This is a genomic window from Chryseobacterium lathyri (assembly GCF_019970085.1).
In the GTDB taxonomy this organism is placed as follows: domain Bacteria; phylum Bacteroidota; class Bacteroidia; order Flavobacteriales; family Weeksellaceae; genus Chryseobacterium; species Chryseobacterium lathyri.
Genome location: NZ_JAHXYG010000003.1, coordinates 460254 through 517924, shown reverse-complemented (window position 1 = coordinate 517924; position 57671 = coordinate 460254). Strand labels below are relative to the sequence as shown.

Annotated in this window: 51 protein-coding genes and 1 tRNA gene (2 of these 52 cut by a window edge); 15 read left to right on the top strand and 37 right to left on the bottom strand. The window is 36.5% G+C overall.

From position 1 onward, the window contains the following. Together LC418_RS11725 and LC418_RS11720 are read right to left on the bottom strand one after the other, a co-directional pair. Nucleotides 1–164 carry the 5' portion of a RidA family protein gene (locus tag LC418_RS11725; protein WP_223559258.1) on the bottom strand. 343 nt of this gene lie to the left of the window's left edge, so 164 of the gene's 507 nt are visible here — the first part of the coding sequence; the start codon lies at nt 162–164; the stop codon falls past the left edge of the window. 215 nt (nt 165–379) lie between these two features. Beyond that, nucleotides 380–1009 (bottom strand): TetR/AcrR family transcriptional regulator, encoded by a 630-nt coding sequence (locus tag LC418_RS11720; protein WP_111958362.1) that lies wholly within the window; start codon nt 1007–1009, stop codon nt 380–382. A 507-nt stretch (nt 1010–1516) separates the two neighbouring features. On the opposite strand from LC418_RS11720, the gene LC418_RS11715 reads away from it, so the two are divergent. Then, nucleotides 1517–1927, top strand: a complete 411-nt coding sequence (locus LC418_RS11715; protein WP_223559257.1) for a VOC family protein — start codon at nt 1517–1519, stop codon at nt 1925–1927. A gap of 141 nt (nt 1928–2068) precedes the next feature. On the opposite strand, the gene LC418_RS11710 is transcribed toward LC418_RS11715, so the two are convergent. The 19 genes from LC418_RS11710 to LC418_RS11620 form a co-directional block, all read right to left on the bottom strand. Further along, nucleotides 2069–3235 carry a DegT/DnrJ/EryC1/StrS family aminotransferase gene (locus tag LC418_RS11710; RefSeq protein ID WP_111958366.1) on the bottom strand — a complete coding sequence of 389 codons (1167 nt, stop codon included), beginning with the start codon at nt 3233–3235 and terminating at the stop codon, nt 2069–2071. Nucleotides 3236–3256: 21 nt separating this feature from the next. After that, nucleotides 3257–3859: an acetyltransferase gene (locus tag LC418_RS11705; RefSeq protein ID WP_223559256.1), complete on the bottom strand. Its 603-nt coding sequence runs from the start codon at nt 3857–3859 to the stop codon at nt 3257–3259. A gap of 23 nt (nt 3860–3882) precedes the next feature. Then, nucleotides 3883–4488 (bottom strand): sugar transferase, encoded by a 606-nt coding sequence (locus LC418_RS11700; protein ID WP_111958370.1) that lies wholly within the window; start codon nt 4486–4488, stop codon nt 3883–3885. After that, nucleotides 4481–5584, bottom strand: coding sequence for a glycosyltransferase family 4 protein (locus tag LC418_RS11695; protein ID WP_223559255.1), 1104 nt, complete (start codon nt 5582–5584; stop codon nt 4481–4483). The genes LC418_RS11700 and LC418_RS11695 overlap by 8 nt, the downstream gene beginning before the upstream one ends. A 439-nt stretch (nt 5585–6023) precedes the next feature. Next, on the bottom strand, nt 6024–7160 hold the full coding sequence (locus LC418_RS11690) for a glycoside hydrolase family protein (protein ID WP_223559254.1): 1137 nt from the start codon (nt 7158–7160) through the stop codon (nt 6024–6026). Beyond that, nucleotides 7157–8536 (bottom strand): phenylacetate--CoA ligase family protein, encoded by a 1380-nt coding sequence (locus tag LC418_RS11685; protein WP_223559253.1) that lies wholly within the window; start codon nt 8534–8536, stop codon nt 7157–7159. The genes LC418_RS11690 and LC418_RS11685 overlap by 4 nt, the downstream gene beginning before the upstream one ends. Continuing rightward, entirely contained in the window at nt 8536–9339 is an 804-nt protein-coding gene (locus LC418_RS11680) for a glycosyltransferase family 2 protein (RefSeq protein ID WP_223559252.1), read from the bottom strand. Before LC418_RS11680 ends, LC418_RS11685 begins: the two co-directional genes overlap by 1 nt. Beyond that, entirely contained in the window at nt 9339–10424 is a 1086-nt protein-coding gene (locus LC418_RS11675) for an EpsG family protein (protein ID WP_223559251.1), read from the bottom strand. Before LC418_RS11675 ends, LC418_RS11680 begins: the two co-directional genes overlap by 1 nt. A gap of 10 nt (nt 10425–10434) precedes the next feature. Beyond that, on the bottom strand, nt 10435–11517 hold the full coding sequence (locus LC418_RS11670; protein ID WP_223559250.1) for a glycosyltransferase family protein: 1083 nt from the start codon (nt 11515–11517) through the stop codon (nt 10435–10437). After that, nucleotides 11507–12586 carry a polysaccharide pyruvyl transferase family protein gene (locus LC418_RS11665; protein ID WP_223559249.1) on the bottom strand — a complete coding sequence of 360 codons (1080 nt, stop codon included), beginning with the start codon at nt 12584–12586 and terminating at the stop codon, nt 11507–11509. The genes LC418_RS11670 and LC418_RS11665 overlap by 11 nt, the downstream gene beginning before the upstream one ends. After that, nucleotides 12586–13137, bottom strand: coding sequence for an acyltransferase (locus tag LC418_RS11660; RefSeq protein ID WP_202089959.1), 552 nt, complete (start codon nt 13135–13137; stop codon nt 12586–12588). The genes LC418_RS11665 and LC418_RS11660 overlap by 1 nt, the downstream gene beginning before the upstream one ends. Further along, nucleotides 13128–14438: a lipopolysaccharide biosynthesis protein gene (locus LC418_RS11655; RefSeq protein ID WP_223559248.1), complete on the bottom strand. Its 1311-nt coding sequence runs from the start codon at nt 14436–14438 to the stop codon at nt 13128–13130. The genes LC418_RS11660 and LC418_RS11655 overlap by 10 nt, the downstream gene beginning before the upstream one ends. Beyond that, complete coding sequence (gene wecB / locus LC418_RS11650; protein ID WP_223559247.1) at nt 14439–15557, bottom strand: non-hydrolyzing UDP-N-acetylglucosamine 2-epimerase; 1119 nt, start codon at nt 15555–15557, stop codon at nt 14439–14441. It abuts the gene before it with no gap. Between the two features lie 20 nt (nt 15558–15577). Continuing rightward, nucleotides 15578–16870 carry a nucleotide sugar dehydrogenase gene (locus LC418_RS11645; RefSeq protein WP_223559246.1) on the bottom strand — a complete coding sequence of 431 codons (1293 nt, stop codon included), beginning with the start codon at nt 16868–16870 and terminating at the stop codon, nt 15578–15580. Between the two features lie 21 nt (nt 16871–16891). Then, entirely contained in the window at nt 16892–17860 is a 969-nt protein-coding gene (locus tag LC418_RS11640) for an SDR family oxidoreductase (RefSeq protein WP_223559245.1), read from the bottom strand. A gap of 2 nt (nt 17861–17862) precedes the next feature. Next, the gene (locus LC418_RS11635) at nt 17863–20199 is read right to left on the bottom strand and encodes a GumC family protein (RefSeq protein WP_223559244.1); all 2337 of its coding nucleotides are present in this window, start codon (nt 20197–20199) and stop codon (nt 17863–17865) included. A 5-nt stretch (nt 20200–20204) separates the two neighbouring features. Continuing rightward, nucleotides 20205–20921, bottom strand: coding sequence for a polysaccharide biosynthesis/export family protein (locus LC418_RS11630; protein WP_223559243.1), 717 nt, complete (start codon nt 20919–20921; stop codon nt 20205–20207). Nucleotides 20922–21231: 310 nt separating this feature from the next. Continuing rightward, on the bottom strand, nt 21232–23151 hold the full coding sequence (locus LC418_RS11625; RefSeq protein WP_420837286.1) for a polysaccharide biosynthesis protein: 1920 nt from the start codon (nt 23149–23151) through the stop codon (nt 21232–21234). Between the two features lie 370 nt (nt 23152–23521). Continuing rightward, nucleotides 23522–24565, bottom strand: a complete 1044-nt coding sequence (locus LC418_RS11620) for an alpha/beta hydrolase (protein WP_223559241.1) — start codon at nt 24563–24565, stop codon at nt 23522–23524. Between the two features lie 137 nt (nt 24566–24702). Here LC418_RS11620 and LC418_RS11615 point away from each other — a divergent pair, with 137 nt between their 5' ends. Further along, on the top strand, nt 24703–25599 hold the full coding sequence (locus LC418_RS11615) for an AraC family transcriptional regulator (protein WP_223559240.1): 897 nt from the start codon (nt 24703–24705) through the stop codon (nt 25597–25599). 207 nt (nt 25600–25806) lie between these two features. On the opposite strand, the gene LC418_RS11610 is transcribed toward LC418_RS11615, so the two are convergent. After that, nucleotides 25807–26256 (bottom strand): Hsp20/alpha crystallin family protein, encoded by a 450-nt coding sequence (locus LC418_RS11610; protein ID WP_111955041.1) that lies wholly within the window; start codon nt 26254–26256, stop codon nt 25807–25809. 769 nt (nt 26257–27025) lie between these two features. Between LC418_RS11610 and LC418_RS11605 the strand changes: the two genes are divergently transcribed. Next, nucleotides 27026–27097, top strand: a tRNA-Arg gene (locus LC418_RS11605). 173 nt (nt 27098–27270) lie between these two features. On the opposite strand, the gene LC418_RS11600 is transcribed toward LC418_RS11605, so the two are convergent. Together LC418_RS11600 and LC418_RS11595 are read right to left on the bottom strand one after the other, a co-directional pair. Next, nucleotides 27271–29040, bottom strand: a complete 1770-nt coding sequence (locus tag LC418_RS11600) for a TonB-dependent receptor (RefSeq protein WP_111955037.1) — start codon at nt 29038–29040, stop codon at nt 27271–27273. Between the two features lie 86 nt (nt 29041–29126). Then, nucleotides 29127–32090, bottom strand: coding sequence for a tetratricopeptide repeat protein (locus tag LC418_RS11595; protein ID WP_223559239.1), 2964 nt, complete (start codon nt 32088–32090; stop codon nt 29127–29129). A 236-nt stretch (nt 32091–32326) separates the two neighbouring features. On the opposite strand from LC418_RS11595, the gene LC418_RS11590 reads away from it, so the two are divergent. From LC418_RS11590 to LC418_RS11580, 3 genes are all read left to right on the top strand, one after another. Beyond that, nucleotides 32327–34567: a CocE/NonD family hydrolase gene (locus LC418_RS11590; protein ID WP_223559238.1), complete on the top strand. Its 2241-nt coding sequence runs from the start codon at nt 32327–32329 to the stop codon at nt 34565–34567. Between the two features lie 112 nt (nt 34568–34679). Next, nucleotides 34680–36356: an APC family permease gene (locus LC418_RS11585; protein ID WP_223559237.1), complete on the top strand. Its 1677-nt coding sequence runs from the start codon at nt 34680–34682 to the stop codon at nt 36354–36356. 125 nt (nt 36357–36481) lie between these two features. Further along, entirely contained in the window at nt 36482–36835 is a 354-nt protein-coding gene (locus tag LC418_RS11580; RefSeq protein ID WP_111955027.1) for an Mpo1-like protein, read from the top strand. A gap of 100 nt (nt 36836–36935) precedes the next feature. On the opposite strand, the gene LC418_RS11575 is transcribed toward LC418_RS11580, so the two are convergent. Further along, nucleotides 36936–37391, bottom strand: a complete 456-nt coding sequence (locus tag LC418_RS11575) for a lipocalin-like domain-containing protein (protein ID WP_223559236.1) — start codon at nt 37389–37391, stop codon at nt 36936–36938. A 143-nt stretch (nt 37392–37534) separates the two neighbouring features. Further along, nucleotides 37535–39556 carry a hypothetical protein gene (locus LC418_RS11570; RefSeq protein WP_223559235.1) on the bottom strand — a complete coding sequence of 674 codons (2022 nt, stop codon included), beginning with the start codon at nt 39554–39556 and terminating at the stop codon, nt 37535–37537. Nucleotides 39557–39692: 136 nt separating this feature from the next. Between LC418_RS11570 and LC418_RS11565 the strand changes: the two genes are divergently transcribed. Then, nucleotides 39693–40040: a DUF4377 domain-containing protein gene (locus LC418_RS11565; protein WP_223559234.1), complete on the top strand. Its 348-nt coding sequence runs from the start codon at nt 39693–39695 to the stop codon at nt 40038–40040. A gap of 60 nt (nt 40041–40100) precedes the next feature. Here the strand turns inward: LC418_RS11565 and LC418_RS11560 are convergent, their stop codons facing one another. Next, nucleotides 40101–41456 (bottom strand): deoxyguanosinetriphosphate triphosphohydrolase, encoded by a 1356-nt coding sequence (locus tag LC418_RS11560; RefSeq protein WP_223559410.1) that lies wholly within the window; start codon nt 41454–41456, stop codon nt 40101–40103. 70 nt (nt 41457–41526) lie between these two features. Here LC418_RS11560 and LC418_RS11555 point away from each other — a divergent pair, with 70 nt between their 5' ends. Together LC418_RS11555 and LC418_RS11550 are read left to right on the top strand one after the other, a co-directional pair. Continuing rightward, nucleotides 41527–42261 carry a DNA-formamidopyrimidine glycosylase family protein gene (locus tag LC418_RS11555; protein WP_223559233.1) on the top strand — a complete coding sequence of 245 codons (735 nt, stop codon included), beginning with the start codon at nt 41527–41529 and terminating at the stop codon, nt 42259–42261. 174 nt (nt 42262–42435) lie between these two features. Next, nucleotides 42436–43062 (top strand): class I SAM-dependent methyltransferase, encoded by a 627-nt coding sequence (locus LC418_RS11550; protein ID WP_223559232.1) that lies wholly within the window; start codon nt 42436–42438, stop codon nt 43060–43062. Between the two features lies 1 nt (nt 43063). Here LC418_RS11550 and LC418_RS11545 read toward each other — a convergent pair whose 3' ends face one another. Next, nucleotides 43064–43789 (bottom strand): LytR/AlgR family response regulator transcription factor, encoded by a 726-nt coding sequence (locus LC418_RS11545; RefSeq protein ID WP_223559231.1) that lies wholly within the window; start codon nt 43787–43789, stop codon nt 43064–43066. Next, nucleotides 43786–44862, bottom strand: coding sequence for a sensor histidine kinase (locus LC418_RS11540; RefSeq protein WP_223559230.1), 1077 nt, complete (start codon nt 44860–44862; stop codon nt 43786–43788). The genes LC418_RS11545 and LC418_RS11540 overlap by 4 nt, the downstream gene beginning before the upstream one ends. 192 nt (nt 44863–45054) lie before the next feature. Between LC418_RS11540 and LC418_RS11535 the strand changes: the two genes are divergently transcribed. Both LC418_RS11535 and LC418_RS11530 read left to right on the top strand, forming a co-directional pair. Continuing rightward, the gene (locus tag LC418_RS11535; RefSeq protein ID WP_223559229.1) at nt 45055–45483 is read left to right on the top strand and encodes a hypothetical protein; all 429 of its coding nucleotides are present in this window, start codon (nt 45055–45057) and stop codon (nt 45481–45483) included. A 3-nt stretch (nt 45484–45486) separates the two neighbouring features. After that, entirely contained in the window at nt 45487–46299 is an 813-nt protein-coding gene (locus LC418_RS11530; protein WP_223559228.1) for a hypothetical protein, read from the top strand. A gap of 337 nt (nt 46300–46636) precedes the next feature. Here LC418_RS11530 and LC418_RS11525 read toward each other — a convergent pair whose 3' ends face one another. Further along, nucleotides 46637–46972 carry a DMT family transporter gene (locus tag LC418_RS11525; RefSeq protein ID WP_223559227.1) on the bottom strand — a complete coding sequence of 112 codons (336 nt, stop codon included), beginning with the start codon at nt 46970–46972 and terminating at the stop codon, nt 46637–46639. Nucleotides 46973–48130: 1158 nt separating this feature from the next. On the opposite strand from LC418_RS11525, the gene LC418_RS11520 reads away from it, so the two are divergent. Beyond that, a complete protein-coding gene (locus tag LC418_RS11520; protein ID WP_111955007.1) occupies nt 48131–48850 on the top strand; it encodes an AAA family ATPase in 720 nt (239 codons plus the stop codon). Nucleotides 48851–48997: 147 nt separating this feature from the next. Here LC418_RS11520 and LC418_RS11515 read toward each other — a convergent pair whose 3' ends face one another. After that, a complete protein-coding gene (locus tag LC418_RS11515; protein ID WP_223559226.1) occupies nt 48998–49348 on the bottom strand; it encodes a winged helix-turn-helix transcriptional regulator in 351 nt (116 codons plus the stop codon). Between the two features lie 84 nt (nt 49349–49432). On the opposite strand from LC418_RS11515, the gene LC418_RS11510 reads away from it, so the two are divergent. The 3 genes from LC418_RS11510 to LC418_RS11505 all read left to right on the top strand — a co-directional run bounded on the left by LC418_RS11510 (nt 49433) and on the right by LC418_RS11505 (nt 50127). Beyond that, nucleotides 49433–49699: an SDR family oxidoreductase gene (locus LC418_RS11510; RefSeq protein ID WP_262901788.1), complete on the top strand. Its 267-nt coding sequence runs from the start codon at nt 49433–49435 to the stop codon at nt 49697–49699. 8 nt (nt 49700–49707) lie between these two features. Next, a complete protein-coding gene (locus tag LC418_RS21135; protein WP_420837287.1) occupies nt 49708–49791 on the top strand; it encodes a hypothetical protein in 84 nt (27 codons plus the stop codon). A 186-nt stretch (nt 49792–49977) separates the two neighbouring features. Further along, nucleotides 49978–50127 carry a hypothetical protein gene (locus LC418_RS11505; RefSeq protein ID WP_223559225.1) on the top strand — a complete coding sequence of 50 codons (150 nt, stop codon included), beginning with the start codon at nt 49978–49980 and terminating at the stop codon, nt 50125–50127. A gap of 70 nt (nt 50128–50197) precedes the next feature. On the opposite strand, the gene gcvP is transcribed toward LC418_RS11505, so the two are convergent. The 6 genes from gcvP to LC418_RS11475 form a co-directional block, all read right to left on the bottom strand. Then, on the bottom strand, nt 50198–53056 hold the full coding sequence (gcvP, locus tag LC418_RS11500) for an aminomethyl-transferring glycine dehydrogenase (protein ID WP_223559224.1): 2859 nt from the start codon (nt 53054–53056) through the stop codon (nt 50198–50200). Between the two features lie 583 nt (nt 53057–53639). Then, nucleotides 53640–54287 carry a J domain-containing protein gene (locus LC418_RS11495; RefSeq protein WP_111954999.1) on the bottom strand — a complete coding sequence of 216 codons (648 nt, stop codon included), beginning with the start codon at nt 54285–54287 and terminating at the stop codon, nt 53640–53642. Nucleotides 54288–54663: 376 nt separating this feature from the next. Further along, a complete protein-coding gene (locus LC418_RS11490; RefSeq protein ID WP_223559223.1) occupies nt 54664–54930 on the bottom strand; it encodes a hypothetical protein in 267 nt (88 codons plus the stop codon). Between the two features lie 88 nt (nt 54931–55018). Then, nucleotides 55019–55351, bottom strand: a complete 333-nt coding sequence (locus tag LC418_RS11485) for a hypothetical protein (RefSeq protein WP_111954995.1) — start codon at nt 55349–55351, stop codon at nt 55019–55021. Nucleotides 55352–55365: 14 nt separating this feature from the next. Next, nucleotides 55366–55944 carry an RNA polymerase sigma factor gene (locus tag LC418_RS11480; protein WP_040994467.1) on the bottom strand — a complete coding sequence of 193 codons (579 nt, stop codon included), beginning with the start codon at nt 55942–55944 and terminating at the stop codon, nt 55366–55368. A gap of 359 nt (nt 55945–56303) precedes the next feature. Then, on the bottom strand, nt 56304–57671 hold the 3' portion of the coding sequence (locus LC418_RS11475) for a S9 family peptidase (protein WP_111954993.1). Its footprint extends 639 nt past the window's final position; the window shows 1368 of its 2007 coding nt (coding positions 640–2007); the start codon falls outside the window, past its right edge; the stop codon is at nt 56304–56306.

Genomic DNA, 57671 nt, shown 5'->3' with positions numbered 1-57671 from the left:
GCATGAGAAAAAGCAAATGGCGCCGGATCAAAAAGACCTTTCGGATTTTTGTGGACGACAGCAGCCAAATTAGTTGTTTTTTTCGGTTTATGGTGATTTGTATTTTGTGAGAAAGCCAAAAATCCTACACAGAGAGTGGATAAATTCAATACTAAACTTTTCATGATATCTATTATTTGTTCTGAAATATTGAAGCAAATATAGATTTCAATATTTTCAGAAAAATAAACATATGTTGACGTTTTTAGCTTTTATAGACGGTATATTTACCAGTTTTTTTGGGGGAATAACGGCAATACATGATATTACTTCATAAATAAGAAGAGTAGTTTAAAGTAAAAAGCACAAATGCAATTGATTTTCTTATCTTAACTAAATATTACAGATTCTCATAAGTCTGATCTATTAAAAAAGATACCGCTTTTTTGATTTTATCACGGCCGTCATCAGTATTAAGATCTATACCGCAAAACACACTGCCATTTACGGATGCATACATGTTCAGGTAATAAAGTCCTGAAACTAAAATGGCCGCTATTGCACGGAAATCCTGCGAACGTTCTCCGAAATGAGGATCGATAACTAACTTAAAAAGAGTTTCCCCGTTTTCTTCCTGCATATTGGTCAGCTTTGTCAGGGATTTCCGGGATTCAGACAAGCGCCACAATAAAAGTTTCTGCAGCTCCTTGTTGCTGCGCACATAATCAAATTGCTGCAGTAACATTGCCTCAGTAAATGCTTTTCCTCCGTCTTTTGGATCGGGCATCATTGTATCGGTGGTTACATTACTCCAATAATCTTGGGACCGGATATATTCATCCATCAAACCATCCATACCGCCAAAATAGGTGTAGATCATTTTTTTATCTACTCCGGCTGTAATTGCGATATCATTTATCTTTAATGCCGCATATCCTTTCGTTTTCAATATCTTTCCAACGGCATCCAAAAATTTCTTTTTACTTCGTTCCTTGTTCCGGACACTGCCTGCTGCTGATTTTCTTTCCATAGCTAAACATTAGATTATACAAGTTTAAGAAAATTTTAATTATTTTAGACACTGAATAGTGTCTTGTTTTGTATATTTGCACAAACTAAACCATTCTATATATATTTAACACAATTTAGGTTGAAACAACTAAAAAAAATTCATAGCGCACCATGGTATATTTTAAGGCAAAACAGCTTTCAGATGATCCTATCGCAAAATGAGTCAGTTTATTTCCTCAGTTTAGGAATGCATCAAAAACAATGAGGGTGAAATGATGAAAACCGTTACTGGGGCATTAAAAATTATGATTTCGAATCTAAACAACTAAGGTAAAAACACTAAATGTGGACAGCATCATTTAACTTCTAATGATGCTGTTTTTGATTTTAAAAAGTAGTCAACATTTAATCTGACAGTTACAATTAAACTGAATAAATTTAAAAATTGTAAACCAACAAAAACCTACTGACACCTACTTGTCACAGCTCCATTCTATTTTTGTAGCCTAATTAAAAATCTTCAACAATGAATTTAGTATCAATACGTATTATCACGGCTAATATTGAAAATTTAGTACCATTTTATGAACAAATAACAGAAATACAGGCCATACAGTATACTCCCGATTTTGCTGAACTGAAAACAGCAACAGCAACCATTGCTATCGGAAGCGTGCGAACACTGCAGTTTTTTGGTGGGGAAGGTTTGATACAAGCTGCTGAAAACCGTTCTGCAATCATAGAATTTTTAGTTGATGATGTAGAGAAAGAATTTGAACGCTTACAAAATTTTCTATCTTCTTCTATTATACAGGAACCAACCACGATGCCGTGGGGGAACAAATCATTATTGTTCAGAGATCCTGATGGCAATCTGGTTAATTTCTTTACCCCTTTAACAAAGGAGTCAATAAAAAAATTTACAGCTAAAGGATAAAAATAAAAAGTGATCATTTAAAAATGATCACTTTTTAATTATACTAGGCCTGCCGGAGGTGCCAACTTAATGGAAAGTATACTTTATATAAATAATTTGGTGTTAATTTTTATCTGTCAGCCTCCAAAACAAAGACCTGGATTACCGCATTACCGAATATTCTTTCTTATTTGAAAGCACATCCAGCATTACTTTTGCAATTCTGGCTCTTTCATCTTCCGAAAGATTAGATCCTGAAGGCAAGCATAAGCTATTTCCGAACAGATTCTCTGCAACTTTTCCTCCGTAATAGGGTGCATCTTTAAATATAGGCTGCAGATGCATCGGTTTCCAGATTGGACGGGACTCGATGTCATCCTTCAGAAATGCCAGTCGTAAATCTTCGTGGTTTTTTGATGTTTTTGTTTTTGCACCCTCAACTGTAATAACGGATAACCAGTGATTGCTGTAAAAATCTGAATCAGGTTCTGAAAATATTTTTACTCCTTCTATATTTTCACAGAGTTCTGAATAAAAGCTATGCATTCTTCTACGGCCTTCTACCCTCTCATCCAGCACTTCCATTTGTCCTCTTCCGATTCCCGCACTGATATTACTCATTCTATAATTATATCCAATTTGAGAATGCTGATAATGTGGGGCATTATCCCTTGCCTGTGTAGAAAGGAATACCGCTTTATCTTTGTCTTCCTGGGAATGGCATACCAATGCGCCTCCTCCGGAAGTCGTAATAATTTTGTTTCCGTTGAATGACAGGATACCGAAACGGCCAAAAGTTCCGCAGGCTTTTCCTTTATATCTGGAGCCTAATGATTCAGCGGCATCTTCAATTAAAGGAATGTCATACTCTGCAGCAATGGATAAAATTTCATCCATTTTTGCCGGCATTCCGTAAAGGTGAACGACAATAATTGCTTTGGGCTTTTTGCCTTTTGAAATTCTGTCTTCTATAGCTTCTTTTAAAGCGACCGGACACATATTCCAGGTATCTTTTTCGGAATCTATGAATACGGGAACAGCTCCCAGATAGACAATAGGATTAGCAGAGGCAGAAAATGTCATAGACTGACAGATAACCTCGTCTCCATGAGTGACATCGCATTCAATTAATGCCAGGTGTAAAGCAGCAGTTCCTGCAGAAAGTGCAGCTACTTTTACATCTTCATTTAAGAATAACTCCAAATCTTGTTCAAAACCATCAACATTCGGCCCTAAGGGTGCTACCCAATTTGCGGCGAATGCTTCTTTAATGTATTTTAATTCGTTTCCACCCAAATGGGGAGAGGACAACCATACTTTTGATTTCATATTTTACTATTCTAAATTTTACTAAATATTTAAACTTCTACTTTTTATTACTTTACCCGGATTGCCTACTACTGTAGCGCCATCCGGTACATCGCTAATAATGACAGCTCCGGCACCAATAGTGCACCATTTGCCAATTTCTATTCCCTGTATCACGCTGGCTCCGATTCCAATATGGGTTCCTTCCCCTACATATACGTTTCCTGCCAGTGCGACATTTGGAGATATATGGACAAAATCTTCGATGACACAATCGTGATCAATAGAAGCATTGGTATTGATAATACAGTGTTTCCCTATCCTTACTGCTGCATTTATAGTCACACCAGGCATAACGATAGTTCCTTCTTCGATTTTTAATCTTTTAGATAGTATTGCTTTGGGATGAAGGAGGGTAACATAATTGAAATGCTCACCCCGATTAACTACTCTTTTCCGTAACCTGTTATTTCCTATAGAAATAAGCACTTCTATATCATAGGGCGGAGCTTCGTGAATAACAGTATAATTCAACACTCTCTCCTTCGACGGATTTTCGTCGATATAGGCTTCAATATTATAACCGCATTCTTCGGCGATTTCGGCCACTACTTTGCCATGACCACTTGCTCCGTATAAATACATATTCTGTCTACATTTAATTTAAATTAATTATTTCCTGTAAAAGCCTCTACCGTGGCCTGATCAGCCTGGTTTATGCCTTCCTTTTTTATTACTTTTTTTAAAGTAAGGAACATCACTTTGCAATCTGTTGCAAATGATACATTCTCTATGTACCAAATATCTAATTCAAATTTCATCGTCCAGGAAATGGCATTTCTCCCATTTACCTGCGCCCAGCCTGTAATGCCAGGGCGTATATTGTGTCTTCGTTTTTGAGATTCATTATATAAAGAAAGGTAATGCGGCAACAGAGGTCTGGGACCTATAATCGCCATGTCTCCTTTCAATACATTAATTAACTGTGGAAGCTCATCCAGGGAAGTCTGACGTATAAAACTTCCAACCCTTGTTAAGCGTTCCGAATCGGGCAGGTAATTACCTTGTCCGTCTTTTTTATCATTCATTGTCTTAAACTTGATGATATTAAATATCTTCTCATTTAACCCAGGCCGTGCCTGCAAAAAGAATGGTTTGCCCTGATTTGCGAAATACAGCAAGACCGTGACAATAATGAAAACAGGTGACAGCAAGATCAGCCCTATTAACGCAATCAGAAAATCTATAACCCGTTTTAAAAAAAACTTATACACGGTAATCTTTTTCTTTAATTAGTTTTTTGTATTCACTCAATAAAGCGTTCCAGATAACAGACTGCTCATAACGAGATTCGATCATCGGCCGGGCATTCATTTTTAATTTCTGATAATAATCTGTGTCCAATTTCATTTTTCTCATTGCTTCACCAAGCTTTTCACTGTTTTTAACCGGAACTATTGCTCCATTTTGGTCTTCTATAATAATTTCGTTGCATCCGTTGATATCAGAGACAATGCTTGGTAATCCCATTGCTCCCGCCTGCATTACTACATTTGGAAACCCTTCCCGGTAGCTTGGAAAGGCCAATGCATCGGAAATAGCAAAATAAGGACGTACATCTTTCTGAAAACCTACCGATATGATATCCGGGTTATTTTCAATTTCTCTTAATGTATCCGGATGCAGAGGATCCAGCTCCTGTTCCAGTGGGCCAACCAGTAATAATTTGGTCTGGCGCTGTGAATTTTCTTTCTTGTTTATGTGAGAAAAGGCTTTGACCAATTCGTTAATTCCTTTATCCCCTACCAAACGTCCTACAAAGACAAACACAAAATGTGCATCTTCTATATTCAATTCTTTTTTTAAAAGATCTTTCTGTGCTTGTGTCACCTGGTCAGTCGAAAAATAAGAAGTATCAATTCCATTGGACGACCCATTTCCAATTACTTTTATTTTGCTTTTATGAGTATAATTATTCTGCAGGATGTATTCATATAGCCCTTTTGAGTTTGGATATACCTTTGTTGCAGATGCATATGTTAATTTCTCTACGAAGTTTAGAATTTCACGTTTCATACCTGTTACTTCCATCAAGGGCAAACCTGCTACGGTATGTAATCGGTGAGGAACTCCAGCCAGCTTTGCTGCCAACATACCTACTATACCGGCTTTAGGTGTGTGCGTGTGTACGATTTGTGGCTTTTCCTTTCTTAAAAGCTTATAAGTACTCCATAAAGATTTAATATCTTTAACTGGAGTAATCTGACGAGACATATCAATAGCAATTACTTCTATTTCCTCATCACTTTTCACCTCATCCAATTCTTTTCCGGGCGAAGAAACTCCTATTACTTCAAAATGTTCTGACATAAATCGATGCTGCCCCTTTAATAATATTTTTAAAGAAAGCGGAATTGTTGTTATGCGAATTAGTTTAGTTTTCAAATCTTTAAATATTTAGTTCTATCATCTTCTACTCCTTCGTAACTAACCCCTTATATTTTAAGGCGTTTTATTACCGAGTTTTTAATGCATATCTATTATGCTTTGAATGAGTTTTAAAATCTAACCTCATTTCACATGAAATTTGGTTCTGAAATCAATACTGCTTTCAAACTAAATAATTTCCGTTCTGTCTTTGTGTATTTTTTATAGAGGCTATTTATGCTATCTAATTGACCTGGAAACAAGTACAATAATCCGTACTTCTATTAAGTCTATATATCATAACGCTCTCCAGATAATCATTTGCAGAAATATCTTAATGATTCTTTAATTCTACTCTGATTTTGTTTTATAGCTGCACCCATTAATATGTGAACTTGCTACTGTCTTTAACATGTTTTAAAAGCGATTCTGTAGAACTATCAATTTTGTTATTGATATTAAATTTATAGTTGTTCATTTGAATCATAGGATATAATCCAAACTGTTCTCTTTTTTCAAAAGGTTTTGCAACATTACGAGTAACAAACTTATCCACTTTAAAATAACCTTTCATCTCTTTAATATCTGGTTTGTTTTTATATCCTGCAATATAAATTCCTGTATTGGAGTTTTCAACGGAAATATTGCTGCAGGAAATTGTAACCGATTTTGACATAGTCCGATTACCATATTGTCCTAAATGCAAATCTATACCTACATTGGCGTTATTTATTTTTACATTATCAATATTGATATTTTCCAAATCATTAGAGCTGTCATCAGGTTCAATATCAATACCAGCCATAGGATTTGTTCCATCAATGTTTGCAATTAACAAATTTTTTATAAATACATCTTTACCTCCAGCAATTGTTATTCCATTTCTTCTAACATTGTTTATAATCCCACCCATAATGTTAATTTTTTCCGTTTCCAATAATTTTTCTTTGGTAATACCTGATCTTATATTCCTCATAGTTTTGACCAATACAATCCCATCACCCCAGCAATCTGATATATTGACATTAAAAATATCAATATTTCTTGAGCCCCTTATATCAATACCGAATCCCCATTCACCTTTAGAATCCAAATGCTTTTCACGATCACCTATTAATGTAGGGTTGTAAATTTTAACATTTTCGATACCATGTAAGCTAATGATCTGGTATCTTACATTGGCTGTTGGTTTTAATATTAAGGAAGAGTTTTTCTGAAAATAGATCTGTGAATTGGATTGTGCAAAAATTCCACTAGTCATTAATGGGAAGTTTGGCATGATGACTTTATTATTGGCATCAATAGCTTTTTGAATATAAGTCGTATAATCAACAGTTCCGTCTTTCACATAACCCTTTGGAAGTACTGTTTCAACTTTGAAAAAATCATCCGTTTGAACAGCAATATTCTGAGTTACTATTAATGATTTATCAATGAATACCTTATCTCTTCGTTGAGAGCAACAAATGATTGAAAAGGTTAACAAACTCAATATTAAAAATGATTTTATAATTTTCATAACAAATCTTTTATATTATTTTTCACAATTCTATATTTACCGCTACCTTCAACAGGAATTTCATTAACATAATGTAAATGTATTTTCATAGCATTCCCCACTCTGTCTTTCCAATTTCCTATAAATACTTTTTCAATTTGTTTTGAATAGATTTCTTTATCAATAACGACATATAAATCCAACTCTTCCAATTTGTTCTGTACAGCTTGAAATCTAATAATTCCCTTTGTATCTTTTAAGGTATTGGAAACATTTCCCAAATTGATTTTTCCGTTTTCAACGGAATAGATAAAGTCATCAATTCTCCCTAAAATTTCTTTTACCAGAGGATTGTTATTTCCACAGCTGCATTTTTTATCCGCATCTTCAAGGGTTATTGAATCCCCGATATCATATCTTACCAATGGAGTAGCAGACGTTGTAAATGAAGTGACCACCAGCCTTCCGGACTGCGCAGGTTGATTATTTTCATCTAAAACTTCAAAAACTCCGGTCTGCAATTCTAAATGAAGATTTCCTTTTTCGCACTCAATGATAAAAGGAGCGCCTTCAGAGGAAGCATATTGATTGTAAAGTTTTGTTTTAAAAAATTTCTCAATATAGTATCTTGTTTCATCGGTAATGGTTTCTGCCGTTGGGAAAACCGCTTTCACGGCATTTTCCGGAAAATCGTATCCGTTAGCTATCCCATATTTGGCAATTTCCAGGATGGTAGAGGGAAATCCCACAAAATATTCCGGTGTGAAACGGATAAGATCTTCCACATAATATTTAAGATAATCATCCTTGATATGGAATGTGGAATAGTAACGGACATGATGTACAAAATCTGTCTTCCAGAATATTTTCTTTTTAACATCGCTATCCGTCAATAAATTTTTACCGGAGAACCAGGCCGTCTTTTTGCCCAGTTCGTATCCGAATCTGGATCTGAAATCATCTAAAAATGCAAATCTCTCCTGACTGTCTCTGAAAAAGAACTTCACTTCCAGGGATTTTCCTGTAGTCCCTCCTGTTTTGGATTTTTCTAATTTTTCTGAAGTTTTTACCGTAATGGCGTCAATATTATTACGGAGCACTTCTTTATTAACGATGGGCAGGCTGGAAATATTTTCTATTAATTCAGCATGTTCGATATTTCCGATCGTTTTTTTATAATAATCCGAGTTTTGGGTTACAAATTCTATGAATTGTGCATACCTGTTTTTCTGATATGCTTTTAATTCTTCTAATGATAAATGGCGGTTTTGTTTCTTCTCTTTCCTGAAATTCTGGTATTCGCCGCCATATCTTCTTTTGTAGGCCTGCCTGTTATAAGCATAGACCAAACAGTTCTGAAGAAAACCGGGTAATATTTTATATACTTTCTCTTTCATTAAAAGCCTTGTTTAATCATTAATTTAGTAAAGTTTCCAAAATCCATATTCTTCAATAATGAAGCATATTTTCTATAGAGTAAATTTTTTAAATATTTTTTCTCGTCTATAGATTTTACTGTAGAAAAGTCCAGATGATAGATGATGGATCTTGTTACATCTGACTTTCCTCCGCTATTGTTTTCTGCCTCCTGCAGGTATAATTCCGTCACTGCAGGGGAATAGGCTATTCCAAATTCTCTGGCCAGTCTCGCCCACAGATCCATATCTTCTCCTCTGGATAAGCGTTCATCGAATAAGTTGGCTTTTAATAAAGCTTTTTTACTCACACAGACGCAGGAGGTATGGATTACGCCTTTTTTAAGAACTATTTTGAAATAGTCTTTGACCAATCCTTCTGTAAGCTCATCCTGTTTTCTATTATCAACAATGTTTCCTGTACCATATTTTCTTGCAAAATTGGTCACAAAAACATCTGCATGGTCCTTATATCTTGTAATAAGCTTACTGATTTCTTCCAAATGATTGGGCAGCCATTCGTCATCAGCATCCAGAAATGCAATGTATTCATACCGGGATTTTTCAATTCCGGCATTGCGGGCTGAAGAAACACCTCCATTTTCTTTATTAAACAGCTTCACTCTTGGATCATCGATTTCACTCACGATGTCCGGACCTTTATCTTTGCTGCCATCATTAACAATAATGATTTCAAAATGCTGATACGTCTGATTCAGCACTTTAAGGATGGTTTCCTTAATATATTTTTCTTTGTTGTACAAAGGGATTACTACTGATATCATTATTTTAAATTAAATATTAAAAACAGGAAGAAACAAATAAAAAATACTCCCAATAAATTGATAAATCCTATTTTTCTGTTGGTCTGCGTGTATGGATACATCAGAAAAGGAATGAAGATCCATGACAGGAAACCAAAACGGTCACTGAACGCTGCGGAGAACATCAGAAAGAAAAAAGCCGATGTAAGCATATACGTTACATAAAACCTTTTATACTTTAACTTCTCCCCTATATTTTCAATATTTTTAAGGGTATAATACCCAATCACCGCAAATATGGTATTGAATACAAAAAAGTTCAGTCTGAACCCTGTTTTGTACACTACTTTAGCCCCTTTTGCATAATACTGATCCAATCTTTCCTCTACCAGAATATTCAGTACCGGGATCTTCCCTAAAAGATCATTAAGATTAAAATTCACCAATGACAGTATGGTAGCCACGATGTAAATGGAAAATATAACCTTGAGGTTATTGATCTTGGTAGACATTAAGAAAACCACAATAGGGATGATAATGGAAGCATGGTTAAAAAATGCAATGATGAAAAACACAATGGCTAACCACTTTTTCTTATCAAAATAGGTTACGGCCAGAAAAAAGAAAGAGAAAGCAATCCCCTGCCTTGTCGTGTTGATCCCCATTGTTTTAAAGAAGAACATACTGACCACAATAAAGAAAATAAGAAATCTGTTTTTCTGGGTCAAATTTCTTATTCCTACAATAATTGGCGTTACGTATAATATGGCATTTAATGTAAAAAATGCTTTATAATTGTCACTCAGCTTACGGGCCAGCATGGAAACAAAGTAAATTCCTATATCCTTGAGTTCACTTAAAGATCTTACCACTTTGGCTCCGGTGAAATAGATCAGTGATCTTTCTGAATCCGAGCCTACTTTCTTGTCCCGGAATCCGATCAGTAATATCATAACCAATGCAAAAAATATTAGTAAAAAATTCTGAATTTCATCAGAGTTTTTTCTTCTGTAGATATACTCATTAATCAAAATGACAGCAAAAAGTGCTACACTTAAATAAACAAGTGTAAATCTTAAATTAAATGCATTTATAATAGCGTCCATTTCTTTTTTTCTACAATTTCTGCATGATACGGTCTAATTCCAGATCATAATTATAACTGTTATAAAATGATTTGGCATTCCTGGAATACTCCGTATAATTTTCCAATATGCTGTGCAGGGTTTTAGCGACCTGATCTTCTTTCTGAAAATCGATGCACTCTCCCATTCTGCCGGCTGCCACCGTATTGATAAGCCCCGGAATATCATTCCCGATCATTGGCATAGAAAAATTAGAAAACTCCCATAATTTGTTCGGTGCACAAAATATATTGTTCAAAGAGGAGTGATCATACGTTAATATACCAATATCCGCATGGCTGGTTACATGCAGATGATAAGGAGGCGCTACAAACGGAATATGGATGATGGAAGGACAGATGGTTTTGAGTTTTTTCAAATAGTCTGTTTCCTTACCCATAATGATCAGTGCAAAATCTTCTGACTGATTGATGTAGCGGCAAATTCCTTCGAGTTCTCTTTCAGGAAAAATAACTCCCTGATAAATAATTTTCTTTTTATCTTTTACAGGTTCCAACAGCTTTGACAGTTCATCCGTCAAAGGAAGATTTCTTTCAGACAACTCTGAATACGGTTTATTCAGAATAACTTCCGGTGTTTTGGCCAGCTTCCACCAAACCCGAAGTATATTCGCTCTGTCCAAATTGGAACAGATGACGAGCTTTGCATTTTTAGCAAATTTTTCAAGGCCTTTGATGTACCTTGGCGCGTAATCAAACAGCTCGTATAGATTAAGCACATAGTTCAGGGACAACAATTTATTCCCCAAAGCCAGGGTGGTATCTGCAGCCGGAATCCAGATCAGTTTATCCTGATACCTATTCTCATTAATAATTTCCCAGAAAGTCTTTCTGATCTTAAACCAGTATAAAAACTTGTTGGATGAAGGTTTTATATCCGTTAAATGAACTTTGTCGCAAAGACTGTTCAGCTCGTCGATCAGGTTTCCTTTTTCAAAGCCTAATACCAGATGAATTTTATAACCGTTTTTATTCAGATACTTTATAAAAGCCAATAAAGGAGGGTAATCTGAAACGCAGGTTTTATGAACTATTACAATTTCTTTATTCTCCATTAAATCTGCTGTTATATTTTTTTACAAATTGGTTCAACATTTCATCTGCTTTTGATCTGAGCTCTGAAATGTATTTCTGATGATCTTTTTCCAGATCTGACTGTACTAAATCATTAAGCTTCGGAATATCAAAATCATTATTCCATAAGGCAAATGACGGAATCTGCTGGGTAAGAATCCTTAATTTAGGCTCTATTTCCACGCAGATCACTTTCTTCCCTAACAAGCCGGCAATGATGGCTCCATGATAACGCGCCGTAATGAATGTGGAAAATGAATTTAAAATTTCTATAAAATCATTGATTTCCATGGTTTCCGGATTCCAGACTATACTTTTGTAATCCTGTATCCTTTTCATCCATTTCGGATCTTTATCTTTTGCAAATACTATAAACGTAACATCAAGTTGCGGATTGGAATTAATAAAACTGATCAGCTGTTCCTGATAATCTGCCGCACTGTTCTTCCACTCCCAGTCTCTCACGATAATTCCTATTTTGTTGGAATCTTCAATCTGTGGGACGTTTTGAATATATTTATTAAAACCGGAGGAAAATACCACATCAGCTCCCAAGAATGATTGGATATTCCAGTCGTTGCAATAATCATAAGAAACCTGATCTCTTACTCCTGTAAAAAGGGAATCTTTCAACTGATTCTTTGCAAATTCTATAGCCTGCGTGTTATTGTTAAACGGCCCCAACCCGAAGCCCAGAAAAGCTTTTTCAAAGCTGGTTACCGTTTCATTTCTCGGTCCAAGCTTCTGCAATACTTTTTTTAGTATTTTAACCGGACTTTTGGATATATTATTCTTTAGTTTGGTTTTAAGTGTAGATTTTTCTATAAAAGAAAAAAACTGCGTTCCTCCACCATAGACCAAAAGATCATCTTTCTGATTATTATTGTATGAAGAATCACATAAAAATTTAGAGACATAGCTATTTTCAGCTCCTATAAAATTCAGGGAACTGTTTTTGATATTGGCTTTGATGAAATCCTCAAACACGATCATCAACAAATCATCGCCAAAATTACTGTCACCATATGCTCCTTTTATTGATATATTCATTATATTTCCGGCTTGATATTTTTTAATAATTTATTTTTCAAATAAATTGCATCTTCAGATTTTAATCTGTAATAATGTTCTGCATCTCTTGATTTAATGACCTGGCAAGGATTTCCCACGACAATGGAAAGCGGCGGTATTTTTCCTGAAACCACACATCCGGCACCTATGATGCATCCTTCTCCAATCTGGCTTCCGGGTGTAATGATTACATTTCCCCCGATCCATACATTTTCGTCAATTTTTACTTTTTTGAATTCAAAAGTTTCATCATAAGGAATAAATTTTGAATCCCTGAACTTATGATTAGCCGAATGAACGGTTAAATTCGGGCCAATGATGACTCCGTTACTGATTTCAACTTCTCCAAGTCCGTTGATATCGGCATTGGGGCCAATATATACGTAGGAACCAATGGAAATCCTGTCAGGATACAGCAGCCTTATATTGGGATTTATATCATTAAGCTCACCAAAATGTTTTAATCTTTTTTTGGTTTTATTAAACTTGATCTGATCGAGAATTCTATTTAATTTTCCAATTAAAAACATGATATCGCTTTTTTGATTAATAAAATACTTAAGTAAGTAACCACCGGTAAAAAGATGATGATAAAAAATTTGATATTAAAAATCTCTTTTTTATATATATCAATATACCGTAACAGTAAAACCACCAGAAATCCTAATAAAAATGAAATTGATATTCCCTTCAGGCCTATATACTGTATCAAAACAATACTTAATGCTATGGATACAACAGCGCCCAGCAAGGTCGTCAATGTGATTTTTAATGTATTCTTTTCTTTCTGATATTTTAATCCCAAAAAACCAGCAATGGCATTAAATCCTACCCCCAGATACAAATAGGGCATATATTCCCAGGTTTCGAAATACTCTTTGGAGACCAGTATTTTGGTCATCAAAGGGGATAAAATACCCAGCGTAAAGGCCAGGGCCAATTCAAACATGATAAACTTTCCCAGTAATCTGTTAAAGGTCAGGTTATCTTCTTCTTTTAAGATCCTATCCTGTAACGGCAGCAGCAAAACAGAATTGATCACCAGAAGCAATGCAGGAAAACGGCTTGCTACCGCATATAATCCATTTCCTTCAGGTCCCATATAATGCAGGATAATAAATTTACTGGCAGATGATATAGCCCACCAGCTCATTAAATTGGGAATCAAAGGCAAAGAATAGGATGCCATAGATTTTATAAGCTCAAGATCCCAATATTTAAATTTAAAATACTGAAGTATTTTCACCTTATACAAAATCAGAATACATGCTACCGTGTATGCTGCAATATTGGCAATAAAGACTCCTTCAACATTTAATTTTAAAACATAAATGAAAACGACATTAAAAATTACAATCAAAAAAGTAGTCAGAATCCCATTGATCGCAAACTGCTTCGTATTTCCCTGTCCTCTTAAAATGCTCTGTAATAAGGGCAGTAAGCAATTCAGGAAAATCAATACGATAAAATATCCCTCATACTGAAAGCTATTAAAAAAGACATAAATGGAAAAACCAATACAAAAAATAAGATACCCTATACATAACGTGATGATAGAATTGGTCATAATTTTTGCCTTCTGGTCTTCACTGATGTATTCTTTATCAATTAACCATCTGTATGTAGCATCAGAAATCTGTAATGAAACCAGTGGCGCAAAAAGACTTATTGTGGTAAGCAGTAAGTCATATTCTCCCAATTCTTTTTTAGTGAGAAAATAGGTGTAAAAAGGGACTAATAAAAATGAAAGAATCTTTGATCCAAAGCTTCCTATGGAATACGTCAAAGTTTCTTTAAACATCTTCTTTTTTAGCAGAGAAGATATATTCATTTATTTACTTTTTATAAAATTTACGATACGTTCACATGCCGTTCCATCGCCATAAGGATTATGCAATTCCCTCATGGATTGGTAACGTACGGTATCATTTAACAAACTCTGCGCTTCTGAAACAATTTTATTTTTATCTGTACCTACCAGAATTACCGTTCCGGCATTCACTGCTTCAGGTCTTTCCGTAGTATCTCTCATTACCAGTACCGGTTTCCCAAGACTTGGAGCTTCCTCCTGTATCCCTCCGGAATCGGTGATGATGATATACGACTGATTCATTAACCATACAAAGGCAGGGTATGCTAAAGGCTCAATCAATACTATATTATTAACCTCAGATAAAATTTCATACACAGGTCCTTTTACATTGGGATTCAGGTGCACAGGGTAAATAACCTGAACATCAGGATTTGTAACGGCAATTTCTTTTAATGCTTCACAAATATTGATAAATCCCTGTCCATGATTTTCCCTTCTGTGTCCTGTAACCAGTACAATTTTTCTGGATACATCTATGATGGACCTCAGTGTTTCTATTTCTTTATTATCTATATGCTCCACTTTCTCTGAGCTGTAGAATAATGCGTCTATCACAGTATTACCTGTGACCAATATATTCTCTTCTTTAGTGTTTTCTGCCAATAAATTAAGCTTCGACTGTTCTGTCGGGGCAAAATGATAATCGGCAATACGTCCCGCTACCTGGCGGTTCATTTCTTCAGGGAATGGAGATCTCTTGTCATGGGTTCTCAATCCTGCTTCTACATGGCATACTTTAGCCCCGGAATAGAAACTGGCTATACTGGTCGCCATGGTTGTGGTTGTATCCCCGTGCACATATACATAATCCGGATTAAAATCTTCTAAAACAGATTTCAGCCCGGTGATAATATCAGCGGTCAGATGATACAAATTCTGGCCAGGCTTCATCAAATTTAAATCGTAGTCCGGCTTGATATCAAAAAAACTTAAAACCTGATCTAACATCTCTCTGTGTTGAGCTGTAACACAAACTTTAGTGTCGAATGATTCTTCTTTTTGGAATTCCTTTACCAATGGAGCCATTTTTATGGCTTCTGGCCTAGTTCCAAAAACAATTAGATGTTTTTTCTTCATAATTTTAAGTAAGCAAATATTTATAATTTAGCATCGCACTCTTTCAGGATTCCTTTTACATCATAAATGATCCCTTCTTCCTTCAGATAGTGATTCAGGTTGATATCCATAAATTCCTTGTGTGCAACAGTAAGAATAATTGCATCAAATTTTTCATCCGGAATCTCATTGATCACATCCAGGTTGTATTCATGTTTTACTTCTTCAGGCTTAGCCCAAGGATCAAAAGTAGTAACGTGTAAAGCATAATCTTCCAGCCCGTGGATCACATCTACCGCTTTGGTATTACGTACATCCGGACAGTTCTCTTTAAAAGTTATTCCTAAGTTTAGAACTCTGGCACCATTAATCGTAATCTTCTTTTTAATCATCGTTTTCACGAGCTGGGAAGCCACATACTGCCCCATAGAATCGTTAAGACGGCGTCCTGCCAGGATAATTTCCGGGTGATAACCGTTCTCCTGAGCCTTCTGAGCAAGATAATAAGGATCTACACCAATACAGTGTCCGCCTACCAATCCCGGTTTGAACGGTAAAAAGTTCCACTTGGTGCCTGCAGCCTCAAGCACTGCATGGGTATCTATTTCTAAAAGGTTGAAAATTTTTGCCAACTCATTGACAAAAGCGATATTGATATCTCTCTGTGAGTTTTCAATTACTTTGGCAGCTTCTGCAATCTTAATAGTCGGAGCTAAATGAGTTCCGGCAATAATCACAGATTTATATAAAGCGTCTACTGTTTTTCCAATTTCCGGTGTAGAACCTGAAGTCACTTTCAGAATCTTCTCCACGGTATGTTCTTTATCTCCAGGATTAATACGCTCCGGAGAATATCCTGCAAAGAAGTCCTGATTAAACTTCAATCTTGAAACTTTTTCCAGAACAGGGATACATTCTTCCTCGGTAGCGCCCGGATATACAGTAGATTCATAAATTACAATATCTCCTTTTGACAATACTTTAGCCACCGTTTCCGATGATTTATATAACGGCGTAAGATCGGGGCGGTTATGCTTATCAACCGGCGTTGGAACCGTAATAATATAGATGTTTGCATCCTGGATATCGTTGATATCAGCAGAGCAGTACAATCCATTTTCATTGGAATGGTGAAAAGGGCTTTCCTGTTTTAATATAGCTTTCAATACTTCGTTTTCCACTTCTAAAGTATTGTCTACACCGGTATTCAATTCCTCAATCCTTTTCTGATTGATATCAAAACCTACAACCGGATACTTGGTTGCAAATAATCGTGCTAAAGGCAGACCTACGTATCCTAATCCGATAACGGCAATTTTATATTGTTTTTCCACAAAGACTCGATTTAAACTTGTTTATTTTAAATTTTCCCAATACCAGCTGATAGCTTCTTTTAATCCTTTTTCTATCGTATGAGTAGGCTGGTATCCTAATAATTTTCCTGCTTTTTCAACAGACGCCAGTGAATGCGGGATATCCCCCACACGGTTCGGACCATAAATGACATTCACATCAGCAATTTGTTCATCGAATTCGCTTAAATATTTTTTAAGGTATCCAATCAGATCATTCAGTGTTGTACGATCTCCGACTGCTGTATTGTAAACTGTATTCACTGCTTCAGGATTCTCGGTAAGCATAGCCAGCTCATTCATCTGAATGACATTATCGATATAAGTAAAATCACGTGAATAATCGCCAGTTCCGTTAATGGTTGGAGATTCGTGATTGATTAACTGCTTTACAAACAAAGGAATCACAGCAGCGTATGCCCCGTTCGGATCCTGCCTGCGTCCAAATACATTGAAATATCTCAAACCGATGCACTGCATTCCGTATGTTTTTCCAAACACGTCTGCATACAGCTCATTGACATATTTGGTAATGGCGTATGGCGATAACGGTTTCCCGATCACATCCTCCACTTTAGGCAATGATGCAGAGTCACCATAGGTAGATGATGAAGCAGCATATACAAAACGTTTTACCTTGGCATCACGGGCAGCAATCAGCATATTTAAAAATCCTGAAACATTCACATCGTTACTTGTAATAGGATCTTTAATTGATCTCGGAACAGAACCTAATGCAGCCTGGTGAAGTATATAATCTACATTTTCTACTGCTTTTTGGCAAACTTTCAAATCACGGATATCCCCTTCAATCAGTTTATAATTTGGGTTGTTAAGGAAAGGCTCGATGTTGTGACGGTGCCCTGTTGCAAAATTATCTAAGCAAACGACATAATAGCCTTTATTTAAAAAATATTCCGTTAAGTTGGAACCTATAAAACCCGCTCCTCCTGTAATTAAAATTTTATGCATTTCTATGATTTAAAAATTTTCTTCCACCAGCTATTTTTATCCTTGGTCTGACTGTAGCCATAGCCATAGCTGTAGTTATATCCATAACCTCCTGCACGTCTGGAAACATCGTTAACGACAAAAGATACATTCGTCAGTTTAGAGTCTCTTACAAGGTCGTTAGCAAAATCTATCAATATATTTTTTGATACTCCGGATCTTACGACATACAATGTTGCATCCGCTGTATCTGCAATACTCAGTGTATCCGAAACCAGCATAAGCGGTGCAGAGTCTATAATAATATAAGCATACTCAGAAGACATCTGCTCAATAAGCTTCTGATATCTTCCATTAGAAAGCAGCTCCTGAGGATTGGGAGGAATTGAACCCGCATAAATAACATCACATGAAGGATTCGTAGTTGATGTGTGGACTAGATCCTCTACATTCACCGAATCATCATATAAAAATTCTGTAAGTCCTTTTCTTTTGGTAGGTTCATTATCATACCGCTGGATCTGAGGATTACGGATATCCGAACCAATCAGAAGAGCTCTTCCGTTTTTATTGGCTATGGTAAGGGCAAGATTAACAGAGACCAGGGTTTTACCCTCACCTTTTACCGAAGAGGTTACCATAATCACTTTGGCAGAATCTTTTGTAGGCAAAACAAATTTAAGATTGGAAACAAGAACCCTGAATGCTTCAGCCAACTCCGAAAAATCGTTTTTTTGCACCAAATGGTTTTCATTATCTTTAAGTGACGGTATATCAACCAGTACCCCTAATGAAGAACGTGCTTTAATATCTTCTCTGCTGTAAATTTTATCATCCAGCATAAATAGCACATAGAAAATGGCAAATGGAATTAATATCCCTAGGAAAAAAGCTCCCAGAAAAATAATATCTTTTTTAGGTGACACCGGAATATCTTCCGTAAAAGCAGGATTCACAATTTTGGCTTTCGGTACATCTACCGACAAATTAATTGCGTTTTCCTCTCTTTTCTGCAAGAGAAACAAAAAGAGCTGCTCTTTAAGATTTTGCTGACGTTCTATGCCTCTGTAAACTTTAGACTGTCCCGGAACCTTTTCTATGACTTTATTACTACTTGTAATTTGGTTTTGAAGTTGAGCAATACCCGTCTGTACTGTTTGTTTCTGTTCATTGATATTATCTCGTATGATGTTCTTCAGAGAAGCAATTTCCCTGTTCATTTCAATAACAGCAGGGTTTTCATTGGTTGCTTGCTTGAGGGTTTTATTTCTGCTGATCAGAAGTAAATTATATTGAGAAATAGATTGTTCCAGAGAAGGATTAAGCCCCAAATTAGAAGGCATGAGCTGACTGTTTCCTTTTTGGGCTTCCGTAGCAAGAGAGTTTAGAAGATCAAGCTGGGCTTGCTGCTGAAGAAGAGCTTTAGTATTTTCACTTGTATTCTGTAGAGCCAATTCTGCCTGCGCCTGCAGATCCACAATACGGTTACGGTTCTGGAAGTCTTCCTTCTGATTTTCTACTCCGGAAAGATCCTTCGTAATCACCTCCAGTCTTTTATCGATAAATTCCTGCGTATTCTGTGCCTGCAGATTCTTATCTCTCTGCCCATCAAGGTTATACTGTTTAGTCACTTCATTAAGAATAGCCTCCGATTTTTCAGGAAGAGATGCTATAAGACTGATTTCCATCAACATCGCTTTTTCATCCGGTAAACTAACCTGTATTGTTTTTTCAAGTTTTTTTACTTTTTCAACGGGATTCCAAAAAATGATTTTATATTCTGATTTAGGCATAAGAGCAGAATTTCTTTGCAATACTACTGTTCCAAAATCAAGCTTTACAGGAATATTAAATTTCCCTGTTGTATTTCCTTTTTGTCCATCCTGAAGGGTAAATTCATCACCCTTTATCTTTGTTATAGTATATTGTGAGGAAACAAATTTCTTTTTATTATAAGCTAATATTTTCGCTGTAATAGGTGCGCCTGCAAACAGTTGCCAATCTTTAAATTCTCCGGCATTAAAATATTCTACATTCAGATTAAGGTTTTTCACTACCTGCATGAGTATAGGCCGAGAATTGACTACGGCCGCTTCACTTTTCAGTTCATCAGCATTACCCAAACCTATACCCAGATTATCCAAATCTGCCAAAGCTGAAGAAAGATCACTTGTTTTTTTATCAAATTTAAGGGTAGTCTTTGATTGATACTGAGGAACACTGTATCTAAGATAAATATAAGCTCCTATTATAAAAACAAACATAGATGCTATAAACCACGGCCATTTATAAAGATATTTAGAAATCGTTTTTCTTAAATCCAACTTCTCTTCTTTTGCCTGAAATTCTGTCTGCTGCATATTTATTATCTTGTTAAAGCAACAATAAGGGTACCTGCCGTTAATAATGCACCAATAATCTGGAATGTAAGAGCTCTATTCGGGTTTGTGTTGGCCATAACCTGCTTATTTTTATCCGGCTGCACATATAATATATCGTTTTGTTTCATATAATAATAAGGTGAACTGACTATATCAGATCTTGTCAAATCAACGTTAACAATTTGGTCTACTCCATCATCTCCTGTACGGATAAGTTTCACATTTGTACGATCGCCATAATCAGTCATATCACCTGCTAGACCCAATGCCTGGAAAATATTTACCTTTTGGGAAACACTTTGTTTTTGACCTGGCTCCTTTACTTCACCCAAAATACTTACATTAAAATTTTTCAGAGTAATGGATACCATAGGATCTGTAAGATACTTCTTCAAACGGGATTCAAGGTCCTGTTTCAGTTGTATCTGGGTCATTCCTTTAGCATATACATTTCCTATTACAGGGAAATAGATAAATCCTTCATCATTTACTAAATACTCGCTTGGCTGTACATACTGACTGTTTCCTGCGCCAGAATCACTTCCTACTTTATTGGCTGTATTAAGATTGAAAGGCTTCACAGCAATTTCGTCCAGTGCAGAAACAAGGATCATGAGAACATCCCCCTCCTGAATATGCAGTCCTTGAAATTTTGCCTTACTAACCTCTTCTTCCATATTCTGTTTTGATATATATACCATGTTTTGCTTGGGCTTACATGAAAGTAAAGTAACCGATAACAGTATTATATATGTAATAATAGTTTTCTTCATATGTTATTTAAGTCTATTCGAATTAATACTTATTTTATTAAAGATACATACAACAAAAGATAGAACTAAGTATATTTTACATTAAATATAAATTCACTTATGTATGAAATGGATTCAAATAAAAATATCTTAATTTTAAAAGTCAATTCATTGTGTAGCAATTTTCATTCCGATTGGAAATAAAACAGTAAAAATATTTGATTATTTTTCACTTATCAACACCATAATTCAAACTATGTTACTGATAGACTTCACGTTCCGGTGTTTTATCTAAAATTTCAAATTCCGAATTATTACTTATAAATTCCGGTACAATTATTTTCAGAATCTGAACGACCTGCAAACTCTCTTTTTTTATGGCCGAACGCATAATCTGCCTGCACAGAAGTTCTATATCTTCAAATTCCATCAGCGGGTCTCTTGAAATCATGATTTTCTCATGATGGGTAGGAATAGTCGTAGAATTATCTGTTAGAAGCTCTTCGTACAGCTTTTCGCCAGGTCTTAACCCTATAAAATCAATTTTAATATCAACATCCGGCGTATATCCGGATAACTTTATCATCCTTTTAGCCAGATCCAGAATTTTAATAGGCTTACCCATATCAAAAACATAAATTTCGCCTCCGTTGCCCATTGTCCCTGCCTGAAGTACCAGTTCGCATGCTTCAGGAATGGTCATAAAATAACGGATAATATCGGGATGGGTAATGGTAACCGGACCTCCTTTTTCAATCTGTTTCCTGAAATGCGGTATTACAGAACCGTTAGATCCCAGCACATTCCCAAAACGGGTTGTAATAAATTTTGTTGTATTATCAGGAGAGTTTTGTAAAGACTGCACAAAAAGTTCGGCAGCTCTTTTAGAGGCTCCCATTACATTGGTTGGGTTCACAGCCTTATCGGTAGATACCATCACAAACCGGCCAACATGATATTGCCTGGATAATAAAGCTAAGTTTCTGGTACCCCCGATATTTACAAAAATAGCTTCATGCGGATTGTCTTCTATTAATGGAACATGCTTGTAGGCTGCTGCATGATATACTATTGAAAAATGGTAATCTTCAAATAATTTTTCAAGCCTGTAATAATTCGAAATATCCGCCAGAACAAATTTGAAATTCTGGTTCGGAAATCTTTCCAGCAACTCAAGCTTCAGTTCATGTAAAGGGGATTCAGCCTGATCTACAACCACAATAAGTGATGAATCCAACTGAGCAACCTGCCTCACAATTTCACTTCCAATAGACCCGGCACCTCCGGTCACTAGGATACTTTTATTAAAATGACGGCTTTTTACTTCTTCACTTTCAATTTTTATCGGGCTGCGGTCCAGTAAATCTTCAATCTGAAGGGGACTGAAACCTCCTACAATACCATCTTCCTTTATTTTGTTGAGACACGGTGCTTTTAACACTTTCAATCCTTTATCCAGTGCAAGTGTCATCCACTCTTCCATTTCTACCTTCTCCATCGTTCCCCGGATTAAAACCGCATCAAATTGGTTAGTCAGACTATGACTTTTAAGAAGTTCTTTTTTATTATAAATCTTATACCCCAGTAACATTGCCTTTTTGGAATCTGATCTGGCGCTAAAAAAGCCTTCCAGCTGATAAGCGTGCCCCGGATTATGAATAATTGCATTGGCTAATGAGACAGATTCACCCCTCACTCCTACAACAGCAACTCTTATTTTGGATGGGATACTCTTATACTTATGATCCATAACCATGCTAAAAAGCTGTTTGGTAAGCATCCTGAAAAAGAACATAAGAAGAGTGGAAATAAAAAAGAATAAAAAAAGTGCCGGATATAAATAAAGCGGCCTTCCCAACACCATATCTGATATAAAATTCAGGCCCAGCAATACTATAAAGGTACTGCCCGAAGACCACAGAATTTTAAAAAAATCAAAAAAAGTAGAATATCTTATTATTCCTGCATATGTTTTGAAGAGGAGCATACATAAAATATTAACCCCAATAACCGTTAAAATTTTTTCATTGAGATATTCAACAAAATAAATTTTTACGTGCAGTTTTTTTAATAACAGATAGATCGTTAAGACAGAAAAGGAAACTATTGAAATATCAATAAAAAAAACTAACCACCTAGGTACGTACCTTAACTCTTTGATTTTAAAAACATTCCCCATACTACAGATAAACCTAAAAATATTTATATTTTTTATTTAATTCAACATTTGGTGGTTTTTAATTTTAAACAAATATAATTAATTATTAATACAGTATTTAGCATCATATGTTAATTTAACATATTATATATTGAAATTATTACCTATTTTAACCATGTAGAACACACAACGCTCATATCTCATTGCAACACAGTATTTTTCAAATTTAAAGCCGATATGTTAAAAAATCATAATGTTAAAAAAATGAAATTTCTTCATGTTTATTTTTAATAATAAATGGCATTATCATTTTTCACCAGGCAATTCTTATAATCTGTGAAATAAAAAAAGCAAAGCTTACGGCTTTGCTTGAAAAAAAATGATTTAAAAATTATTTCAGATACTTTTCAAAAAAACTTTCTAGTTTATCAAATGGAATTATATCAACTTTATCATAAAGATCAACATGAACTGCACCAGAAATTATCATCAGTTCTTTGGGTTCGGAGGCCATTTTGTAAATATCTTCACTGAAATATCTCGAATGTGCTTTCTCACCAACAATTAAAAGCACAGGTCTTGGAGAAATTTCTTTTACATAGGTAAGTATCGGCATATTCATAAACGATAAAGGGTTGGTCAAAAGCCAGGCTCCGTTTGAATTAAGTGAATTGGTGTGAAAACCACGGGAAGTCCTGTAATAATCGAAATAATCTTTTACAAATTGTGGTTCGTCGCCTTTTAGACTTTCGGGAAGGTTTCTTTCGCCTTTGGTTGGGTTTCCATTTTCAGCATCTTTCCAACGCTGTTGACCCAGGTCTTCCAATATTTTTGTGCGCTGTTCCAAACTTATTACATCGTTATATCCTTTTGACATCAATCTGGTCATATCATACAGGCTGGTAGTAGCGACCGCTTTCACTCTTTTATCAACTGCAGTTGCATTCAATGCAAAGCCTCCAAAACCACAAATTCCAATGATGCCTATTCTGTTTCTATTCACATTTTTCTGAAGTCCTAAAAAATCGACAGCAGCGCTGAAATCTTCGGTATTGATTTCCGGTGATGCGAGGTTTCGAGGTTCTCCACCGCTTTCACCGGTATACGAAGGATCAAACGCGATGACAGCAAAACCCCTTTCTGCCATTTGGTTTGCATATAAACCGGATGATTGTTCTTTTACTGCTCCGAATGGTCCGCTAATCGCTAATGCTGCTAATTTCTGACTTTTAACATTTTTCGGAAGATAAAAATCTCCTGATAATGTTATACCGTAACGGTTTTTGAAAGTCACCGCTGTTCTTACTACGTTTTCGCTCAGTTGAAAAGTATAGTGTTCTGCCGTATCCATTTTTGGGGTATTTAAATTTTTGTTTTGGGCAAATATCTGCCCTGTAAAAAAGAGCATCACTGCCAGTGTTATTATTTTTTTCATTACAGTATTTATTTAGTTAATTGATTTTTCCTGAAATAAGCAACTGCAAGAACCACTGACCTTTTGTTCCCGTTCAGGTAAGGAGGACTGTTCATTTCAATCACTTAATTTACAATGCAAAAATAAATCAGATAAATATGCAACTTGTTACAAATAGTACAGTAATAATGTCAAATATTACGTATTTTAGCATTTTATCGACAGAAAGTAATATGGAAACACCGGCTCAACCAAAAGTTTTATTATTGAAAGCCACCGGAGACATCGAATTTCCGGAAGATTTCCAGTTACACTATCATACGCACATCTATTGTCAGCGTGGAAATGCAAGCTTTATTTTTAATGGAAAGCCTGTTCAATGTAAGCAAGGCGAATTTATTTTCTGGCTTGCTGACAGTAAGATTTCAGATTTATCTTTTTCTAAAAACTTTACTGCAACAGTACTGTTTATTGATAATTATTTATTAACAGACAATTTTCCCAGCCTGAACATCAGCATCGACGCCATTGTGCATCATAGAGTTGATCCACTATTACGTCCAGATAAAAAAAACAAAGAAAGAATTCTGAAAAATTTTCAATCATTGTACATTAAGTCGCTTGAAACAGCCAATCGCTTTTATGACGAAATTCTAAAACTTCAAATGCAGCTTTTCCTGCTGGAAATGTGGGATATTTTTATTGACCAGCTTGAAAGGCGAAGCCGCAGTTTGGAAAGCGGAACATTATACGAGCGATTTATTAAACTCGTAGAAGTACACTGTATGAAACACCGCGAAGTGCAATTTTATAGCAGTCTGCTTAATATAACCCCAAAATATCTAAACCAGATTTGCAAAACCAATACCGGCATCACTGCATCGGAGTGGATACAACGTTATACGAAAGACCGACTTATTTTCCTACTGGGTAACAAAACCCTGAATATTTCTGAAATTGCTGACCAAATGGGATTTTCCAGCCATTCATTTTTTACGAGATATGTGAAAAATATGTTGGGAATCAGCCCTAGCGAATTTAGAAACCGGCTATAATATGTATGTTATTTGAGCACTCACCGCAATCTCTTTTCCGTGAAATTAATTTCTAAGATACGAGGAAGACTGGTACTGCTTTTAGAGACATCTACCTATTATCTGCCGGGCAGAAAAAGAATTAGAAGTAACCGGAAAACTGTTAAATAAAAAAAGAAGGCCTGTTTCAGACCTTCTTTCTTAGTTTCATGACAATTGGAATTTATCTTAAGATATTTCAATCAATCGTGGTGGCTTCTGTTTAGCATCTTCTTTCTTCGGAATGGTCAGCAAAAGCAATCCATTTTCATATTTTGCATTGATATTATCCTGATCGACAACATCTTTTGGAAGTTCCAGGCTTCTTTGGAACGATTGATAGCTGAACTCCCTTCGGGTAAAATTGTCCTGCTCCCTTTCGCTGCTATCCTGTTTAGAGGACGAAATAGTCAGAAGGTTTCCATCAAGTTTCACTTCAAAATCTTTCTTGTTCATACCCGGCGCAGCAATCTGCACCTCATAAGCATCTTCATTTTCTCTGATATTAACCGAAGGAACCGTTGTACTGGTCGATGAATAATTGTTGTTTCCCCAGTTAAAAAGTTCACGATTAAAAAAATCATCGAAAAGACCTGGAAAGGCTAAATAGCCATTCGGGTTTCTTTTAATAAGACTCATAATAATCTTTTTAAATTAAGTTAAACAATCATTTTACACACAAATCAGCTGGCCAGCTGTACGTTATGAAAACATCAAAAAAAATACCATGGTGAAAAATGTGTTTTTTTTGCAGAAAAACTGACAAAATTTCACTTTGTACTTCAAAAATTATTTATGCGGGGAACCATAGTAATCCACTCCGAATAATGTATTATGATCTCACTCATAGACGTATTGATGAGTAATATATAATTTTGAATAATTAAAGCATTTAATGATACAGGTGCCTCATCGCCCCGTATCTCCGCAGATAGCACGTCAGGTCGGGACAATATTAATACAAAGACTCATATAGGCGGCAGAAAAACAAGCAATAATAATACAGGCAACGCCACTGGTAATATTAATGCAGCAGTATCAGACAGCGCACGTCCCAGAAGGTAAATTAAACAATTTTTATCGTGTTCCTACTGCCTAATTCCATATAAGATTTACGTATTAGTTTTAGACAAGACCTAATGATTTAATCGAACTATCCCTTGAAGCAAAATATTGCTTCAATAGTTTATTTTATGGTTCTAAATTGAAGATCTTATTTTAAATAACTGAGCTTTAATCACTTGTCTCTACATCAATTGGTACCTGTTGTCAAAAGATAATTTTATCTTACAATGATTTTGGAATTAAACTTTTGCAGGCTTCATAAATTGTAAAAAAATCAGTATTTTCGCAGTCGGAAATCATACGTGATAAGTCTTTTTTGAATTTATTCACTGCTGATGAACACGGCTGCATAGTTTAATGGATAGAACTTCGGATTTCGGCTCCGACAGTGAGGGTTCGAATCCTTCTGCGGTCACTTGATAAAAGAGAATTTGTATATTATTAAAAATTAAATAATTACACATTCTCTTTTTTTTGTTTTGAACTTCCAACGATTACGGACAAAAAAATAAAGCATTACAGCTATAAAAACAAACCCCTTACATTTGGAATGTAAGGGGTTTTATTGTCTTGAAAATTTCTTTAGGCTTAAAAGGTAATCTTCACTCCTCCCAGAATCTGTGCACCTAAGACTTTATAGCCTTTGTAGGTCTGGTAATTGGAGTTTAGAAGATTGTTTCCGATGGCAAAAACACTGAAGTTTTTATGAAATTTGTACTCTGCAGAAAGGTTTAAATCTGCATAGCCTCCTACTTTATCGTTTCTGTTTTCCGTAGACTGATAAACCATATCCGGGTTTGCTACTCCTTCAAGAGCAAAAGAATTGGTTGTTCTGTCGCTGGCAAAAATTCCTTTGAATCCTAACAGTAACTTTTTATCCAACATGGTATATTTTGCTCCGATGCTGGCGTTCACTAAAGGAACGTTGTAAATATCCTCGTAATTCTTCAGATCATATTTGGTAAATCTTACTTCCCCATCTAAAATCAGGTTCTCAAGCGGGAAATACTGTACACTTCCTTTGATATCACTTACATTTCCGTCGTCATAAACTGCAGAGAACGTATTGGCAAAATTATAAGCAGAACGATTCAAAGTATAGACATTGTCGAAAAGGTTGTTTCCCTGGAAAAACATAATATCTTTCATCTTTCCATAACCGGCAGAGAAGTCATATTTGAATGTTTCATCGATGTCTCCTCTCAATCCTACATAAAAATGGTATTTCGTCTCTGTTGGCTTTAAAAACTGATCAGAAACAATAAATGGATTTGCCTGTAAAAGATCTCCAAAAGTATTAAGCTTTAAACCTCCGTCTACCCCGCCATAAAATTTGAATTCTTTAGCGGCAGCAACCTGAAACTCGGCCTGTGGAAACCAGTATGTTTTATTATTTTTGACTTCACCACCAAGCACATCGTTTGAGTTCTTGGCATTTAAGAAAGAAAATGTAGATCCCAGCATTAAATAAGAGTCTCCTTTTCTGAAGGTCACTTTCGGGTCTAGAGTCGTATTAAAGAAATTGGATGAATTTTTGTCTACAATGGCAAATTCTGTTTTCACAGCCTCCAATCCTACGCCTAAGTCCGCATTTAAATTGATTCCTGATTTTCCGATCTCAACAGCATGCTTGGAAAGATTTGCCAAAATGGAAACCTGATTCTCCTGTGCATCAAAATGATCTTTCAGGAAAGATGATTTTACCCTTACATCATTTAGAATTTCGTTGGAATAAAAATCGTAATATCCGTTCACTTTAAACTGGCTTACTCTCTGCTTCAAATCAACATCTGCAGCCGGCTCCAAAGCATAGATCCCGTAATATCTGTTATTATCCAATCCATACTGGGCATTCAGGTTGAATTTTCCTTTTTCGCCATATGAATTCAGGTAAGCTCCGATCGCCGTAGAGCTCTGTTTAGAATCCCAGGCATATTCTTTTTTTAGACCTAAAGTAGAAAGGAAATGGAAATCTGCCCCTACTTCCAGCTTATTATCAAGCGTCTTGGAAATATTGGCATCTGCAAGGATCTTCCCGAAGTTACCCATTCCGAACTGTACATAATTATTCTGAGCTGTTCCTTCGAATTTTGGAGTCACATCCTGTCCCTGAATGGTAGAAGTTTTGAAATCTGAAACCGCAGGCACATCTGTAATGGTATATTTTACAGGGTTCTGAGATTTCTCTTCCGGCGGATAATTCTTGATCGTTTCCACAGAGGTTTTCTTCTTCTCGATCTTCTTCACCTCCGGTTCCCGCTTCTTATTAAGAATCAGTTTCTCCTCCTTGATCTGGGAAAACGCAAACTGCGAAAACCCTAAAAATAATATGGATAATAATTGAATTTTTCTGTTCATTGTTCAATATTTGTATTAATGTATAATGTCGGATGTATAATGTATTTACTGGACTTTGTACATTTTTACATTATACTTTATACACTTTACTTTTTAATCTGCTTTTTAACCTCTTTTGCTTCTGCCACGATCTCCGGGAAATCTTTATAGTTCTCGATGATCTGATCGCATGTATAGCTCGCCTGATAATTATCTTTCAGCCCAACGTAGTTCTTAGCCATCAGTACCAAAGCTTTTGCTCCCCAATAGTCTTCGGATGCATAATTATTGGCCAGCTTAAAGATGGTCTCGTTTGAAGATTTGAATGCTTTTCCTTTATTCTGATAGTACGCTTTTGCATATAATGCTTCAGCCGCCACCGATGTGTTGGATGATTTTTCAAGAGTACTATAAGCTGACTGTGCATCTTTATCTTTTCCTGAATTCATTAAGCTTCTCGCTTTGATCACTTTCGCGGTTTCAATAACTGCAGCAGAGTTTTTCGTATTGGCAATCACTGCATCTGCCAGTTTTTCAGCCTGAGAGAAGTTTTTCTCATCCGCGTACATCTTCATGAGCTCTACATTCGCATAGTTCTTAATGCTGATATCTGAAGAGTTTTTGAGATTCTCAAGGTATTTTTTGGCTTCTGCCGTGTTCCCCTGAGCGATGGAGATCTGTGCCAGACGGGTCTGTGCATCATCCTGGTAATCATTCTGAACCGAGGCCACTTCCTGAAGAACAAGAAGCGCTTTCGTAGCATTATTGGTTTGATAGTAGCTTTCACCCAGCTCATATTTAGCCTGGTAAAGGCCTTCTCCGGTAGGATTCTGCGTTAAATATTTTTCGTAGTAAGAAATAGCGTTTTTGTAATCCTTCTTAGTGAAATACTGTTTTCCGGTAGACAAATTAATTTCATCTATCTCAGAAGCATCTACATTCACGCCGATACTTTTTGCAAAGCTTTCATATCCTGAAACGTCTCCGTTTTTCGTGAAAACAGGTTTTGCTGCCTGAACAATCTTCTCGGCATACGCTGTATTTTTGTACTGCTCTCCTAAAGATTTAAGCTCAGAAAGCGCTTTATCATTTTGGTTCTGGTCAATATAGTTCTGCGCTCTGTAAATAGAGGCGTTTGCAATAAGGTCTTTATCCGAAGATGTTTTGATCACTTTGGCAAAAGCATCATTGGAATTGGCAAAATCATCCTGGGCAGCATAAGCCGTTCCCATTTCATACTGAGCATCATCATAATATTCAGAATCCGGATATTTGGATAAAAGATTCTTTAAATTGGTGATTTTTGCCTGTGTGTCCCCTTTAAATCCTAAAGCCATTGCTTTTTGATATAAAGTATAGTCGGTGGCATCTTCATTCTTATCGTAAATGGCAATTGCCTCGTTCAGATCATTGTTCGCATAATGAATATCTGCCAGGCGGAGTTCCGCATCATTTTTAAATTCAGGTTTCGGATTGCTCAGATACTGCTTGAAATAAGTCTGCGCCTGGTCGAATTTTTTAGCTTTGAAATAGGCATAGCCTAAATCATAAGGCAGCTGCTGTTTTTCAGGGAAGTTTTCGGTCAGGAGTTTCTCATAACGGGTAATAGCGGACGGATAATTCCCTTTCTGGTAATACACCTGTCCTAACCAATATAATGCTCTGTTGTAAAATTCTTTATTGATATTGAACCCTAAGCTCCTCAGGAAATATTTTTCAGCTTCATCATAATTTCCTTTGTTGAATTCTTCCGTCCCCAACAAATAGGAAACCTCCTGATCTACTTTATTAATTTCCGGAGTAGAATCCTGAAGTCTGTCAATTGCATTCAGGGTTTCTTTATAGTTTCCGGAATATAAATAGGATTTCACAAGAAGCGATCTCATTTCAGGAGCATTCGCATCATTCTGATTGTTATTGATATAATTTTGGATTACCGCAGAAGGACTTTCAAACGGGTTCCCGATATCGTAGCTTAGTTTTGCGTACTGTTCGTGAGCTAATTTCTTCACCTTGGCATCGTAATCCATCTGGTAAGAAGAACGGAAGGCCGAAAGGGCTTCCTGCTTTTTATCAACTGCCAGATAAGCATTTCCTAACTGATAGTAAGCATTTTGTGCAAGCGCCGAATTGCTGTTGATAAGCTGGTTGTAATACGAAACCGCTTCATCATATTTTTTAAGCTGAGCGGCTACAAACCCCATTTCGTAAAGGTCATTTTCAGAAGGATTCTGCTGTACGCTCAAATAATCTTTAAGATGTGGATATGCCGAAGTGTAGTCATTTTTCATGAAATAACTTTCCCCGATGATCTTATGAACCTCAGCTTTGTAAGATTCAGAAATGTCCTCGTTCAAAAGGGCGGTTCCTTCGGTAATTGCCTGGTCATAATTCTTGTCATTATAATACATCTGTACATAATAAGGACGCACCAGTTTAGAAAATTTAGGCTGGTCTTTTACAGAATCAAAGTATTGAAACGCTTTATCGCTCTGTCTGTTGGAATAATACAGGTGACCCAGCATATAAGCAATATCTCCTTTTTGGGATTCAACAGCTGTTTTATAGGCTTCCTCCAGAGCATCTGTAGCCCCTTTGGTATCGCCCATCATGAATTTAGCATAGCCCAGCTTCAGAATATACTGTGTATTCTCTTCTTTTGAAAGCTGGTACTGATTTACTTTTTTCAGGGTCTCTAACGCTTTTTCAAAATCTTTTTTAGCAAGATAATAATCGGCCAGCGGTAAATTAGCCTGAGCAAAATAGGCTGAATTAGGATATTCTTTCATGAAGGCCGTTAATCCTTCCTCCGCATGGTTTTTCTGCAGAATCACCCCGATCACGTTATCAAAAAACTGCGCTGCTTCCTTTCTCGATTTGGACAAATTCTGATTATAGAAGTATTGTCTGGCATATTCGAACTGGGAAGCATTGTATATTTTGGTCTGATAAAGATTTTCTGCGAGGTTGAATCTGTAATTGTCTTTCTGTGTAAAGTACTGTGACTGTTGCGCTTCGGAAGTTCCGAAATAAAGCACGGCAGCTGAGAGAAGGATTTTTTTTGAATTCATTCTTTTTCTGAATAAAAAGATTAGTCTATATAAGTTAACGAAAATATTAAAAACTTATTGTTTAAGCAAGTTTTAAAAGGTTTAATAATCCAAAATATCTATTGAATGCATTTCACTATTTGATGATAAAAATGATTACTTTAGTATCATAAAAGTTAAATAAATATCAATATAGAATTATCATAAAATATTTTGATTTAATCCTCATTCTACAGCAGCTAAAAACATACCATATTATGAAAATTAAGATACTTTTAGCATTAATATTTGTCAATCTGATGCATGCCCAGAAGTTTTACTTCCCCAAAACGGCAGTTACAGACTCCGTGGTTCTGGAAAAACAAATGCCTCAGCTAGCATCAAAACTGATCACTCAGGCTCCAATGCTGAAGCTAAAAAAAACCAATAAACTTGCTTATTTGGATAACCTGCTACGCCTGCAGATGGTCGCCAAAGACTATAAAACATCTGTCACAACATTAGCAGATTACCGTAAGGAATTTGCAGATCATAATATGGCAGGAAATAAATTCATTGCCTACGAATTTTACAGCCTGGCAAAACTGATTGAGGAGAAGAAAAAAATAAGTTTTCCTGATGCGCTTCAAAAAGCGTTCAATAAAAAGTATGAAGGCCTTCCTGATCAACTGATCACTAAAGTGGGTATTGCTGTTGATGGAGATGTTCCTGCTTCCAGAAAATTATTAAAAGAAGCGTTGAACAAGCAGAAAGATAAGGATAGCATAGATTATGCCTCGGCTCTGGCGTTATGTAAAAGCTATTTAAACTATAAGACTTTTTCCAGCACCAAGCCTCAGATTGTACAGTTAGTGAAATTAAAAGACCAGGAAAAATTCATTACCGAAACAAAGGATCTGAAAACCAAAAACGGAAATACCCTGACGATCACTATTGTCAGAAAAAAGGAAAACCCGGCTCCACTTCCTGTTATTCTTACCAATAATATCTATGCCGGACCTTTTGATTCATATTTTGGAAAAAGAGCTGCCATTTACAATTATGTAGGAGCTGTTGTAAATACCCGTGGCAAAAGAAACAGCAATGATGAAAACAATCCTTTTGAGCATGAATCACAGGACATTTATGAAGTTATAGATTGGGTAAGCAAACAACCCTGGAGCAATGGTAAAGTCGGAATGATCGGCGGAAGTTACTTAGGTTTCAGCCAGTGGGCAGCGGTGAAGAAATTGCACCCTGCCTTAAAAACAATTGTCCCACAAGTCGCTGTAGGAATTGGAATAGACTACCCTGCTCAAAACAATATATTCATGAGCTATATGCTACAGTGGATTAATTATGTGACCAACAATAAGCTTACTGACGAAGCGGATTTTAATAATTTCACAAAATGGGATTCTATCAATACGGCATGGTACAAAAGCGGAAGATCATTCAGAGCCTTGGATACTACCAGTGGTAAGCCTAACAGGATATTTCAAAGATGGCTGGATCACCCGGGTTACGATCAATATTGGCAGAAAATGGTTCCTTATAAGGAAGATTTTGCGAATATCAATATTCCTATCTTAACGACTACCGGGTATTATGATGATGATCAAATTGGTGCAATGTCCTACTTTAAGGCCCATCATCAATATAATAAGAATGCCAATCATTACCTGGTAATGGGCCCATATGATCATGGCGGTGCACAAAGTTTTGGATTTACTTTCGTTAACGGCAGACCAATAGATCCTGCAGCCAGAATAAGCATTGACGACCTCGCCTTTTCATGGTTTGATTATATTCTGAAAAACGGCAAAAAACCAGCTCTTCTAAAAGACAGAATCAACTTTCAGGTAATGAATACCAATACATGGAAACATGCTCCTACTCTTGAAAAAATGCACACTTCAACACTTAAGTTTTATCTTCAGGACCGTAAAGGCAGTGCATCTGTTTTTAATCCGCCGGCAGAGAAAAGCTTCACTAAACAGACCGTTGATTTTAAAAACCGGGATCAAAAAGATACTTATCATCCAGTAAGCAAAACAGACAGTGTAAAAACCACAAATTCGATGTATTTTGAAAGCGAAGTGTTGGACAAAGATCTTATTATCAGTGGAAACCCGGCCGGATTCTTTAATGTTTCCATTAACAAAAAAGACTTTGATACGGATACATATCTGTACCAGATACAGCCGGATGGCAAAGCTTTCCTGTTATCAACCCATATTGTAAGAGCGAGCTATGCAAAAGACAATGCTTTACGCCAGCTTCTTGAACCCGGTAGAATAGAACAGATCCCTATAAAAAATTCAATATTCATCAGCAAAAAAATAGAAAAAGGAAGCAGACTTGCCCTATTGGTTGGCGTCAATAAAAGCCCAAGCTGGCAGATCAATTATGGAACGGGCAAAGATGTAAGCGATGAAACGATAAAAGATTCCGGTGAGCCGCTGGAAATAAAATGGTACAACGACAGCTATGTGGAAATACCTATTTATCAAGAATAAAGGCCATTAACGCTTATAGTCTCAGTCTTTTTAACGAAATATTATGATTACAGCCAGCACCAAAATAAAAAATCATTACATTTGCTTTTTTTCAAACTCAAATAAATATTGAATGAATCAACTTTTTAGAAGGAAAAACTATTCAGAAACAGATACTTCTACAAGCCTTTTAAGGGTTTTAGGTGTTTGGGATATTGTTTTTTTTGGTATTGCGGCCATTATTGGAGCAGGAAGTTTCAGCAGTTTAGGTGAAGCGGTTTTCAGAGGCGGCCCCGGAGTGATTCTATTGTATTTGATTTGTGGTTTTGCCTGTGGTTTTACGGCATTATGCTACGCTGAATTTGCGAGCAGAATTCCTACGGCTGGTTCTGCCTATACGTATGCTTATGCCAGTTTCGGAGAACTGATCGCATGGGTAATAGGATGGGCCCTGATCATGGAGTATTCTTTTGGTAATATTTATGTGGCTTTTTCATGGTCTGACTATTTCACCAGCTTCCTGGAACGTCTGGGAATGCATATTCCCGATTATCTTACCTGCAGCTATACGGAAGCAAGAAAAGCTTTTCAGAACGGTTCTGAGAATAAAGAGCTTTTAAACGCATGGAAATCTGCCCCATTGATCGGCAGTTTGAAATTCATCGTTGATGTGCCTGCATTAGTGATCAACGGTCTCATTACGTGGCTTTGTTATGTTGGGGTGAAAGAAAGTAAAAACTTCAATAATTCTTTAGTCATTTTAAAACTGGCGGTCATTGTTTTAGTGATCCTGGTAGGCTTTGCTTATATCAATACGGATAACTGGACGCCGGTAAATCCGGAAACACAGGTCGCTTCTTTCATGCCAAATGGTTTTGCGGGAGTAATGAGCGCGGTTTCAGGGGTTTTCTTTGCCTACATCGGTTTTGATGCATTAAGTGTCCTTTCCGAAGAAACTAAAGACCCCCAAAAGACCCTTCCGAAAGGAATGATCGTCTCTCTTGTACTTTGTACGGTAATTTATATTGCTCTAACACTGGTTTTAACAGGAATGGTGGATTACAGGAAATTTGACGGTATTGGAGATCCGCTTTCATTCATATTCGAAAAATCGAACGCCAATGTGGCCTGGATGGAACTTGTGGTTTCCTTCGTAGCTATTGTTGCCATTACCACTGTATTATTGGTGTTCCAGATGGGGCAGCCGAGGATCTGGTATGCGATGAGCCGCGACGGGCTGATGCCTGAAAAATTCAAAACTGTACACCCAAAGTATAAAACACCTTCATTTGCAACTATTGTTACGGGTATTGCAGTAGGCGTTCCTATTCTTTTTACAGATAAAACATTCATCCTCGATTTCACAAGTATCGGAACGATCTTCGCTTTCGTACTGGTATGCGCCGGAGTTTTAATGCTTCCTGCAAAACAGAAGATCAAAGGCAGATTCCACCTTCCTTATATTAACGGTAAATTCATATTCCCGGTTATTTTTATCGGTGGGTTAATAGGTTTCTATTTCTGGCAACCGGAATTCTTTAGCAACCTGATGGACTGGAGCAATCCTAAGGAAGGTGAATTCAAAGCTTCTATCTTTGTTTTCATTCTGATCAACCTGGTGCTGTGTATCTTTACCTTTATCAAGAACTTCTCTTTAATTCCGTTAATCGGTTTAAGCTCCTGTTTATACCTCCTTACCGGAATGAGCCATGAGAACTGGTTTTGGTTTGGACTCTGGTTCGCTTTAGGTCTGGTGATCTATTTCTGCTACGGTTATAAAAACAGTAAGCTCAGAAAAGAAGCAGCGTAAAAAAACAATATAAAAGACATATAATAAAAGGCAAATTCGCAGATCAGCAAATTTGCCTTTTATTTTTTCATCAAATCGGCAGAATTATTGCATAGATTTTATCTGAAACTATAACTAATATTGCCATGTCTGGAAGAATAAAAACTTACGGGGAATTTTATCAGTTCTATCTTACCGAGCACAGTAAAACAGGAACAAGGATCTTTCATTTCATTGGAACACTTCTGGTATTTCTTGTGATCTGGTATGTCATCAGTTCAGGAAAGGAGCGGTTTCTGTGGTACATTCCGATCTTTGGTTATGGCTTTGCCTGGTTCAGCCACGCAGTCATAGAAAAAAATAAACCTGCTACTTTCAAATATCCGCTCTGGTCGTTGATCTCTGATTTCAGGTTATTTTTCGAGCTATTAATAGGTAAACAGAAATTCAGAGGGATAGCTCCGGTGCCAAAGGAAACAGAGGATTCCGGGAATTTGTAGGGTCTTTATTTTTAATAACAAAAGTTACCACCTGAATCTAATACTTAGGGTTAGTTAAATTACCTTTAAGTTTTAAAAATGTCCTGTTTTTAGCGGTGAATTAATATTGTTTTTCCAGAATATCATAATGAACGGTATTCATTATTTTCTCTGCTAAAGCATCTCCATCCACTTTGGTATGTTCCGGTCTGTATGTTGAAAATGTAACCGTTTCGTCTTTATTAAATGTAACAGTTACTTCTTCAAGAATCTCACCTTCAACATAGAATTGAAGCCTGTCATCCACTATCTTCCAGAACGAAAGCCTGGGTTCAGAAGGCATACAGTTTCCTGAGCTTCCTTCTACATAATTATAGATGGCAAAACCGTCTTCTCTTATGGAATAGTTTCTCATCAGGCGGCAATTGTCAAAATCCTTAATTACTTTTTTCTTATTTTCATAAAAGCCGGATTCTTTCAGTTTCCAGAATCCTGTGATATCCTCTTTCTTTAATTGTTGGGCACTGAGAAAGGAACTGACCGTTAAAAACAGTATTCCTATGTATATTCTATTCATTATTAATACAATTGTACTTCTTTTATTTGGGACATTTTGAGAGAGAAAGTTTTTTATATTCGGCGGCCTCCGGCCGCCGAATATAAAAAATCAATCTTAAACATAAACTTTAAGTATAAAAATTTAAAATACTAAATATCAACCTATTTAAACTTTTTCTTAAAGTTAAACTTGATCATATTCATCAGGCCAGGTTCGATAATGTCAATTCCTAATCCAAAATTACTGTCTGCTATTGTATGATGATCTTCACGGAATTTTTCAAACTGATCCTGCGGAATTTCAAGATTCACCAGAGGATTGTATTCTATAAAAACCGTAGCCCCATTTTTAGTAATTTTCTTGCGGCTTTTGTATTCAAAATAAGGATTGCTTATCGTACTTTCCTGGACGGTATATTTTTCCTGGGTATCAATCTTTTGATCTGTATTCAGACTTATCTCATACTTTTCACTATCAAAGTTATGCCAGAAAGGAAGATCTTTATGTATAAAATCCCTTGCGCTTGTTTTAATGACATTACGATCAAAATACATTAAGAACCGGTTTTTCTGGGGATCTGTGTAATATGGATTTTCTACTGTCGCAGTATACTGGATCCTGAATTCATTCAGTTTTTTATCATCGCTCACAATATCAATGGTGGCATCTTTAAAAATATCTCTAATATCTGTTCCGTTTCTGTCGCCAGAGTAATTAAGACCATAAAACAGAAAACTGTTCCAGCTGTCTACGATTTCCCTTTTGTTGGTAGTCTTGAAATACCTTCTCATCGCATTGGCTCGGTTTCCTTTATATGTTGTGGTCAATTTCAGACGACCCGTTGTATTCTGAGCGTTAAACTCAACTTTTTCATCAATACAGTAATACGGAAATTTATATGATTTTCTTTCCTGAAGTACCTGATCCGGTTTCACTTCGAGATAATGCATAAAGTAGATAAAGCCACGGTTTTCAATCAGCCCGAATTCATCCCGGACCGTAGCATCCACAAAATATTCCTGGCCTTTATGGTCAATCTTTACCACCACATGATTAAAGCTAAGCAGTGAAGGCAGATAATATTTAATATAATAGTCGGTATGAAAATTCACAAGGACTACCGAAGAATCAACACCGATATAATTTAAAATAACCTTCAGTAAAACACATTTCGCTTTACAGTCGCCCTGTTTATTCTCGTACGTGACAGAGGGTTCCTGAGGCTTATGCCCATTCATCTCATCGGCATTGAAAATATAATAAATATGATTCTGGACGTATTCTATAGCAAACTGCAGCTTTTCATCCAGGCTAGCAATCGCATCCAGCTTCTCAGCAAGATGGGGCGCAAAATCCTTTAAGGAATAGGTACTGAACATTTCTTCATAAATCGGAGCAATATAATTGGACAACTCTTTCCAGCTGTTTTCGGTTGCAAAATCTATAAACGGAAAAATTTCACGACTCGCATCTACTGAATTAGTGTAATTATCCTCTTCTATAACGAACCTCTCCCCTTTTTTCAGATAATGGATTTCCGGCTGCAAAACATTGCCTTGTTCATCTCTGAAAAAAGTCTTTTTATAAGCAATATTCTCTTCCCGGTCATTGATAAATGTAAACTTAAAGTTTCCGTATGCCCAGTAATTATCCGGACTTACCCAGACATATTTTGAAAATTCTTTTCTCAGAAAATCTCGTTCTGTAAATGCTTTAAACCGCGAATCTTCGAGAATCAGTACATCGTAAAGCCTCAGATCCTTAATGGTAATATTGATCTTTTTATTACTGCTTAAAACTCCGCCGCTGCTCTGGTTCTCGCTGTCCAATACTTTTATTTTGGTATCCGGAATCTTATCGATCAGTACACCGTCTCTCAAAACACTGATCCTGTGAATACTGTAGACTTCATTTTCTTCCACAATAACCTCCGAAACAGAAGCCCGCTCCAGATTCACCGGCTCATTAAGGGTATAGGCCATACAGACATATTCGCTGTTTTCAGTATTGCTTGTATAATATTTTTTATCAAGAAAATAACAGTAATCTCTTCCTTCATCAATCTGTTTTCTGGAAAATTCAGAGTCTTTTATTTTATCAATCAGTTCATGATCTTCTATATTTCCAGCCCATGCTTCAGGTTTCTGAATTTTGTAATTTTCAATGTGAATTGGATTATTCATAGTATATTCTGGTAATTGTCTTTGGTTAAATTTTTAGAAGTGCTCAAATTAAATAATTAAAAAATAAAAAACAATAGAAGAACTGCGTCAAAAACTTCGGCACAGTAATTGGAACCAAGATGTAAAATAAAGTTTTATGAAAATTATCGCAAACATTCTAAAAAGCGCTGTTCCTGCAGTAGCACTATTCGCAATGACACAATGTACCACGACAGCCAACACTGCCGGAGCAGATGAAAAAACTTTCATCGTAGGACCTGAAACTGCAGACTGTACAGGAGTAGCCCCAATGAAATGCCTGCAGGTAAAAGAAAAAGCATCGGAAAGCTGGACGAATTTCTATACAAATATTGAAGGATTTACTTATGAGCCGGGATACGAATACGTTTTGAGAGTAAAGACCGAGAAAATCGCCAACCCTCCAGCTGACGGATCTTCTATAAAATACACCCTGATCAAAGAGGTTTCCAAAACCAAGAAATAATACACAAAACTCCTGGAATTTTCCGGGAGTTTTTATTTTGAATGTTTATTGTTGCTCAGATTAAACCGTCATTCCTATATCAATCCCTTTGATCTTTCTGTAAAGATCGGTTGCAAAGTTATCAGTCATTCCTGAAACGAAATCTACCACACCAAGTACTTTCTGATAATCCGTTCCTTCTTCGTAAACGAATTGTCTCGGAAGCAGTTTCAATGCTTTTTTATCATAAGATTTTCTTTCATCCTCAGGTTTCAGAATAGAGGGAATAAAATGATCCAGAAGTTCATACATTACATTGTAACCGGCATTTTCAATCTCTACTACGGCTTTATGATTATAAATCTTTTCAATGGAGAACGCCTCGATGTCCTGCAGGGCGCGGTTCTCTGATTTATAAATATCCAGGAGCCCGTTATCCAGATTTCCCTGAAGGATGTTCTCGAAATTATGTTTGTAAATTTCAAGGGATTTATTGATCAGGGCATTAATCGTTTTTGCTCTCAGGTAAGAGATCTTTTCATTTTCATTGGAAATGGAAGCCAGCTTATTTTTCACCCTGTCCGTATCATTGCTTTCAGATTTGATCAGTTCAAAAAACAGGTTCTCGCAGTCTGCAGTGGATACAATTCCCAATCGGTGTGCATCTTCCATATCAATAATATTGTAACAGATATCATCTGCTGCTTCTACAAGCCATACGAAAGGATGTCTTTTGAATATATAAGGTTCTTCATTCTCCAAGATCAGATTCGTTGCTTTTGCTATTTCAAGGAAAATATCTTTCTCATTCTGGAAAAATCCGAATTTCTTTCTGTGAATGATCCCTTTTTTCCTGGCAACGGCTTCACACGGATATTTTGCAATACTCGCTAAAGTAGAAAAAGTAAGCTGGATTCCTCCATCATCTTTTCCCTGCTGACGTTGGGCCAGAACTCTTATAGCATTGGCATTTCCTTCAAAATTAACAAGATCTGCCCATTCTTTTTCATTAAATTTCAGCTTCAGATCCTTTTCATTCCTCTCAAAATAGCTCGCAATTGCATCTTCCCCGGAATGTCCGAAAGCCGGATTTCCGACATCATGACACAGACATGCCGCAGCAATTACATTTCCTAAATTATGAAGATAAAAATTTTTAGAATCTTCCGCAAGGTCATTTTTATAGGTTTCAAAGATAAATTCCCCGATAATGCTTCCTAAACTTCTGCCTACTGACGAAACTTCCAGTGAGTGTGTCAGTCTGTTATGCACAAAAACACTCCCGGGAAGAGGAAAAACCTGAGTCTTATTCTGCAGCCTTCTGAAAGCAGAAGAAAAGATAATTCTATCAAAATCTCTCTGAAAATCAGTTCTTGAAGCTTTAGTATGCGGATTGTTTCCTGTACGCTGATTCGTGAAAATCTGGTTTAAATTCATCATTTTTCAAAATTACTCCAAATTTTATTTTTACGGAATAGTATTTGAACTTTTGTTGAAAAGTAAAGCCATGCCTGAAGGACCATCCATTATTTTAATGAAAGAAAGCCTGCAGCCGTTTACCGGACATCAAGTAACGGAAGCTTCAGGCAATGCCAAATTCGAGAAAGAACCATTGATTGGCCAAACACTTCGCGAAATCCGCACATTCGGAAAACAGACATATCTTGTTTTAGACAATACAGCTATTCGAATTCATTTGCTGATGTTTGGATCATACAGTATTGATGAACAGACCAAACCGGATAAAAGCCTGCGCCTGTCAATTCATTTCAAAACCGGAAGCATGTATTTCTACACCTGCTCCGTCAAATCTATAGAGTTAGAATTTTTATCCGGGATAGCCTGGGAAGCCGACATCATGAGTGATATCTGGAATCCTGAAAAAGCAGAAAAGAAACTGAAATCCAAACCGGAAATGATGGTCTGTGATGCTCTGATGGATCAGGATATTTTTTCAGGCGTGGGAAATATTATCAAAAACGAGGTTCTGTTCAGAATTGGCGTTCAGCCGGAAAGTAAAATAGGGAATCTGCCTGCAAAAAAACTCAAGGAACTTATCGCTGAAGCCCGAAATTACAGTTTTGAATTCCTGGAATGGAAGCGGGAATTTGTTTTAAAGAAACACTGGCTCGTCCATACCAAAACAACATGTCCGAAATGCGGGCAGAAACTCGTGAAGAAACAGACGGGACTGGGAAAAAGGCGAAGCTTCTACTGCGAAAAGGATCAGAAGCTCTATTAAAAAATTTACTGCAGCCTTCATTTCAAAACCTATTTACAAAATCTATTTTCACCAGAGCTTTTTCCATTCACGGAAACGGCTGGAAACATCCTATATTTGGGTCTTCAATGAAAACTATGATTCATCAGTGACTGATGAGCAACAAATAACCAAATAACACTTACATTCTTACAAATGACAGATAATACATGGCTTGACAGATGGAATGACAGGTACAGCAGTGAAGAATTCGCTTACGGAACAGATCCCAATAATTATTTAAAAGAACAGTTAGAAAAATTAGACCCCGGCACTATCCTGTTTCCCGCGGAAGGTGAAGGCCGGAATGCTGTTTTTGCAGCAACAAAAGGATGGAAGGTTTCCGCTTTTGATATCAGCAACGAAGGTAAAAGTAAAGCGCTACGGCTTGCTGATAGTCAAAACGTAGTGATTGACTATCAGATTGGTGAGCTTGAGGCCCTGAACTTTCAGACGGACCAGTTTGATACCATTGCTCTTATTTATGCACACTTTCCGGCTGAAATCAAATCTTCTGTTCATCAGATGCTGGACCGGTATCTGCGTAAAGGAGGAGTTATTATTTTTGAAGCATTCAGCAAAAATCACCTTGATTATGTAACCAAAAATGAGAAGGTTGGCGGCCCCAAAGATATTGGGTCGTTATTCTCAATGGATGAGATCAAAGCTGATTTTCCCAATTATGATATTATAGAGCTGGAAGAAAAAGAAATAGAACTCAGTGAAGGCTTATTTCACAACGGAACAGGTTCTGTGATCCGTTTTACAGGACGAAAGCGGTAATCTATCCCTCAGAATTCAGAAATCCACCGGCATATTTTGTGAAAAAATCGGATCTGTAGACTTCACCCAGGGGAATCTCAGATTCATCAATATAGATATTATGATTATCAAATGAATCAATAAAATCAAAATTGACTACATAAGATTTGCTTACGCGAAGAAAGGTTTCCCACGAAATTTTCTGGTGGATGGTTTTCAGGTTCATGGCTGTAATGAGTTTCTGCTGCCTGGTGTGGATGACAACATAGTCTTTCAAACCTTCTATAAATTTAATATCTGAAAAGCTGATCTTATAGAATCTCCGGTCTGCTTTGATGAATAAAAAATCTGCCGTATTGGACTCTACTGTATTTTTTACGGTGTCTTTGGATAAAAGCTCTGTGTAAAGAACAGCCTTTTCTATAGCCTTATCCAGTCTTTTGGCGTCTATCGGCTTCAGCAGGTAATCTACTGCCTCCAGTTCATAGCTTTTCAAGGCATACTGGGCATAGGCTGTGGTAAAAATAATCAGGGACTTTTTGGGAAGCATTTCAGCAAATTCCAATCCGGTTACCATTGGCATTTCGATATCCAGGAAGATAAGATCTACATCATTTGTTTTAAGGAAATCCAGAGCTGAAGGAGCATTGGAAAATTCTCCCAGGATTTCGGCTTTTGATGCTTCATTAATCAGCGAACGCATTTCTGTTCTTGCCAAAGGTTCGTCATCTACTATAATACAGTTCATACAGGAATTTTTAAGTTAACGGTGTATTCTTTTTCTCCGGAAATGATTTCCAGGCTGAAGGTGTTTCCGTAGAGGAGCTCGAGCCTTCTTTTAATATTGGCAAGTCCCAGACCGCTGTAGTTTGTACTGGATATAGTCAGGCTTGGATTCATTGAATTGGTGCAGGTGAAATGGAGACTTCTGTTTTCAACACTTATATGTATTGTCACATATGATGTTTTACTGCTGATATCTACACTGTGCTTTACAGCATTTTCAACAAAAGTGGTAAATAAGTTGGGAGGAATAAAAGTACTTTTTAAAGTTCTGCCTTCTGTTTCTGCATTAATATCAAAGGAAAAATTTTCTCTTCTTATTTTTTCAAGATTAAGGAAATTGGACAGAAAATCTATTTCCGAAGTCAGGAGGGTTTTTTCTTCTCCATTTTCATACAGCTGGTACCTTAAAAACTCTGAAAGTTTAACAATTACTGCGGATGCTTTTTCAGGATCTGTTCTTGTAAGCGCTTTTACATTATTCAGCATATTAAAGAGAAAATGCGGGTTGATCTGGTTGCGGAGTTCATTCAGCTCCATCTGCAAGGTAAGATTGTTGAGCTCGGTTATTCTTTTGGTATCATTGATCCATTTCTGAAGCAGCTTCACTGTAGTTGTGGTCAAAATAATCGGGATGCACATTAATATCCCTTCATAGATGCTGCCCTTCTCCCCTTCCTTCTTAATATTTTCCACTCTGAAATCTTCAAAAAAAAATTTAAAACCGTTACCTATCATATTCAACCCGATCACTCCCATAAGCACCAGAAGAATCAGATAGGTAATATATTTTGTTTTAAAGAAAAATTTTGGCACCAGAACATAGATATTAATATATACCATTACAATCAGTATAGCATATACAAACAATAAAGCATAATACTGATAAATTCCGGAATACCAATGCCAGAATCTTGCGCTGTACAGCAGGAAGAAAAAGAAAATAAGGAACAGCAGGTGCCTGCGGAACTTAAACCGGTCTTCAACCAGAAAGTCCATGACAAGTGTTTCCTTAAATTTTAGTGCGCTGTATTTCATAGTATTCTGCCGGTTTTAATACAGAACAAAAATAGAGAATAACGCAAGAAGTCTCCATAATATTATACAAACCCTGCATTTTTTTATACGAATTATAAAGTATAAGGATTTCGTATAAAATAGAAGCGGTTTGGTATAAAAAAAAATTCCTGCTCTATTATTCTGTCTTCCTTTGCCCTGAATTTTATGCTTATGGAATTAGCCGTTTTTCAGGAACTCACAGAAGAAATAACCTCAGAATGCTTTTATATGACAGAATCCCAGCAAGAAGAGAAGATCATACAGATGATCGACCTGCATCATTTTGTAGAATGCTATCATTCGGAAATCAGGATTTTAAACTACATTAAACATCCTATTAATACCGTAGAAGAAAATGGTATCAGAAAAGGAATTTTATTTTATAATCTTAAACATTCTGCCCCGTTCGACTGGAATGCCTTTGAGGAGTACAAAAGACGGAACCTGCTTAAAGAAGTCTGGTTTGTCTTCGTAGAGGAAGATGCTGTTTCCGATACGTTCCGTCATACTGATTTTATTATTGAGAATAGTCTAGAGATATTTTATGACAAAATATTCGTGTTCCATTTTTTCCAATCTGTCATCCATACTTTAAAATAAACTATGAAAACACTGAGAAAAGTTTTTGTTCCACTTGCCATGCTTCCTTTAAAGAATATTGCTTCGGCCCAAAAAAGAGACAGCATTCCGCTGAAAGTAAGAGCATTTTTTGCTGATAAATTTCCACAGACCCGCGATTTTAATATTGATTATACCGTAACTACACCTTATCAATTCTCTTCGAAACTTCAGGGGGCGGATTTGCCTGACAACAAGGTGAAAAGCTTCCAGCAGCTAAAAGCCAATGCCAATATTTATTTCATCAAAAAGAAAAACCTGCTGTTAAGTACTACCCTGAATTACCGTTATACAGCATTCAATACGGAAGCACCGGTTTTATCCGAAACAGATAAAAAGAATGATTACCATTATCATTCCGAAGCGGTCAACCTGAGTTATTTTACAAAATTATTCAATAAAACAGCAATATATACCGCCACTGCTTCAGTGGACGGAAGCGACCGACATTTTGAAAGAATCAGAGGGATGCTGACTGCTTCTGTTGTTTTAAAAGCTACTCCAAAGACAAAAATGCTGGTGGGCCTGGCCGGGTTTATTGATCCCAGCGCGCAGATTCCTTTACTTCCGATATTTACTTATGAAAACAGATTCAACAACGGTTGGGTACTGGATATTCTTCTTCCTAAAAAGTTACTGATCAGAAAGGATATTTTTGCCAACGGCAGGATTTCCCTGGGAACAGAAATGGAGAATACATCATTTTATATTTACCGGAATAACAGAACTTATGAATTCCGGCAGCTGGAAATCAATTCGGGGCTATTTATGAACATAATCTCGGCAGTAATTTTATAGGAACTTTAAAAACCGGGATCAGGGCAGTTCCGCAGGCAAGAGTGTTTGATAAGGAGGAATCTTTTAAAGATTATATTTTTGAAGCCAGCTACAAACCTTCATTCTATTTCAATATCGGGGTATCTTATAATCCGTTTGGAAAACCTAGAGCCAAATAATTTCAAATTTCTGAAAACCATTCAAGAGTTCCTGGAAAAGCAAAACCAGAATTTTTGAATCGGTTTTAAACTGAACCCTTAAATGACTATGCTGAACTTTATCCTAAACTCAGTTTTAAAAATCATTTTAAACCCAAACTCAATTTAATATCTGAAATCTTTAAATCTTAATTAAAAAATCAATGCGTTCCCATTTTTGAAAATACATTAATAACAATCACACCAATCACGATCAGTGCAATTCCTATGATAGCAGGCAGATCCGGCACCTGCTTAAAAGCAATAATACCAATGAGTGTAATAAAGACAATCCCCACTCCGGACCAAATTGCATAGGTTATTCCGACAGGGATCTGACGTAGGGTCAGGCTCAGAAAATAAAATGCAGTAGCATATCCAATAACCGTAATTACAGAAGGCCAAAGCTTTGAAAACTCTTCAGATTTTTTAAGAAAAGTTGTTGCTATGATCTCAAATATGATCGCTAATGCAAGGAATATATAACTGCGTCCCATACAGGCTTGTTTTTTACAAAAATAAGGAAAAGCTATTTCTTTACGTTGAAAACTGACCAATAAAATCAACATTATTGTTCCGTATTATAATGTTATCTAACTTCTTCTATTTCATTTTTATTATATCCCTGATTAATGAGTATGAAGGAAAAAATACTCTAAGAAAATACTTCTCTTAATATCCCTTACTGGTGAATATCAATCAGGGTATTTATTATTAACAATTTACAAAAAGAAAACTTATCCTCTTTAAAAATGTCTGACAGTAATTGTTTCAATCTGTCACTATTTCCAATACATGTGACAAAATTTACAAACGTCTGTCATAAAATTAGTCAGGCTTTAAAAATTTAAGCACAAAATTCACTCCTGAAAAATAAATTTTCTTAACATAATAATTCATCCATTTCCCAAAATCTGACGTTCAAAACCCAAATGAAAAGTAAATGTTATGCACAGCATTTTTAATTTTTTGTTTTATCAAGTCCAATATAGAAGCATTGAAACAGTTGCCAATTTTTTAATTTTTTACAGATAAGACAATAAAGATAGTAATAATTTCATAAAAATATATTAATTTTTTGTAAAAAAAAAGCTTGTTAAAATTAACAATCATTACACTTAACATACTGATATACATCATAATTATTTGCTTTGGCACGTGATTTGAAAACTGTAATATTGCAATTAGAAAATTGATAAAATAAAGTCAAATAATTAAATAAAACAAAAAATGATAACTTACATCGGTATCGCAACATGTGTAGTAGTATTCGCTTCTTACTTTATGACAGTAAAAAGAGAGGAAAGAAACTAAGTTCTATTTAAGGAAAGCTTATAGAACATCTATATTAATTGTATTGTTTATGTTTTTTAATCTGAATAGTCAGATTTGCTCTTTTACTCACTGGAGTAAAAGAGCCCAAAAAACATATCCCTTCAACTGAATTCATAGCAAATTTTATATATCCCAAATAGTCAAGCCGAACCAATAGTCCGGCTTTTCTTGTAACATCTGACCAACAGGCTTTAGCCCGTTCCTATTGAATATTCTACTCTTCCCTACTCTGGACTACCTGCTAATTCTGATTCAGACTTCACTCATCATTCGATAAAGCTTTATCTTTGTACAGATAAGAATTATTTTTAAATTATAGCATGAATCTGTATAATCTCATCATTCAGGATAAAGAGGAGGTAACCCTCAATGACGTATTTCTCGGTAACGACAACAGAGCCCAGCTGGTACAGCTCATTAAAGAACATACTTATGTAAAAGAGCTGCAGGAATATGGTCTTCCGGTAAATAATAAAATCCTCCTGCAGGGAAATTCCGGATGCGGAAAAACCATGACCGCCAAAGCCGTTGCCAATGCTTTGGGCAAAAATATCCTGATTTTAAACCTGAGCAATATCGTTTCGTCCCGAATCGGGGAAACTTCCCAGAATATTAAAATGATCTTTGATAAAGCGGCGAGGGAAAGATCTGTCCTTTTTCTGGACGAACTGGACCAGATTGGGAAAGCAAGAGGGAGCGACGATAAGGATGTAGGCGAAATGAGAAGACTGGTGAACACGTTGATCCAGCTGATCGATTATTATCCTGAAAATGCTCTTTTAATCTGTGCTACAAATCACGCAGAAATCATTGATACTGCCTTACTGAGGCGCTTTCAGCTGAAAATCAGCTATGAAATGCCTTCTGCTGAATTTCTCGATACTTTTTATGATGATCTCCTGTCAAAATTCCCGGAAGACCTGAAAAATATACACCGTAAGTACAATATTTCTTTTGCTGAAGCGAAAGATCATGCTTTGACATCGGTAAAATCAGCTTTAATTAAAAAACTGGAAGCCAGAGAAATCACACAGCCATGAAAGAAGACATCCTCTACAATCTTGAGGTTATTCATGACAGGATAAATAAAGCCTGTTAAAAAACGGGCAGAAATAATGAAGAAAAACAGTAAGCTAACATAGTTTAGCAACCTTGGTTCAATTTCCACGGTAATCATTACCACTCACCTATCTCTTCAAAATAACCTTCCGTAGCCGCTCTTCATGCTGATCTCCCCAATTTCCCAGTGCAGAAATAACAGGAATCAGTGTCTTTCCAAAGTCCGTAAGATAATACTCTACTTTGGGCGGAAGCTGGGCGTAAATGATTTTTGAAACCAGTTCGTGTTCTTCCAGTTCTTTCAGCTGAATATTCAACACCCGCCTTGAAGCATCGGGAATTTTGCGTTGCAGTTCACTCGGGCGTTGATAACCTTCATTAATAAACCAAAGCAAACGGATCTTCCATTTTCCGTACAGCACTTCACCGATCAGGTCAAGGCCGCAATTTAAGTTCAAAGGAATTTTTCTTTCATACATACTGTAAAATTAGCCCAATGTTCTAAAATGTACAATAGAGGGAAAATTAATCCTATGCAATTCGTTTTTCCCTTATTGCCTTAAATGAAGATACTTTGGAAATTTACGCTACCCTATGCCGCTGCAAAGGCAGGCTTACTGAATTACAGCAAAAGCTTATCCAACGAAGTTGCTCCAAAAGGAGTCCGGTTATTAACTGTTTCACCCGGCTGGATCATGACTACAGCTTCTACAAGAATGATGGAACGGATTGCTGAAAGTAACAAAAGTACCGTAGAACAGGCTGTACAGAGTGTAATAGATGCACTGGGAGGAATTCCTTACGGAAGACCGCAAAACCTGAAGAAGTAGCTGAACTCATAGGATTCCTAGTCTCACCAAGAGCTGGCTATCTCACAGGAACCGAATACATTATTGACGGAGGAACAATACCCACGATTTAAATCAATAGTATAATTATCCGTATTTCTCCCGTTTTATATTGATACAATACAATCTAATATTTACTATTTATCACATACAGAATTATTATTCAAATAGACTAATTGGTATCTTTTTTGATCATAAAATCTTTAAAACCAAACAAATACACCTATATGATTAAAAAATTATTCTCGGGCTGTCTATTCATGACAGTAGTATTCTTGTCTTCGTGTGATAAAGATCACAGTACATCACAGGTAAACGATAGTGAAGCATCAATTAAAACAGTTTCAATGGTAACTTTTGGTACCATGGCTGTAGCACTTCTTGTAGCCTACAGCTCCCGAAGAAGGTAGCAGATAAATAATAAAAAAAGCACCCGTTTGATTTTCAAACGGGTGCTTTTATCTTTATTATAATAATTAATTACATATAAGCTTCAATCGGCTCACAGGTACATACTAAGTTTCTGTCTCCGTAGGCTTCGTCCACTCTTGAAACAGAAGCAAAGAATTTGTGGTCTCTTACCCATTCCAGCGGATAAGCAGCTTTTTCTCTGCTATATGGTTTATCCCATGAATCTGAGATAACCAATTGTTCTGTATGAGGAGCGTTTTTAAGCACGTTATTTGCCTGATCTGCTTCTCCGTTGGCAATCTCATCAATCTCTTTTTTGATTGAGATTAATGCCTCTGCAAAACGGTCGATTTCAGACTTGCTTTCAGATTCTGTAGGCTCTATCATTAATGTTCCTGCTACAGGGAAAGAAACAGTAGGTGCATGGAATCCATAATCCATCAGTCTCTTCGCCACATCAGCTACTTCAATTCCTAAAGATTTGAACTGACGGAAATCTACGATACATTCGTGAGCCACTCTTCCGTTCTCGTTTGAATATAAGATCGGGAAATGCTCTGCTAATATCTCTTTCAGATAATTCGCATTCATGATGGCATGGCCTGTTGCTTTCTTCAGTCCATCCGTTCCCAACATCTTAATGTAAGAATAAGAAATGTTAAGAATAAGACCTGAACCGTAAGGTGCTGCAGAAATACCGTCGATCGCATCTTTAGAACCGATTTTGATATTGGCATTGGAAGGAAGGAAAGGAACCAGGTGCTTGGCCACACAGATCGGACCTACTCCAGGACCTCCGCCACCGTGAGGAATTGCGAAAGTTTTGTGTAAGTTCAGGTGACAAACATCTGCTCCAATGTTTCCAGGACTTGTGAATCCTACCTGAGCGTTCATATTGGCACCATCCATATATACTTGTCCACCATGTTTGTGGATCAGGCTTGTAATTTCTTTAATATTGTCATCAAAGAATCCGTATGTTGACGGATAAGTGATCATTACACAAGATAAGTTCTCAGAATGCTGTTCTGTTTTAGCTTTTAAATCTTCAAAATCAATTTGTCCGCTTTCAAGATTTTTAACCACTACAATTTTCATTCCCGCCATTGCTGCAGAAGCTGGGTTTGTTCCGTGTGCAGACTGAGGGATCAGTACTACATTTCTGTGGCCTTCACCTCTTGAAATGTGATATTCTCTGATCACCATTAATCCTGCATACTCTCCTTGAGCTCCGGAGTTCGGCTGTAATGAAGTTCCTGCGAAACCAGTAATTTCAGCAAGATCTTTTTCAAGTTCTTTGATCATTTCCTGGTAACCTCCGGCCTGATCTACCGGTACAAACGGGTGAACACTTCCCCAATCTGCCCAGGAAAGCGGAAGCATCTGAGTCGCTGCGTTCAGTTTCATGGTACAAGATCCAAGAGAGATCATTGAATGCGTTAATGACAGGTCTTTTCTTTCAAGACGTTTGATGTAACGCATCAATTCTGTTTCCGTATGGTATTTATTGAATACCTGCTCCGTAAGAATTTCATCTTTTCTCAAAAATTCTTCAGGAATGCTGTATCCTTCTTTAATTTCTAATTTGAAAGTCTGCTTGTCTTTAAACTGAGCGAAAGAAGCCATCAGATAATTTAATTTCTCCAATGTTGTACTTTCATTGATCGCAATACTTACCACTCCTTCTGTGAAATAGTTCAGATTAAGTCTGTGATCAAGCATCATTCTCATTAACCTTCCTTTTTCATCTTCGCTCATTGTGATTTTCACAGTATCGAAGATTGGCTCTTCAACGGTTTGGTATCCTAACGCTTTAAGACCGTTCTTCAAAGCATTGGCTTTAAAGTGGATCTGATCAGCAATGTAGTTTAATCCTTTCGGACCGTGATAAACTGCATACATTCCTGCCATTACTGCAAGAAGTACCTGTGCTGTACAGATGTTGGAAGTGGCTCTTTCTCTTTTGATGTGCTGCTCTCTGGTCTGAAGCGCCATTCTCAGTGCACGTTTTCCATACATATCCTGAGAAACCCCGATGATTCTTCCCGGAATATCTCTTTTATAATCTTCTCTGCAAGAGAAAAATGCTGCGTGAGGACCTCCGTACCCTAATGGAATACCAAATCTCTGTGAAGTTCCAACCGCACAGTCAGCTCCCATAGAAGCCGGTGACTTTAATTTAACCAAAGCCATCGGATCACAAGCTACCACTACCTGCAGATCTAATTTTTTATAGTCTACGATATCTTCTGTGTAATCCAGAACGATTCCGTTTTTACCAGGATACTGTAATAAAACACCATAATAAGTTTCATCAAACTGGTGAGTTTTATGATCACCTTCCACGATTTCGATGGCTAAACCTTCTGCTTTGGTTTTTAAAACAGAAACGGTTTGAGGTAAAACAAGATCGGAAACGAAGAATTTGTTGGCATTCGCTTTTTTCTGGTCCTTCGTTCTGTTGTTAAAGAACATGTGCATCGCCTCTGCAGCCGCTGTAGACTCATCTAAAAGAGAGGCATTAGCCAGTTCAAAGCCTGTAAGATCGCACACTACGGTCTGGAAATTCAGAAGCGCCTCCAGTCTTCCCTGGGCGATTTCCGCCTGATAAGGAGTATACGCCGTGTACCAGCTTGGGTTTTCAAAGATATTTCTCTGAATAGCTGATGGTAAAAGGGTATTGTGATATCCAAAACCAATGTAGCTCGTATAATCAGTATTCTTCGATGCCAAATCTTTCGAATGGTTCAGCATTTCGTATTCTGAAAGCGGTGCCGAGATCTCAAGATCTTTCTCTAAACGGATAGAAGAAGGAATGGTCTGAGAAATTAGTTCTTCAATACTTGAAACGCCCAATTTTTCCAACATCGCCTGTTTATCGGCTTCATTAAGGGAAATGTGACGGCTCACAAACTGTTCTGTATTCATTTTTATTTATTAGATTTTGTTCGTAAAAAAGATTCGTAAAATTACAATTTTTTAAACGATTGTACAAGAGTCTGAAATTGCCGAAACAATAGGGAAAATTCCGGATCAGTTAAAAAAAGAAACGATATAAAAACTATTTATTACATAAAATTTAAAAGCTCAACTTTTTAAGTTTCAATATAAGGTTTTGTTAAACTGACCGTGCAAAAAATAGATCAGTTTAAAACTTGCATTTAAATTTTATTCAGTCTAAATTTTAGTTTTTTGTTTATACTGATTATTATTTTCAGGTAATTTTTTGGACCTAAAAACTATGCTTTCATTCTAAAATCAGGAATTGGATACCTGATAAACACACTGATAAACAGGGGTGATAAGATTTATAAAATTTTATTAATTATATTTATTCTAAATTAATATATTTGCAGTATGAATATGATTATCCCATTTAAAGTACCGCCTTTATCGCCAGTATACTCATTCAATAATGAAGACATGTTCTGTGAAAAGAAATCATGTTGTAAGAAATTTAAAAAGGGAAAAAGATGTAAAAAGTGCCCGGGAAGGAAAAAGATGGCTTAAACTAGCCAAAATTTCTGAACAGGAAATATATTGCTGCCGCCAAAATAAGAATTCCCCAGATCAGCATCATGATCTTTGGCTGGCCTGTTCTGTTGATTGGTGTTCTTGGCTGAGGCTTAAACATTTCCTCAACACTGTTTTTAAACTGAGCAGCATCATTCTCAAAGACTTCAGTAATCGTAATTCCCTGTACCGCAGTTTTGTGAAGCAAAGAATTTGTCGCATGAAGCAAAAGCTGGAATTTTCCGTCTTTAAATTCCGTAATCTTAAAAATCCGTTCTCCAAAAGGTTTTTCCAGGCCGAAAGGCAGTATTTTTACCACATCGGCATTATTCGTCTGCCAGTTAATGATAATCTCCTCCCCTTTTTTTGCATGAATTTTATTGGACGTAAAAGTTTTGATAGAAGGCGGAGTATTGTATCTGAAACTCTTCTGATGACTCTCTAAATTCTGATCATAGGTACGTCTCTTTCCTGAATCACTCAATATTTCATACGCTTCCTGAATTTCACGGAAACGCCCGGCAAAGAAATCATCATTATCATTCTTGTCCGGATGATATTTCAAAGATAATTTTCTATAAGCCTTTTTGATGTCTTCTTCTGAAGCATCCGGAGAAATCCCGAGAAAATAGTAGTAGTCTTTCATTGAGCTACACAAAAATAGGAATTTATTTTTTTTCTTATTGAAAATACAGAGGGCTATTTGATGAAAAATAATGATGTAAGGTCTCGTTTTGTTTCCATAATAAAATTTCACAGTGTCATTGCGAGCGAAGCGAAGCAATCTCTTTTAATGCAAAGACCACAAAGATTTTTTGAACATTTGATGTTTTTAAGATCGCAAAGGCGTCTCACTTAGCAAAAGATTCTAAATATGCTGTGCTTTTCTTGTGGCTGAAGCCTTTGAAGTCATCTGTATTTGAGATTGCTTCGCTTCACTGGCAATGACAATAAAAAATTCCGGCGCGGGAAGCTTTGCTTCCCGCGCCGGAATTAACAATTTCAATTTAGTTATGTACTGCTTAAGCTTCTGCAGTATTGTCCTTATGTCCTGTTTTGCAGCATCTTGAAGCGAATTCTTTTTTGAATTTCCCTTTCAGTTCCTGATACTGTTCTTCGTTCATTTCTCTGATCTTATCTGCCAAGCCGAAAGGCGATTTTTCTTTGATTCCGTATTCGCTGAAAATACCTTTTATAAATCTTTTTCTTTGTATTGCTTTTTTGGCAACTAATGCCACTCCTACAACGGCTAATGCTCCCAGAGCTCCTTTTAATGCTGAATTTTTCATTTTTTCAAAATTTTAAATTTTACTACTTCTTGTTTTTTATAGAGACGGATGAATTTCAATTTTACTTTACTACTTCTTAAATTTTAAATTATCCGTTATTTCTGTTGAAGAATCCTCCTGAACATCTGTTTTTCCATACTTCTTTAAATTTTTCCCGTTCTTCAGGAGATAGTCCAGCCATTTTCTCTCTCATTTTCCTTTCTTTAAAGTCTCTCACTCCTTTTCCGAAATGAAATCCTCCAAAAAGAATCTTACTTAAGATAAGAATCCCCATTGCCTGCCAGAATGTAATGGATTTTACCCCCAGGATCTCAGGAAGCAGACAGTTCCAAAGCCACATCACAATAAATGTAACGGTAATTAAGATCAATGGCGGACATAAGAGTAAAAAAATCCAGCCTTTTTTGTGTTTATGATTCATAATTTTCTTCTTTACTAACTATTTAAATCTTCGTATAATTTTCTCAGTCTGTTTCTTAAATGCTTTACAGCATAGTTTTTCCTACTGATAATGGTTTTAATATTTTCTCCCTGTTCATCAGCAATCTGCTGCAGGGTTTTGTCGTTCAGTTCATTTTCCACATAGACTAATCTTTGTTTCTCAGGAAGTTCGTCCAATGCTTCGAAAAGCTTTTTCCAGATTTCGTCCTGGAACATTTTAACTTCGGGGCCTGCACTCTCGTCCAGCAATAAGATATCTTTGATAGAAAAACTTCCGTCTTCATCTTCATAGACAAAATCTTCAAGATTTTCAGTTTTCTTTTTGCGGTAACGGTCGGTGATTTTATTAGCAGTCACCCTATACAGCCAGCCGCCTACATTCACAATCTCGGAAAGATTGGTCAGACTGCTGAACTGAAACCACACTTCCTGCAGAATATCTTCCGCATCTTCTGTGTTTTTCACTTTCGGACGAATATAAGACATCAGTTTTCCTCCGTACTTTGAAACGGTTTGTGAGATGATGCTTGCTTTCTCCTCTTGTGGCATTGTTATTTCTTCGACAACCTCCATATTGCTATGACGATCTGCCTTTTGATTTTACTTTAATAAATTTAAAAAAAATTATTAACTGTTGGGATTTTGTTTCTGGATGCGGATTTGTGAATTTGGGGTAAGAGAGTTTTAGAGTAGAAGATGAAAGGAATATGATCCGCGATTTCAGTTGCGAGTTGATGGATTATGACTTTTGAGTATTTGAATTGTAAATAATCGCTCCTTAATCTCAATCTTAACTTCAACTTCAACCTCAATCTCATATCTGACATCTAGCATCTTGACTCTTGACTCTTGGCTCTTGGCTCTTCTTGAGTCTATCTAAAAAAAACGGAAAGCATTACACTCTCCGTCTCTATCGTTATAAAAATGAAATTTTATTTTTTGTTGAAATTCTCTGCAAAGAAGCCCAGCATATATTTATAAAGCTCCAGTCTGTTTGGTTCTTTTCCAAATCCGTGCCCTTCATCATATTTTACCAGGTATGGAACTTCAAAGCCTTTTGCACGCATTGCTTTTACAATTTGGTCAGACTCATTGATGTTGACTCTTGGGTCATTGGCCCCCTGTACCACAAATAAAGGTTTTTTAATTTTATCGATCTGGAAAACCGGAGAAACTTCTTTGGCAATTTTTGCTTCTTCAGGATTATCAAGATCATACCAGATCTGTTTTACCATTTCTTTGTAAGGCTTCCAGTATTCCGGGAAGGAGTCGAAGAAGGTAAAAATATTGGATACTCCTACGTAATCCACACCACAGGCATACAGGTCCGGAGTTTTGATAAGCCCCATCAGCGTAGCATAACCACCATGACTTCCTCCATAGATCGCAATCTTATCTTTATCTACCCAACCCTGCTCAATGACATACTTCACTCCATCCTCCACATCATCCATTGCCTTTCTTCCGATCTGCTTGTATCCTGCTTTCTGAAATTCTTTTCCGTAGCCTCCGGAAATTCTAAAGTTCACCTGGAGCGTTGCATACCCTCTGCTGGCAAAGAGCTGTGTTTCCGGGTTGAATCCCCATTCATCACGGATTCCCTGCGGACCGCCGTGAGGATTGACAATTAGAGGCACTTTTTTACCTTCAAGAGCAGCTTTTGGAAGGGTTATATATCCACGAATCGTTAATCCGTCCCTGCTTTTGAATTCGATAGGCCTCATTTCTGCCATATCTTCTTCTTTCAGCTGGGGCATCAGGTTATAAAGAAGATTTATCTTTTTACTTTTTGTATCGTATTCGTAATAGGCTCCATAGAATTTGTCGCTTCCTACATATACCAAAAGTTTATCATTATTATCATCTGAAGAAACGATAGAAAACTGTTTGTCTTTAAATTCAGATTTCAGCTTAGCATCAATTTCTTTATAAAACTGGCTTACCGGAACGGTTTCACTTTTGATCCCGTCATAGCTTACGTAATCGAGTTCATAATTCCTGTTTTTGCCGGCAACGCTTATGGAGCTTACATCAAAGACAGGATTGGAATATACTTCTCTGATCACTGCATTCTTCTTAAGGTCATACAGTACAATCCTGGACTTATCACTGTCCAGATTGGTCACAACATAAGCTTCATCCTTATTTTTGGAATTATCATTAAGTCCTATGATACTGAAAGTATCCTTCCAGTCTGTGGATTTAAGCAGGTTAAATTTCCCAGTCTGCAAATCTTTATAGTAAGTCTTGGTCGTTAGCCCATTTTCAAGGACGGTATATCCTCTGAGGTTCCCGTCTTT

Coding starts and splice junctions, on each gene's coding strand:
- LC418_RS11720 (WP_111958362.1), bottom strand. CDS start 1,009: ATGGAAAGAAAATCAGCAGCAGGCAGTGTCCGGAACAAGGAACGAAGT.
- LC418_RS11715 (WP_223559257.1), top strand. CDS start 1,517: ATGAATTTAGTATCAATACGTATTATCACGGCTAATATTGAAAATTTA.
- LC418_RS11710 (WP_111958366.1), bottom strand. CDS start 3,235: ATGAAATCAAAAGTATGGTTGTCCTCTCCCCATTTGGGTGGAAACGAA.
- LC418_RS11705 (WP_223559256.1), bottom strand. CDS start 3,859: ATGTATTTATACGGAGCAAGTGGTCATGGCAAAGTAGTGGCCGAAATC.
- LC418_RS11695 (WP_223559255.1), bottom strand. CDS start 5,584: ATGTCAGAACATTTTGAAGTAATAGGAGTTTCTTCGCCCGGAAAAGAA.
- LC418_RS11690 (WP_223559254.1), bottom strand. CDS start 7,160: ATGAAAATTATAAAATCATTTTTAATATTGAGTTTGTTAACCTTTTCA.
- LC418_RS11685 (WP_223559253.1), bottom strand. CDS start 8,536: ATGAAAGAGAAAGTATATAAAATATTACCCGGTTTTCTTCAGAACTGT.
- LC418_RS11680 (WP_223559252.1), bottom strand. CDS start 9,339: ATGATATCAGTAGTAATCCCTTTGTACAACAAAGAAAAATATATTAAG.
- LC418_RS11675 (WP_223559251.1), bottom strand. CDS start 10,424: ATGGACGCTATTATAAATGCATTTAATTTAAGATTTACACTTGTTTAT.
- LC418_RS11670 (WP_223559250.1), bottom strand. CDS start 11,517: ATGGAGAATAAAGAAATTGTAATAGTTCATAAAACCTGCGTTTCAGAT.
- LC418_RS11665 (WP_223559249.1), bottom strand. CDS start 12,586: ATGAATATATCAATAAAAGGAGCATATGGTGACAGTAATTTTGGCGAT.
- LC418_RS11660 (WP_202089959.1), bottom strand. CDS start 13,137: ATGTTTTTAATTGGAAAATTAAATAGAATTCTCGATCAGATCAAGTTT.
- LC418_RS11655 (WP_223559248.1), bottom strand. CDS start 14,438: ATGAATATATCTTCTCTGCTAAAAAAGAAGATGTTTAAAGAAACTTTG.
- wecB (WP_223559247.1), bottom strand. CDS start 15,557: ATGAAGAAAAAACATCTAATTGTTTTTGGAACTAGGCCAGAAGCCATA.
- LC418_RS11640 (WP_223559245.1), bottom strand. CDS start 17,860: ATGCATAAAATTTTAATTACAGGAGGAGCGGGTTTTATAGGTTCCAAC.
- LC418_RS11635 (WP_223559244.1), bottom strand. CDS start 20,199: ATGCAGCAGACAGAATTTCAGGCAAAAGAAGAGAAGTTGGATTTAAGA.
- LC418_RS11630 (WP_223559243.1), bottom strand. CDS start 20,921: ATGGTATATATATCAAAACAGAATATGGAAGAAGAGGTTAGTAAGGCA.
- LC418_RS11625 (WP_420837286.1), bottom strand. CDS start 23,151: ATGGGGAATGTTTTTAAAATCAAAGAGTTAAGGTACGTACCTAGGTGG.
- LC418_RS11620 (WP_223559241.1), bottom strand. CDS start 24,565: ATGAAAAAAATAATAACACTGGCAGTGATGCTCTTTTTTACAGGGCAG.
- LC418_RS11615 (WP_223559240.1), top strand. CDS start 24,703: ATGCAACTTGTTACAAATAGTACAGTAATAATGTCAAATATTACGTAT.
- LC418_RS11610 (WP_111955041.1), bottom strand. CDS start 26,256: ATGAGTCTTATTAAAAGAAACCCGAATGGCTATTTAGCCTTTCCAGGT.
- LC418_RS11600 (WP_111955037.1), bottom strand. CDS start 29,040: ATGAACAGAAAAATTCAATTATTATCCATATTATTTTTAGGGTTTTCG.
- LC418_RS11595 (WP_223559239.1), bottom strand. CDS start 32,090: ATGAATTCAAAAAAAATCCTTCTCTCAGCTGCCGTGCTTTATTTCGGA.
- LC418_RS11590 (WP_223559238.1), top strand. CDS start 32,327: ATGAAAATTAAGATACTTTTAGCATTAATATTTGTCAATCTGATGCAT.
- LC418_RS11585 (WP_223559237.1), top strand. CDS start 34,680: ATGAATCAACTTTTTAGAAGGAAAAACTATTCAGAAACAGATACTTCT.
- LC418_RS11580 (WP_111955027.1), top strand. CDS start 36,482: ATGTCTGGAAGAATAAAAACTTACGGGGAATTTTATCAGTTCTATCTT.
- LC418_RS11575 (WP_223559236.1), bottom strand. CDS start 37,391: ATGAATAGAATATACATAGGAATACTGTTTTTAACGGTCAGTTCCTTT.
- LC418_RS11570 (WP_223559235.1), bottom strand. CDS start 39,556: ATGAATAATCCAATTCACATTGAAAATTACAAAATTCAGAAACCTGAA.
- LC418_RS11565 (WP_223559234.1), top strand. CDS start 39,693: ATGAAAATTATCGCAAACATTCTAAAAAGCGCTGTTCCTGCAGTAGCA.
- LC418_RS11560 (WP_223559410.1), bottom strand. CDS start 41,456: ATGAATTTAAACCAGATTTTCACGAATCAGCGTACAGGAAACAATCCG.
- LC418_RS11555 (WP_223559233.1), top strand. CDS start 41,527: ATGCCTGAAGGACCATCCATTATTTTAATGAAAGAAAGCCTGCAGCCG.
- LC418_RS11550 (WP_223559232.1), top strand. CDS start 42,436: ATGACAGATAATACATGGCTTGACAGATGGAATGACAGGTACAGCAGT.
- LC418_RS11545 (WP_223559231.1), bottom strand. CDS start 43,789: ATGAACTGTATTATAGTAGATGACGAACCTTTGGCAAGAACAGAAATG.
- LC418_RS11540 (WP_223559230.1), bottom strand. CDS start 44,862: ATGAAATACAGCGCACTAAAATTTAAGGAAACACTTGTCATGGACTTT.
- LC418_RS11535 (WP_223559229.1), top strand. CDS start 45,055: ATGGAATTAGCCGTTTTTCAGGAACTCACAGAAGAAATAACCTCAGAA.
- LC418_RS11530 (WP_223559228.1), top strand. CDS start 45,487: ATGAAAACACTGAGAAAAGTTTTTGTTCCACTTGCCATGCTTCCTTTA.
- LC418_RS11525 (WP_223559227.1), bottom strand. CDS start 46,972: ATGGGACGCAGTTATATATTCCTTGCATTAGCGATCATATTTGAGATC.
- LC418_RS11520 (WP_111955007.1), top strand. CDS start 48,131: ATGAATCTGTATAATCTCATCATTCAGGATAAAGAGGAGGTAACCCTC.
- LC418_RS11515 (WP_223559226.1), bottom strand. CDS start 49,348: ATGTATGAAAGAAAAATTCCTTTGAACTTAAATTGCGGCCTTGACCTG.
- LC418_RS11510 (WP_262901788.1), top strand. CDS start 49,433: ATGAAGATACTTTGGAAATTTACGCTACCCTATGCCGCTGCAAAGGCA.
- LC418_RS11505 (WP_223559225.1), top strand. CDS start 49,978: ATGACAGTAGTATTCTTGTCTTCGTGTGATAAAGATCACAGTACATCA.
- gcvP (WP_223559224.1), bottom strand. CDS start 53,056: ATGAATACAGAACAGTTTGTGAGCCGTCACATTTCCCTTAATGAAGCC.
- LC418_RS11495 (WP_111954999.1), bottom strand. CDS start 54,287: ATGAAAGACTACTACTATTTTCTCGGGATTTCTCCGGATGCTTCAGAA.
- LC418_RS11490 (WP_223559223.1), bottom strand. CDS start 54,930: ATGAAAAATTCAGCATTAAAAGGAGCTCTGGGAGCATTAGCCGTTGTA.
- LC418_RS11485 (WP_111954995.1), bottom strand. CDS start 55,351: ATGAATCATAAACACAAAAAAGGCTGGATTTTTTTACTCTTATGTCCG.
- LC418_RS11480 (WP_040994467.1), bottom strand. CDS start 55,944: ATGGAGGTTGTCGAAGAAATAACAATGCCACAAGAGGAGAAAGCAAGC.